54 protein-coding genes and 2 tRNA genes (1 of these 56 cut by a window edge) are annotated in these 56,749 nt (G+C 56.4%); 33 read left to right on the top strand and 23 right to left on the bottom strand.

From position 1 onward, the window contains the following. On the bottom strand, positions 1-957 hold the 5' portion of the coding sequence (gene dacB, locus MYY08_RS13250; protein WP_288014529.1) for a serine-type D-Ala-D-Ala carboxypeptidase. Its footprint begins 477 nt before the window's first position; only the first 957 of its 1,434 coding nucleotides appear in the window; the start codon lies at positions 955-957; its stop codon lies beyond the left edge, outside the window. 249 nt (positions 958-1,206) lie between these two features. On the opposite strand from dacB, the gene greA reads away from it, so the two are divergent. Next, entirely contained in the window at positions 1,207-1,683 is a 477-nt protein-coding gene (gene greA / locus MYY08_RS13245) for a transcription elongation factor GreA (protein ID WP_038628763.1), read from the top strand. A gap of 122 nt (positions 1,684-1,805) precedes the next feature. Here greA and yhbY read toward each other — a convergent pair whose 3' ends face one another. Further along, the gene (gene yhbY, locus MYY08_RS13240; protein ID WP_038628761.1) at positions 1,806-2,099 is read right to left on the bottom strand and encodes a ribosome assembly RNA-binding protein YhbY; all 294 of its coding nucleotides are present in this window, start codon (positions 2,097-2,099) and stop codon (positions 1,806-1,808) included. Positions 2,100-2,224: 125 nt separating this feature from the next. On the opposite strand from yhbY, the gene rlmE reads away from it, so the two are divergent. The 17 genes from rlmE (at position 2,225) to MYY08_RS13160 (ending at position 20,273) form a co-directional block, all read left to right on the top strand. Then, positions 2,225-2,854: a 23S rRNA (uridine(2552)-2'-O)-methyltransferase RlmE gene (rlmE, locus tag MYY08_RS13235; RefSeq protein ID WP_038628759.1), complete on the top strand. Its 630-nt coding sequence runs from the start codon at positions 2,225-2,227 to the stop codon at positions 2,852-2,854. Between the two features lie 55 nt (positions 2,855-2,909). Next, the gene (gene ftsH, locus MYY08_RS13230) at positions 2,910-4,844 is read left to right on the top strand and encodes an ATP-dependent zinc metalloprotease FtsH (protein ID WP_038628757.1); all 1,935 of its coding nucleotides are present in this window, start codon (positions 2,910-2,912) and stop codon (positions 4,842-4,844) included. Positions 4,845-4,927: 83 nt separating this feature from the next. Then, positions 4,928-5,761 (top strand): dihydropteroate synthase, encoded by an 834-nt coding sequence (folP, locus tag MYY08_RS13225; protein ID WP_288014522.1) that lies wholly within the window; start codon positions 4,928-4,930, stop codon positions 5,759-5,761. A gap of 4 nt (positions 5,762-5,765) precedes the next feature. Beyond that, positions 5,766-7,100, top strand: a complete 1,335-nt coding sequence (gene glmM, locus MYY08_RS13220) for a phosphoglucosamine mutase (RefSeq protein ID WP_038628753.1) — start codon at positions 5,766-5,768, stop codon at positions 7,098-7,100. A gap of 330 nt (positions 7,101-7,430) precedes the next feature. Then, positions 7,431-7,763, top strand: a complete 333-nt coding sequence (gene secG, locus MYY08_RS13215; protein WP_038628751.1) for a preprotein translocase subunit SecG — start codon at positions 7,431-7,433, stop codon at positions 7,761-7,763. A gap of 54 nt (positions 7,764-7,817) precedes the next feature. Beyond that, positions 7,818-7,904, top strand: a tRNA-Leu gene (locus MYY08_RS13210). 59 nt (positions 7,905-7,963) lie between these two features. Next, positions 7,964-8,040 (top strand) — tRNA-Met (locus MYY08_RS13205). 210 nt (positions 8,041-8,250) lie between these two features. Then, positions 8,251-8,703: a ribosome maturation factor RimP gene (gene rimP / locus MYY08_RS13200; protein WP_038630160.1), complete on the top strand. Its 453-nt coding sequence runs from the start codon at positions 8,251-8,253 to the stop codon at positions 8,701-8,703. Positions 8,704-8,727: 24 nt separating this feature from the next. Next, a complete protein-coding gene (nusA, locus tag MYY08_RS13195; RefSeq protein WP_084969943.1) occupies positions 8,728-10,215 on the top strand; it encodes a transcription termination factor NusA in 1,488 nt (495 codons plus the stop codon). A 17-nt stretch (positions 10,216-10,232) separates the two neighbouring features. Continuing rightward, positions 10,233-12,923, top strand: coding sequence for a translation initiation factor IF-2 (infB, locus tag MYY08_RS13190; protein ID WP_038628747.1), 2,691 nt, complete (start codon positions 10,233-10,235; stop codon positions 12,921-12,923). A 98-nt stretch (positions 12,924-13,021) separates the two neighbouring features. Further along, positions 13,022-13,426, top strand: a complete 405-nt coding sequence (gene rbfA / locus MYY08_RS13185; RefSeq protein ID WP_038628745.1) for a 30S ribosome-binding factor RbfA — start codon at positions 13,022-13,024, stop codon at positions 13,424-13,426. Then, positions 13,426-14,370 (top strand): tRNA pseudouridine(55) synthase TruB, encoded by a 945-nt coding sequence (gene truB / locus MYY08_RS13180; RefSeq protein ID WP_038628743.1) that lies wholly within the window; start codon positions 13,426-13,428, stop codon positions 14,368-14,370. The genes rbfA and truB overlap by 1 nt, the downstream gene beginning before the upstream one ends. 106 nt (positions 14,371-14,476) lie before the next feature. After that, entirely contained in the window at positions 14,477-14,746 is a 270-nt protein-coding gene (gene rpsO, locus MYY08_RS13175; protein ID WP_038628742.1) for a 30S ribosomal protein S15, read from the top strand. 286 nt (positions 14,747-15,032) lie between these two features. Beyond that, positions 15,033-17,162: a polyribonucleotide nucleotidyltransferase gene (pnp, locus tag MYY08_RS13170; protein ID WP_038628741.1), complete on the top strand. Its 2,130-nt coding sequence runs from the start codon at positions 15,033-15,035 to the stop codon at positions 17,160-17,162. Between the two features lie 123 nt (positions 17,163-17,285). Continuing rightward, complete coding sequence (gene nlpI, locus MYY08_RS13165) at positions 17,286-18,170, top strand: lipoprotein NlpI (protein ID WP_038628739.1); 885 nt, start codon at positions 17,286-17,288, stop codon at positions 18,168-18,170. 104 nt (positions 18,171-18,274) lie between these two features. Next, on the top strand, positions 18,275-18,331 hold the full coding sequence (locus MYY08_RS19270; protein ID WP_498043408.1) for a hypothetical protein: 57 nt from the start codon (positions 18,275-18,277) through the stop codon (positions 18,329-18,331). 16 nt (positions 18,332-18,347) lie between these two features. Next, positions 18,348-20,273, top strand: coding sequence for a DEAD/DEAH family ATP-dependent RNA helicase (locus tag MYY08_RS13160; RefSeq protein ID WP_038628738.1), 1,926 nt, complete (start codon positions 18,348-18,350; stop codon positions 20,271-20,273). Positions 20,274-20,349: 76 nt separating this feature from the next. Here the strand turns inward: MYY08_RS13160 and MYY08_RS13155 are convergent, their stop codons facing one another. The 3 genes from MYY08_RS13155 to ubiU form a co-directional block, all read right to left on the bottom strand. Continuing rightward, positions 20,350-21,363 carry a luciferase-like monooxygenase gene (locus MYY08_RS13155; protein WP_084969940.1) on the bottom strand — a complete coding sequence of 338 codons (1,014 nt, stop codon included), beginning with the start codon at positions 21,361-21,363 and terminating at the stop codon, positions 20,350-20,352. A gap of 200 nt (positions 21,364-21,563) precedes the next feature. Next, positions 21,564-22,442 (bottom strand): U32 family peptidase, encoded by an 879-nt coding sequence (locus tag MYY08_RS13150; protein WP_038628736.1) that lies wholly within the window; start codon positions 22,440-22,442, stop codon positions 21,564-21,566. Between the two features lie 9 nt (positions 22,443-22,451). Beyond that, entirely contained in the window at positions 22,452-23,447 is a 996-nt protein-coding gene (ubiU, locus tag MYY08_RS13145; protein WP_038628735.1) for a ubiquinone anaerobic biosynthesis protein UbiU, read from the bottom strand. A 205-nt stretch (positions 23,448-23,652) separates the two neighbouring features. Between ubiU and ubiT the strand changes: the two genes are divergently transcribed. Further along, a complete protein-coding gene (gene ubiT, locus MYY08_RS13140) occupies positions 23,653-24,177 on the top strand; it encodes a ubiquinone anaerobic biosynthesis accessory factor UbiT (RefSeq protein ID WP_038628734.1) in 525 nt (174 codons plus the stop codon). Next, positions 24,171-24,680: a GNAT family N-acetyltransferase gene (locus MYY08_RS13135; RefSeq protein WP_038628732.1), complete on the top strand. Its 510-nt coding sequence runs from the start codon at positions 24,171-24,173 to the stop codon at positions 24,678-24,680. The genes ubiT and MYY08_RS13135 overlap by 7 nt, the downstream gene beginning before the upstream one ends. Here the strand turns inward: MYY08_RS13135 and MYY08_RS13130 are convergent. Continuing rightward, complete coding sequence (locus tag MYY08_RS13130; RefSeq protein WP_038628731.1) at positions 24,661-24,963, bottom strand: GIY-YIG nuclease family protein; 303 nt, start codon at positions 24,961-24,963, stop codon at positions 24,661-24,663. The genes MYY08_RS13135 and MYY08_RS13130 overlap by 20 nt on opposite strands. An 89-nt stretch (positions 24,964-25,052) precedes the next feature. Here MYY08_RS13130 and MYY08_RS13125 point away from each other — a divergent pair, with 89 nt between their 5' ends. Then, positions 25,053-25,484 (top strand): YhbP family protein, encoded by a 432-nt coding sequence (locus tag MYY08_RS13125; protein ID WP_038628730.1) that lies wholly within the window; start codon positions 25,053-25,055, stop codon positions 25,482-25,484. 51 nt (positions 25,485-25,535) lie between these two features. Here MYY08_RS13125 and MYY08_RS13120 read toward each other — a convergent pair whose 3' ends face one another. Continuing rightward, positions 25,536-26,057 (bottom strand): type 1 glutamine amidotransferase domain-containing protein, encoded by a 522-nt coding sequence (locus MYY08_RS13120; RefSeq protein WP_038628729.1) that lies wholly within the window; start codon positions 26,055-26,057, stop codon positions 25,536-25,538. A gap of 145 nt (positions 26,058-26,202) precedes the next feature. Here MYY08_RS13120 and MYY08_RS13115 point away from each other — a divergent pair, with 145 nt between their 5' ends. Next, a complete protein-coding gene (locus MYY08_RS13115; protein ID WP_038628728.1) occupies positions 26,203-26,844 on the top strand; it encodes an NAD-dependent epimerase/dehydratase family protein in 642 nt (213 codons plus the stop codon). Positions 26,845-27,008: 164 nt separating this feature from the next. Here MYY08_RS13115 and nrdG read toward each other — a convergent pair whose 3' ends face one another. The 3 genes from nrdG to MYY08_RS13100 all read right to left on the bottom strand — a co-directional run bounded on the left by nrdG (position 27,009) and on the right by MYY08_RS13100 (position 30,932). Beyond that, complete coding sequence (gene nrdG / locus MYY08_RS13110) at positions 27,009-27,473, bottom strand: anaerobic ribonucleoside-triphosphate reductase-activating protein (RefSeq protein WP_038628727.1); 465 nt, start codon at positions 27,471-27,473, stop codon at positions 27,009-27,011. Then, positions 27,470-29,590, bottom strand: coding sequence for an anaerobic ribonucleoside-triphosphate reductase (gene nrdD, locus MYY08_RS13105; RefSeq protein ID WP_038628726.1), 2,121 nt, complete (start codon positions 29,588-29,590; stop codon positions 27,470-27,472). Before nrdD ends, nrdG begins: the two co-directional genes overlap by 4 nt. A 214-nt stretch (positions 29,591-29,804) precedes the next feature. After that, entirely contained in the window at positions 29,805-30,932 is a 1,128-nt protein-coding gene (locus MYY08_RS13100; protein ID WP_084969937.1) for a MurR/RpiR family transcriptional regulator, read from the bottom strand. Positions 30,933-31,260: 328 nt separating this feature from the next. Between MYY08_RS13100 and MYY08_RS13095 the strand changes: the two genes are divergently transcribed. The 4 genes from MYY08_RS13095 (at position 31,261) to celB (ending at position 34,717) form a co-directional block, all read left to right on the top strand. Beyond that, complete coding sequence (locus MYY08_RS13095; protein WP_038628725.1) at positions 31,261-31,566, top strand: PTS sugar transporter subunit IIB; 306 nt, start codon at positions 31,261-31,263, stop codon at positions 31,564-31,566. 72 nt (positions 31,567-31,638) lie between these two features. Beyond that, positions 31,639-31,992 (top strand): PTS lactose/cellobiose transporter subunit IIA, encoded by a 354-nt coding sequence (locus tag MYY08_RS13090; RefSeq protein WP_373996380.1) that lies wholly within the window; start codon positions 31,639-31,641, stop codon positions 31,990-31,992. Then, the gene (locus MYY08_RS13085) at positions 31,985-33,286 is read left to right on the top strand and encodes a 6-phospho-beta-glucosidase (protein ID WP_038628722.1); all 1,302 of its coding nucleotides are present in this window, start codon (positions 31,985-31,987) and stop codon (positions 33,284-33,286) included. Before MYY08_RS13090 ends, MYY08_RS13085 begins: the two co-directional genes overlap by 8 nt. Before the next feature lie 48 nt (positions 33,287-33,334). Further along, complete coding sequence (gene celB, locus MYY08_RS13080; RefSeq protein WP_288014514.1) at positions 33,335-34,717, top strand: PTS cellobiose transporter subunit IIC; 1,383 nt, start codon at positions 33,335-33,337, stop codon at positions 34,715-34,717. A 61-nt stretch (positions 34,718-34,778) separates the two neighbouring features. Here the strand turns inward: celB and treC are convergent, their stop codons facing one another. Then, positions 34,779-36,446, bottom strand: a complete 1,668-nt coding sequence (gene treC / locus MYY08_RS13075) for an alpha,alpha-phosphotrehalase (protein ID WP_038628718.1) — start codon at positions 36,444-36,446, stop codon at positions 34,779-34,781. Between the two features lie 355 nt (positions 36,447-36,801). Here treC and MYY08_RS13070 point away from each other — a divergent pair, with 355 nt between their 5' ends. After that, positions 36,802-39,198, top strand: coding sequence for a beta-N-acetylhexosaminidase (locus MYY08_RS13070; RefSeq protein ID WP_038628716.1), 2,397 nt, complete (start codon positions 36,802-36,804; stop codon positions 39,196-39,198). A gap of 61 nt (positions 39,199-39,259) precedes the next feature. Here the strand turns inward: MYY08_RS13070 and ridA are convergent, their stop codons facing one another. The 4 genes from ridA to argF form a co-directional block, all read right to left on the bottom strand. After that, entirely contained in the window at positions 39,260-39,646 is a 387-nt protein-coding gene (ridA, locus tag MYY08_RS13065; protein WP_038628713.1) for a 2-iminobutanoate/2-iminopropanoate deaminase, read from the bottom strand. An 81-nt stretch (positions 39,647-39,727) separates the two neighbouring features. Further along, a complete protein-coding gene (pyrI, locus tag MYY08_RS13060) occupies positions 39,728-40,189 on the bottom strand; it encodes an aspartate carbamoyltransferase regulatory subunit (RefSeq protein ID WP_038628711.1) in 462 nt (153 codons plus the stop codon). A gap of 12 nt (positions 40,190-40,201) precedes the next feature. Then, positions 40,202-41,134 (bottom strand): aspartate carbamoyltransferase, encoded by a 933-nt coding sequence (gene pyrB / locus MYY08_RS13055; RefSeq protein ID WP_288014511.1) that lies wholly within the window; start codon positions 41,132-41,134, stop codon positions 40,202-40,204. Between the two features lie 236 nt (positions 41,135-41,370). Then, positions 41,371-42,390: an ornithine carbamoyltransferase gene (gene argF / locus MYY08_RS13050; RefSeq protein ID WP_288014509.1), complete on the bottom strand. Its 1,020-nt coding sequence runs from the start codon at positions 42,388-42,390 to the stop codon at positions 41,371-41,373. Positions 42,391-42,551: 161 nt separating this feature from the next. Between argF and rraB the strand changes: the two genes are divergently transcribed. Together rraB and miaE are read left to right on the top strand one after the other, a co-directional pair. Further along, the gene (gene rraB / locus MYY08_RS13045) at positions 42,552-42,977 is read left to right on the top strand and encodes a ribonuclease E inhibitor RraB (protein ID WP_038628704.1); all 426 of its coding nucleotides are present in this window, start codon (positions 42,552-42,554) and stop codon (positions 42,975-42,977) included. Between the two features lie 70 nt (positions 42,978-43,047). Next, complete coding sequence (gene miaE / locus MYY08_RS13040) at positions 43,048-43,818, top strand: tRNA isopentenyl-2-thiomethyl-A-37 hydroxylase MiaE (protein ID WP_038630158.1); 771 nt, start codon at positions 43,048-43,050, stop codon at positions 43,816-43,818. A gap of 43 nt (positions 43,819-43,861) precedes the next feature. Here miaE and MYY08_RS13035 read toward each other — a convergent pair whose 3' ends face one another. From MYY08_RS13035 to pepA, 6 genes are all read right to left on the bottom strand, one after another. Next, positions 43,862-44,173: a DUF2645 family protein gene (locus MYY08_RS13035; RefSeq protein WP_288014507.1), complete on the bottom strand. Its 312-nt coding sequence runs from the start codon at positions 44,171-44,173 to the stop codon at positions 43,862-43,864. A gap of 22 nt (positions 44,174-44,195) precedes the next feature. Beyond that, entirely contained in the window at positions 44,196-44,468 is a 273-nt protein-coding gene (locus MYY08_RS13030; protein WP_288014505.1) for a hypothetical protein, read from the bottom strand. 99 nt (positions 44,469-44,567) lie between these two features. Next, positions 44,568-45,071 carry a GNAT family N-acetyltransferase gene (locus MYY08_RS13025; protein ID WP_038628699.1) on the bottom strand — a complete coding sequence of 168 codons (504 nt, stop codon included), beginning with the start codon at positions 45,069-45,071 and terminating at the stop codon, positions 44,568-44,570. 256 nt (positions 45,072-45,327) lie between these two features. Further along, positions 45,328-48,183: a valine--tRNA ligase gene (locus tag MYY08_RS13020; protein WP_288014503.1), complete on the bottom strand. Its 2,856-nt coding sequence runs from the start codon at positions 48,181-48,183 to the stop codon at positions 45,328-45,330. Between the two features lie 5 nt (positions 48,184-48,188). Further along, on the bottom strand, positions 48,189-48,647 hold the full coding sequence (locus tag MYY08_RS13015) for a DNA polymerase III subunit chi (RefSeq protein ID WP_038628695.1): 459 nt from the start codon (positions 48,645-48,647) through the stop codon (positions 48,189-48,191). A 175-nt stretch (positions 48,648-48,822) separates the two neighbouring features. Then, positions 48,823-50,334, bottom strand: a complete 1,512-nt coding sequence (gene pepA, locus MYY08_RS13010) for a leucyl aminopeptidase (protein WP_084969932.1) — start codon at positions 50,332-50,334, stop codon at positions 48,823-48,825. Between the two features lie 264 nt (positions 50,335-50,598). Here pepA and lptF point away from each other — a divergent pair, with 264 nt between their 5' ends. The 4 genes from lptF to MYY08_RS12990 all read left to right on the top strand — a co-directional run bounded on the left by lptF (position 50,599) and on the right by MYY08_RS12990 (position 54,840). Further along, complete coding sequence (gene lptF, locus MYY08_RS13005; protein WP_038628691.1) at positions 50,599-51,699, top strand: LPS export ABC transporter permease LptF; 1,101 nt, start codon at positions 50,599-50,601, stop codon at positions 51,697-51,699. Beyond that, positions 51,699-52,775 carry an LPS export ABC transporter permease LptG gene (lptG, locus tag MYY08_RS13000; RefSeq protein WP_038628689.1) on the top strand — a complete coding sequence of 359 codons (1,077 nt, stop codon included), beginning with the start codon at positions 51,699-51,701 and terminating at the stop codon, positions 52,773-52,775. The genes lptF and lptG overlap by 1 nt, the downstream gene beginning before the upstream one ends. A gap of 417 nt (positions 52,776-53,192) precedes the next feature. Next, positions 53,193-53,600: a DUF2382 domain-containing protein gene (locus tag MYY08_RS12995; protein WP_190296442.1), complete on the top strand. Its 408-nt coding sequence runs from the start codon at positions 53,193-53,195 to the stop codon at positions 53,598-53,600. A gap of 28 nt (positions 53,601-53,628) precedes the next feature. Beyond that, positions 53,629-54,840, top strand: coding sequence for a YsnF/AvaK domain-containing protein (locus MYY08_RS12990; RefSeq protein ID WP_288014500.1), 1,212 nt, complete (start codon positions 53,629-53,631; stop codon positions 54,838-54,840). Positions 54,841-54,848: 8 nt separating this feature from the next. On the opposite strand, the gene MYY08_RS12985 is transcribed toward MYY08_RS12990, so the two are convergent. Then, positions 54,849-56,132, bottom strand: a complete 1,284-nt coding sequence (locus tag MYY08_RS12985; protein ID WP_038628687.1) for a DUF445 domain-containing protein — start codon at positions 56,130-56,132, stop codon at positions 54,849-54,851. 72 nt (positions 56,133-56,204) lie between these two features. Then, positions 56,205-56,749 (bottom strand): winged helix-turn-helix domain-containing protein (locus MYY08_RS12980; protein ID WP_288014498.1); only part of this gene is annotated, 545 nt, incomplete at its 5' end.

The following is a 56,749-nucleotide window of genomic DNA, read 5'->3' as shown; positions in this document are numbered from 1 at the left end:
ACCGATAGTACGGAACACCGTATCGGCAATCATATTGTCCGATTTTTTCAGCATGATTTTCAGCAGGTCGCGCAGCGGCGCGGACTGCGTTTCCGCCAGCACGGCGCCAGGTTCGGTGACGCGCGTCTGGCGGACAAGATGGCCGGTATAGTCAATACCCGCGTCATGCAGCATCGCTTTCAAAATCGCGCCCGCCCAGGCGGCGCCGTCCTGTATCGAAAAAGCCAGCGGCAGAGGCTCGCTGCGTTGCGTCATGCAGCCCGTCAGCGTAAAGCGGTTCAGCTCGCCCGGCACCACGTCCAGCTCACAGTAGGGCGCGTCCGGCGAGCCCTTAGCTAAGGTGCGCACCTGGCTGAACATATTGACGGGATAGTAAGACGCGACGCGGATAAAGGCGTTGTCGTCAGGGCGTTCGGCGCTATAAAGCGAAACGGAGAAACAGTTCTTATCGACGATGGCGGCGGCTGGCGGTGCGCTAAAACATTGCGTGATATCATTCCATGGCCAGCCTGGCGCCTTGTCGTGGCTGGCGAAGATCGAGGTATCGATCACCAGATTGCCCTGAATATGGGTGATGCCCTGTTTGGTCAGCGCCGCCACCATATTGCGCAAATCCTGACGCGACAGCGTCGGATCGCCGGCGAAGCGTGCGACCAGATCGCCTTTCAGCGTGCCGTCGGCAACTTTGCCCTGGGTTTCCAGCGTGGTGCGAAAGCGAAAGTCAGGGCCCAGCTCCAGCAGGGCTGCGAGCGCCGTCACTACTTTCATGGTGCTGGCTGGCAAAGCCATTTGTTTACTGTGATAATCGACCAGCGGCGTTGATGAACCCACTTTTTGTGCCATCAGCGCCAGGTTTGCGCCATCCGGTAAGTATTGTGTGTATTCTTCCACAGGTGCTGCGTGAGCTTGCAGCATAAACGCACAGGTTAGTCCGGTAACAAGTCGTGAAAATCGCATAATCTCGCGGTAACTGACGGGTGAAGCCGTCATACTACGGTGCATCACGGTAGAAAGTAAACGATGACCCACAGGGAACTCTGGGTTAAAATACGTATCAAAATGCAAACCTGAATCCTGACCTGGAGCTTGCTCCGGGTCAGGTTTCTTTTGTTTGCGAATCAGCCGGTAGCGTTGCACAACGCGTCTGGCCGACGACCACTGGTCAGGACGACAACAAGCAAACAGGACCGATGACGAGGTATTAAAATGAATCAGATTCCGATGACGTTAAGGGGCGCAGAGAAGCTGCGTGAAGAACTCGAAGAGCTGAAGACCGTCAGACGCCCCCGTATTATTGCCTCCATTGCGGAAGCGCGTGAGCATGGCGATCTGAAAGAGAATGCCGAGTATCATGCCGCACGCGAAGAGCAGGGCTTTTGTGAAGGGCGTATTCAGGAGATCGAGGCCAAGCTGTCTAACGCGCAGGTTATCGACGTAACGAAAATGCCAAACAATGGCCGCGTGATTTTCGGCGCGACAGTTTCCGTTCTGAATCTTGATACTGACGAAGAGTCGACCTGGCGTATCGTCGGCGACGATGAGGCAGACTATAAGCAGAATTTAATTTCCGTGAACTCGCCGATGGCGCGCGGACTGATTGGTAAAGAGGCGGACGACGTGGTGGTGATCAAAACGCCGGGCGGCGACGTCGAGTATGAAATTCTGAAAGTAGAATATCTTTAATCTCTGCAACGCAGCTTCAAAGCGTCGCATGATTGTAAAGAAAGGAAAAAGGCCGCATCGCGGCCTTTTATCCAGTGCAGGAGCGTGGCAATTTCTTCCGGCTGAGTCATCAGCGAACGCGATTAACGCGGCAGGGAGATTTTACGTTCTTCTGTCGGGCGGTACAGCACCAGCGTCTTGCCGATAACCTGCACGTTACAGGCTCCCGTTTCGCGAACAATGGCTTCCACCACCAGGTTTTTCGTTTCCCGATCTTCGGTAGCGATCTTCACCTTAATCAGTTCGTGATGCGTAAGCGCCTGATCGATCTCGGCCAGCACGCCTTCGGTAAGGCCGTTGTTGCCCAGCATAACGACAGGTTTCAGCGGGTGCGCCAGACCTTTCAGGTGCTGTTTTTGTTTGGTACTCAGATTCATCGTATATTTTTACTTACATTGGGATTGAAAACGGTACATTCTACCGCCATCTCTGGTATATCACCAAACGCGACAGCCGTCAGTTTGGTTATTTATCGCTACGATGAAGAATAGTTGGAAAAAGTATGACAGGTAAAAAGCGTTCAGCCAGTTCCAGCCGCTGGCTTCAGGAACACTTTAGCGATAAATATGTGCAACAGGCACAGAAAAAAGGGTTGCGTTCGCGCGCCTGGTTTAAACTTGATGAAATACAGCAGGGCGATAAGCTGTTTAAGCCCGGCATGACGGTAGTTGATCTCGGCGCCGCCCCCGGCGGATGGTCACAGTATGTCGCAACCCAAATCGGTTCGAAAGGGCGTATCATTGCCTGTGACATTCTGCCTATGGATCCTATCGTTGGTGTCGATTTCCTTCAGGGCGATTTTCGTGAAGAATCGGTAGTGAAGGCGCTGCTGGAACGCGTCGGCGAAGAGAAAGTTCAGGTTGTCATGTCCGATATGGCGCCCAACATGAGCGGCACCCCCGCTGTGGATATTCCCCGGTCGATGTATCTGGTTGAGCTGGCGCTGGAAATGTGTCGCGATATTCTGGCACCCGGTGGCAGCTTTGTAGTGAAAGTATTTCAGGGAGATGGCTTCGATGAATACCTGCGGGAAATTCGCTCCCTGTTTACGAAAGTGAAAATTCGTAAGCCGGACGCTTCGCGGTCACGTTCACGCGAAGTGTACATTGTAGCGACAGGGCGCAAACTATAGTACCCTACGCTGTCTGTTAACACAGTTGTAATATGAGGTTAATCCCTTGAGTGACATGGCGAAAAACCTGATTCTCTGGTTAGTCATCGCGGTCGTGCTGATGTCTGTCTTCCAGAGCTTTGGGCCCAGCGAGTCGAATGGCCGTAGGGTTGATTATTCAACCTTCCTGTCGGAAGTGAACCAGGATCAGGTCCGCGAGGCACGTATTAACGGGCGTGAAATCAACGTTACCAAAAAAGACAGTAATCGATACACGACCTACATTCCCGTCAACGATCCCAAGTTGCTCGATAACCTGTTGACTAAAAATGTAAAAGTTGTCGGTGAACCGCCGGAAGAGCCGAGCCTGCTGGCTTCTATCTTCATCTCCTGGTTCCCGATGCTGCTGCTGATTGGCGTCTGGATCTTCTTTATGCGTCAAATGCAGGGCGGCGGCGGCAAAGGCGCGATGTCCTTTGGCAAAAGCAAAGCCCGCATGCTGACGGAAGATCAGATTAAAACCACTTTCGCCGACGTCGCAGGCTGTGACGAAGCGAAAGAGGAAGTCGGCGAGCTGGTGGAATACCTGCGCGAGCCGAGCCGCTTCCAGAAACTGGGCGGTAAAATTCCGAAAGGCGTTCTGATGGTGGGCCCGCCGGGTACGGGTAAGACGCTGCTGGCGAAAGCGATCGCCGGCGAAGCGAAAGTGCCGTTTTTCACCATTTCCGGCTCCGACTTCGTGGAAATGTTCGTCGGCGTGGGTGCGTCACGCGTACGCGATATGTTCGAGCAGGCGAAAAAAGCTGCTCCCTGCATCATCTTCATCGATGAGATCGACGCCGTTGGCCGTCAACGCGGCGCTGGCTTGGGCGGCGGTCACGATGAGCGTGAGCAGACCCTGAACCAGATGCTGGTTGAGATGGATGGTTTTGAAGGCAATGAAGGCATCATCGTTATCGCCGCGACCAACCGTCCCGACGTGCTTGACCCGGCGCTGCTGCGTCCAGGCCGTTTCGACCGTCAGGTCGTTGTTGGTCTGCCGGACGTGCGCGGCCGTGAGCAAATTCTGAAAGTCCATATGCGTCGCGTGCCGCTGGCTACCGACATTGACGCGGCAATTATCGCGCGCGGCACCCCTGGCTTCTCCGGCGCCGACCTGGCTAACCTGGTCAACGAAGCGGCGCTGTTTGCCGCACGTGGCAACAAGCGCGTCGTATCGATGGTAGAATTCGAGAAAGCGAAAGATAAAATTATGATGGGTGCGGAACGTCGCTCCATGGTAATGACGGAAGCGCAGAAAGAGTCTACCGCCTACCACGAAGCGGGCCATGCCATTATCGGTCGCCTGGTGCCGGAACACGATCCGGTGCACAAAGTAACGATTATCCCGCGCGGCCGCGCGTTGGGCGTGACCTTCTTCCTGCCGGAAGGCGATGCGATCAGCGCCAGCCGTCAGAAGCTGGAAAGCCAGATTTCTACGCTGTACGGCGGTCGTCTGGCGGAAGAGATCATCTACGGACCGGAGCATGTTTCCACCGGCGCCTCCAACGACATTAAAGTTGCCACCAATCTGGCGCGTAACATGGTGACGCAGTGGGGCTTCTCGGAAAAACTGGGTCCGTTGCTCTATGCGGAAGAAGAGGGTGAAGTGTTCCTCGGCCGCTCAGTAGCGAAAGCCAAGCATATGTCTGACGAAACCGCGCGCCTGATCGATCAGGAAGTGAAGCAGCTGATTGATACCAACTATCAGCGCGCTCGTCGTATCCTGAACGAAAATATGGATATCCTGCACGCGATGAAAGACGCGCTGATGAAGTATGAAACCATCGACGCGCCGCAAATCGACGACCTTATGGCGCGCCGTGAAGTGCGTCCGCCGGCAGGCTGGGAAGATCCAGGTACCGGTTCCGGCAGCTCGGATAACAACGGTTCGCCGAAGGCGCCGCGTCCGGTTGATGAGCCGCGCACGCCGAATCCAGGCAATACCATGTCTGAGCAGTTTAATAAATAACTGTAAAAGACATCTGAAAACCCCGGCTGGTCCGGGGTTTTTTACATCCAAAATATGACCAAACGCAGAAAGGAAAGTTAAAGATGAAGCTGTACGCTCGGGATTCCCACCTGGATTTGTCACATCCCCATGTCATGGGCATTCTTAACGTCACACCTGACTCTTTTTCCGACGGCGGCCAGCACAATACGCTGGTTGCGGCGCTGACCCATGCTAATGAGATGATTAACGCCGGTGCGACCATTATCGATATCGGCGGTGAATCTACCCGGCCCGGCGCAGAGGAAGTCAGTACTGAGCAGGAACTGGAGCGCGTTATTCCCGTCGTGGAGGCAATCGCGCAACGCTTCGAAATGTGGATTTCCGTCGATACGTCAAAACCTGAAGTCATAAGGGAATCAGCGCGAGTAGGCGCTCACATCATTAACGATATCCGCTCGCTTCAGCTTCCCGGCGCATTGGAGGCGGCGGCGGAAACTGGCTTGCCGGTTTGTCTGATGCATATGCAGGGCGAACCGGCCAGCATGCAGACGGCACCGCACTATGACAATTTGCTGCAGGAGATCGATGAGTTTTTCGCCCGGCAAATCGCCCGCTGTGAAGCTGCCGGGATTAAAAAATCGCAGCTGCTACTCGACCCAGGCTTCGGATTCGGTAAGAATCTCAGCCACAACTATCAATTACTGGCGCATCTGGCCGACTTTCACCATTTTGGTCTGCCGCTGCTGGTTGGTATGTCGCGCAAATCGATGATTGGACAACTGCTGAATGTAGGGCCTTCTCAACGTCTGACCGGCAGCCTGGCTTGTGCAGTGATTGCAGCTATGCAGGGTGCGCAGATTATCCGCGTACACGACGTTAAAGAGACCGTAGAGGCGATGCGCGTCGTCGAAGCGACACGTTCAGCGAAGGAATAAACGCATGAGTAACCGTAAATATTTTGGCACCGACGGCATTCGTGGCAAAGTAGGCGAAATGCCTATCACGCCTGATTTTGTACTTAAGCTTGGCTGGGCGGCAGGTAAGGTGCTGGCGCGCCACGGCTCTAAAAAAATCATTATCGGCAAAGATACCCGCATTTCCGGCTATATGCTGGAATCGGCGCTGGAAGCGGGTCTGGCCGCCGCCGGGCTTTCCGCCTCCTTTACCGGCCCGATGCCTACGCCAGCTGTTGCCTATCTGACGCGCACTTTCCGCGCAGAGGCAGGCATCGTTATTTCTGCATCGCATAACCCGTTTGAAGATAACGGCATTAAATTCTTCTCCTCTGAAGGGACCAAGCTGCCGGATGACGTGGAAGAGGCGATTGAACAGGAAATGGAAAAGCCGCTGACCTGCGTGGAATCGGCGGAACTGGGCCGCGCCAGCCGTATCGTCGATGCCGCAGGCCGCTATATTGAATTCTGTAAAGGCACCTTTCCCAGCGAGCTGAACCTTAACGGCCTGAAGATCGTTGTCGACTGCGCGAATGGCGCTACTTATCACATCGCGCCGAACGTTATGCGCGAGCTGGGCGCGAAAGTCATCACTATCGGCGTGCAGCCGGACGGCATGAATATCAACAAAGAGTGCGGCGCTACCGACGTGCGCGCCTTACAGCAACGCGTGCTGGAAGAGAAGGCTGACGTCGGCCTCGCTTTCGACGGCGACGGCGATCGCGTGATGATGGTCGACCATCTCGGCAACAAGGTCGACGGCGATCAGATTCTCTATATCATCGCACGCGAAGGTCTGCGTCAGGGGCAACTGCGCGGCGGCGTCGTGGGCACGCTGATGAGCAATATGGGTCTCGAACTGGCGTTAAAACAGCTCGGCATTCCATTCGCGCGCGCGAAAGTCGGCGACCGTTACGTACTGGAAAAATTGCAGGAAAAGGGTTGGCGTCTGGGGGCAGAAAACTCCGGTCACGTTATCCTGCTGGATAAAACTACCACCGGCGACGGCATTGTGGCTGGTTTGCAAGTACTTACCGCTATGGCGCGTAACCATATGACGCTGCACGATCTTTGCAGCGGCATGAAGCTGCTGCCGCAGATTCTGGTAAACGTCCGCTTCAGCGGGGCTACCGATCCGCTGGAAAACGCCGAAGTAAAAGCGGTGACCGCCGAGGTGGAAAAAACGCTGGCGGGACGCGGACGCGTGCTGCTGCGCAAGTCGGGCACCGAGCCGCTGATCCGCGTCATGGTGGAAGGCGAGGATGAGGCGCAGGTTACCGCGCTGGCGCACCGTATTGCCGATGCGGTAAAAGCGGTATAATTTTCGTTGAAGACGGCCTGAAGCGTTTTATCGACGTGCGCCGCACGGCTGCATTTTATGGCGGCGCGCGCGTTAAGTTGTCTGAAAACTGTAAAGATAACGGGTGGCGCAATAGCGGTCACTCACTAACGGAACCAGTTGTTTCGGCGTAAAAAAACAGCGCTTTGCCGCTTTTTTCTGCAATCGACGCGCGTGTTTAAAAATGCGCTTGCAGATGCCGACACCTTTGGTTAGTATTCACACCCGCTTCTGATGGGAGATGACAATCATCCCCCGTTATTGGTTTGAAGCTTTTGATGTGCGGTGACCGCGCAAGGAAACAGGTTGATTATGTACGAAGCTCTGTTAGTCGTTTTTCTGTTAGTGGCAATTGGCCTTGTGGGTCTGATCATGCTGCAACAGGGTAAAGGCGCTGATATGGGAGCCTCTTTTGGTGCAGGCGCTTCCGCGACGCTGTTTGGATCTGCTGGTTCTGGTAACTTCATGACCCGTATGACCGCAGTGCTGGCGACCCTGTTCTTCATTATCAGCCTGATTCTGGGTAACCTGAACAGCAACAAGACAGCCAAAGGCAGCGAGTGGGAAAATCTGACTCAGCCGGCACAGTCTCAACAGACTGCTCCAGCTAAACCGGCAGCGCCGGGCAGTGATATCCCGCAGTAAGCAGTAAGTTTCAAGCTTTCGACGTGACTCAGGATAGGGTCGCAGTCTTAAAGTGCCGAGGTGGTGGAATTGGTAGACACGCTACCTTGAGGTGGTAGTGCCCGATTGGGCTTACGGGTTCAAGTCCCGTCCTCGGTACCAAATCTCAGTTTTACTTGCATTTTGTGCATGTTCGGCGTAATATTCGCCACGTTTTCGGACGCGGGGTGGAGCAGCCTGGTAGCTCGTCGGGCTCATAACCCGAAGGTCGTCGGTTCAAATCCGGCCCCCGCAACCACTTTCCCTTAGAGTTATTTTTCAAATATACTGTATGCATCTTCGGACGCATCTTCAGCTAATTTTGAAAAAAATTCTTTGGATGGTGTGCCGAGCCGCAGCTGCGGCATACAGGGTCCAGTCGCATTAAGCCCCGAATTTTCGGGGTTTTTTGTTATCAGGAATCGCAACACTGGGCTATATGCCCTTTTTTTATGTCTTGGGGGTGGGCTTGTCCACATTAGAGCAGAAATTAACAGAGATGATTTCAGCACCGGTAGAAGCGCTTGGCTACGAACTGGTCGGTATCGAGTTCATTCGTGGTCGCACATCAACGTTGCGCATCTATATTGATAGTGAAGATGGCATCAATGTTGACGATTGTGCTGATGTCAGCCACCAGGTAAGCGCGGTAATGGATGTGGAAGATCCCATCACGGTCGCTTACAACCTTGAAGTTTCCTCGCCGGGTCTTGATCGCCCACTGTTTACCGCTGAGCATTATGCACGATTCGCAGGTGAGGAAGTGAGCCTGGTCCTGCGTATGGCCGTCCAGAACCGCCGCAAATGGCAGGGCATCATTAAAGCTGTCGAAGGCGAAATGATTACGGTGACCGTCGAGGGTAAAGACGAAGTGTTCGCGCTGAGTAATATTCAGAAAGCGAACCTGGTCCCCCACTTTTAAAAGTCCGGATTGAGGCTAACCAGGATGAATAAAGAAATCTTAGCTGTTGTAGAAGCCGTTTCTAATGAGAAAGCCCTGCCGCGCGAAAAAATCTTCGAGGCGCTGGAGAGCGCACTGGCCACTGCAACCAAGAAAAAATATGAGCAGGAAATCGACGTGCGCGTCAGCATCGATCGCAAAAGCGGCGATTTCGATACTTTCCGCCGCTGGCAGATCGTTGAAGAAGTAACGCAGCCGACGCGCGAAATCACGCTGGAAGCTGCCCGTTACGAAGATGAGACCGTCAATCTCGGCGATTTCGTTGAAGATCAGATTGAATCAGTAAAATTCGATCGTATCACTACGCAGACCGCTAAACAGGTTATCGTACAGAAAGTACGTGAAGCCGAGCGCGCGATGGTTGTCGATCAATTCCGCGAGCAGGAAGGCGAAATCATCACCGGCGTGGTGAAAAAGGTTAACCGCGACAATATTACGCTCGACCTCGGCAACAATGCTGAAGCGGTGATCCTGCGTGAAGATATGTTGCCGCGTGAAAACTTCCGTCCAGGCGACCGTATCCGCGGCGTGCTGTATGCTGTACGCCCGGAAGCGCGCGGCGCTCAGCTGTTCGTCACCCGTTCCAAGCCGGAAATGCTGATCGAACTGTTCCGTATTGAAGTGCCGGAAATTGGTGAAGAAGTCATTGAGATCAAAGCAGCGGCCCGCGATCCGGGTTCACGCGCTAAAATTGCAGTGAAAACTAACGATAAGCGTATCGATCCTGTTGGCGCCTGTGTCGGCATGCGCGGCGCGCGCGTTCAGGCTGTTTCCAGCGAGCTGGGCGGCGAACGCATCGATATCGTACTGTGGGACGACAACCCGGCGCAGTTTGTGATTAACGCCATGGCGCCTGCCGATGTCGCCTCAATTGTGGTGGATGAAGATAATCACACCATGGATATCGCCGTAGAAGCTGGAAATCTGGCTCAGGCGATTGGCCGTAACGGCCAAAACGTACGTCTGGCTTCACAACTGAGCGGTTGGGAGCTGAACGTGATGACGGTCGATGATCTGCAGGCGAAACATCAGGCGGAAGCGCACGCCGCTATCGATGTCTTCACCAAACACCTGGACATCGATCAAGAGTTCGCCACCGTGCTGGTCGAAGAAGGCTTCTCCTCCCTGGAAGAGTTGGCGTATGTGCCGATGAACGAGTTGCTGGAAATTGAAGGCCTGGACGAAGAGACCGTAGAAGCACTGCGCGAACGTGCGAAAAATGCGTTGACCACCCTGGCGCTGGAGAAGGCTGAGAGCCTTGGCAACCGCGAACCTGCGGACGATCTGCTGAACCTTGAAGGTGTGGATCGCGCTCTGGCCAATAAACTGGCGGCAAGAGGTGTTTGCACGCTGGAAGATCTGGCTGAGCAGGGTGTCGACGATCTGACAGATATCGAAGGCCTTGATGACGAGAAGGCCGGCGCTTTGATTATGGCGGCGCGTAATATCTGCTGGTTCGGCGATGACGCGTAATAACAGGAAGGAACAGCATGACAGATGTAACCGTAAAATCGCTGGCCGCAGAGATACAGACTTCAGTGGAACGCCTGGTACAGCAGTTCGCTGATGCAGGGATCCGTAAGTCTGAAAATGACTCTGTGACCCAGCAAGAAAAAGAAACCTTACTGACGCACCTGAATCGCGATAATGGCAGCCCGTCAGGCAAATTAACGCTGCAGCGTAAAACGCGCAGTACCTTGAATATTCCTGGCACCGGGGGTAAAAGTAAGTCGGTGCAAATCGAAGTCCGCAAAAAGCGCACCTATGTAAAAGAGGATGCTGAGGCTGAAAAAGCTAAAGCTGAGGCAGAAGCGCAGGCGCAGCGTGAAGCGGAAGAACAGGCTCGTCGTGAGGCGGAAGAGAAAGCCAGGCGCGAAGCAGCGGAAAAAGCGAAGCGTGAAGCCGAAGAGCAAGCCAAACGCGAGGCCGCGGAAAAGGCTAAGCGCGAAGCAGCGGAAAATGAGAAAGTGAGCAACCAACAAACCGACGATATGACCCGGGCCGGCCAGTCTGATAAAGCCCGCCGTGAAGCCGAAGCCGCAGAGCTGAAGCGTAAAGTGGAAGAAGAAGCCCGCCGTAAGCTGGAAGAAGATGCGCGCCGTGTTGCTGAAGAAGCACGCAAACTGGCCGAGCAGAAAGCAGGCGACTGGGAAGTAAAACCAACCGAGAGCGATGACGCTGACTACCACGTCACCACGTCTCAACATGCCCGTCAGGCTGAAGATGAAAACGACCGTGAAGTTGAAGGCGGCCGTAGTCGTACTCGCACGGCAAAAGCACCGCGTGCACGTAGCAAAGGCAATAAGCATTCGGAAGCGAAAACCGATCGCGAAGAAGCCCGTGCGGCCATTCGTGGCGGTAAAGGCGGCAAGCATCGTAAAGGCAGCGCGCTGCAGCAGGGCTTTAACCGTCCGGCTCAGGCCGTTAACCGTGACGTCATCATTGGCGAAACCATCACCGTTGCGGAACTGGCTAACAAAATGGCGGTTAAAGGCTCACAGGTCATCAAAGCAATGATGAAAATGGGCGCCATGGCTACCATCAACCAGGTCATCGATCAGGAAACTGCCCAGCTGGTCGCGGAAGAGATGGGACACAAAGTGATCCTGCGCCGCGAGAACGAGCTGGAAGAAGCGGTAATGAGCGATCGTGATACCGGCGCTGCTGCTGAATCCCGTGCGCCTGTAGTTACTATCATGGGACACGTTGACCATGGTAAAACCTCGCTGCTGGACTATATTCGCTCTACTAAAATCGCCTCTGGCGAAGCGGGCGGCATTACCCAGCATATCGGTGCTTACCACGTTGAAACCGATAACGGCATGATCACCTTCCTCGACACCCCGGGCCACGCCGCGTTTACCGCGATGCGTGCGCGCGGCGCGCAGGCGACGGATATCGTGGTGCTAGTTGTTGCGGCGGACGACGGCGTGATGCCGCAGACCGTTGAAGCCGTTCAGCATGCGAAAGCGGCTGGCGTGCCGGTTGTGGTTGCCGTTAACAAGATCGATAAGCCTGACGCCGATCCGGATCGCGTGAAAAACGAACTGACTCAGTACGGCATCATTCCAGAAGAGTGGGGCGGCGAGAACATGTTCGTTAACGTTTCTGCGAAAGCAGGTACTGGCGTTGACGATCTGCTGAACGCGATTCTGCTGCAGTCTGAAGTACTTGAGCTTTCAGCAGTTCGCGCCGGCATGGCGAGCGGCGTGGTTATCGAATCCTTCCTGGATAAAGGTCGTGGTCCGGTGGCTACCGTTCTGGTGCGTGAAGGCACTCTGCATAAAGGCGACATCGTACTGTGCGGCTTTGAATATGGCCGTGTGCGCGCGATGCGTGACGAGATGGGTCATGAAGTCACCGAAGCGGGACCTTCCATTCCGGTTGAGATTCTGGGCCTTTCCGGCGTACCGGCGGCAGGTGATGAAGCGACCGTAGTTCGTGACGAGAAGAAAGCGCGTGAAGTTGCGCTGTATCGTCAGGGCAAGTTCCGCGAAGTCAAACTGGCGCGTCAGCAGAAATCGAAGCTGGAAAACATGTTCGCCAATATGAACGAAGGCGACGTGTCCGAACTGAACATCGTTCTGAAAGCCGACGTACAAGGTTCTGTCGAAGCGATTTCCGACTCCCTGCTGAAGCTGTCTACTGATGAAGTGAAAGTGAAGATCGTGGGTTCAGGCGTGGGTGGTATCACCGAAACCGACGCAACGCTGGCCGCGGCTTCCAACGCTATCATCCTGGGCTTCAACGTCCGTGCCGACGCTTCTGCGCGCCGTGTTATCGAAGCGGAAAGCCTGGACCTGCGCTACTACTCGGTCATCTATAATCTGATCGATGAAGTGAAGGCGGCGATGAGCGGTATGCTGGCGCCGGAATACAAACAGCAGATCATCGGCCTGGCCGAAGTGCGCGATGTGTTCAAATCACCGAAGTTTGGCGCGATTGCTGGTTGTATGGTTACCGAAGGCGTGGTTAAACGTCATAACCCAATCCGTGTACTGCGTGACAACGTGGTTATCTATGAAGGCGAGCTGGAATCCCTGCGTCGCTTTAAAGATGACGTCAACGAAGTGCGTAACGGCATGGAGTGTGGTATCGGCGTTAAGAACTACAACGACGTTCGCACCGGCGATATGATCGAAGTCTTCGAAGTGATCGAAATCCAGCGTACCATCGAATAACGATCGCATCGCAAGTGGCATTTGGGAAGCTCGGCGCTTCCCCTAACTGAGCCCCGCCCTGTCTGGTCGGGGCTCAGCCATTATCAGGAGAAATAATTATGGCGAAAGAATTTGGTCGCCCGCAGCGCGTCGCACAAGAACTGCAAAAAGAGCTCGCGATGATCATTCAGCGGGAAATTAAAGATCCGCGCGTAGGCATGATGGTGACCGTCTCTGGCGTGGAAGTCTCACGCGATCTGGCTTATGCCAAAGTGTTTGTTACCTTTCTGAATGACGAAGATGCCAATTCCATTAAAGCAGGCGTAAAAGCGCTACAGGATGCATCAGGTTACATTCGTTCGCTGCTCGGCAAAGCGATGCGTCTGCGTATCGTGCCTGAACTGACCTTCTTTTACGATAACTCGCTGGTTGAAGGGATGCGCATGTCCAACCTGGTGACTAACGTAGTGAAAAACGACGCTGAGCGCCGCGGACCGGCGGAAGAAGACGACAAGGAGGAGTAATGAGCCGTCCTCGTCGTCGCGGCCGCGATATTCATGGCGTGCTGCTGCTGGATAAGCCGCAGGGACTGTCCTCCAATGACGCTTTGCAAAAAGTGAAGCGTATCTTCCGTGCGAACAGAGCGGGCCACACCGGCGCGCTGGATCCCCTGGCGACCGGCATGCTGCCTGTCTGTCTGGGAGAAGCGACAAAGTTTTCCCAGTATCTGCTGGACGCCGATAAGCGTTATCGCGTGATTGCCCGCCTGGGCGAGCGTACCGACACCTCGGACGCGGACGGGCAGGTTATCAGCGAGCGGCCTATCGCTTTCAATCAGGCGCAGCTTGACGCCGCGCTGGAAAGCTTTCGCGGCGAAACGCAGCAGGTGCCGTCGATGTATTCGGCGCTGAAATATCAGGGCCGCCCGCTGTATGAATATGCGCGTCAGGGCATCGACGTGCCGCGCGAAGCACGCGCCATCACCGTTTACGAGCTGCAGTTTATTCGCTGGCAGGATAACGAGCTGGAGCTGGAAATTCACTGCTCTAAAGGCACCTATATCCGCACCATTATCGACGATCTGGGCGAGAAGCTCGGATGCGGCGCGCATGTCATTATGCTACGTCGCCTACAGGTCGCGCGCTATCCCATCGAAAAAATGGTCACGCTCGATCAGCTTTACGCGTTGCAGGGCGAGCCGGGCGATTTGACTCCAGAAGCGCAGGCGCAGCTGGACGCGTTGCTCATGCCGATGGACAGCCCGGCGTCGGATTATCCGGAAGTGAACCTGAGCGAAACGGCCGCAGGCTACTTCAGACAGGGGCAGCCGGTGCAGGCCGCCAACGCGCCGCGCGACGGTCTGGTGCGCGTAACCGAAGGGGAAGCGCGTAAGTTTATCGGCATGGCGCAAATCGCCGAAGATGGCCGCGTGGCGCCCCGCCGTTTGGTAGTAGAATATTCTGCCTGAGTCATTTGCACTCATCTCAGCCTGAGAGTAGAATAATGCGGCTTTACATGGGGTCGCTGAATTAGAGATTGGCACCCTGACATTCATCATTTAACTGGAGTTCATTATGTCTCTAAGTACCGAAGCTAAAGCAGAGATCGTTGCTAAATACGGTCGTGGCGCTAACGACAGCGGCTCAACCGAAGTTCAGGTTGCTCTGCTGACTGCTCAGATTAACCACCTGCAGGGTCACTTCTCTGAGCACAAAAAAGACCACCACAGCCGTCGCGGTCTGCTGCGCATGGTTTCCCAGCGTCGTAAGCTGCTGGATTACCTGAAGCGTAAAGACGTTGCGCGTTATACCAGCCTGATCGAAAGCCTGGGCCTGCGTCGCTAAGTCTCAACGTGCTGTTTTATGGCGCTCGCGCGAGAAGGACAGCATGGTGCAAGTTTCGTAAAAAAGGGGGCCTCCGGGCCCCTTTTTTCAAGCAAGCCGCAGCAATCCATAGCAAACTATTGTATTGTTGCAGTATGTGATCTTCACTTGCAGAGGTTCGCGCGGCTAATGAGAAACCTTCTCCCAACGGGCGTAAGGTTTGTCATTAGTCGCGAGGATGCAATGAAGGTTGAAACCCCACAGCAGGCCGTTTAGTTGGGCCTGCTTTGACGTAAAGGAAGTTATTTTGCTGAATCCGATTGTACGTAAATTCCAGTACGGTCAGCATACCGTGACGCTTGAGACCGGTATGATGGCGCGTCAGGCTACCGCGGCCGTTATGGCCAGCATGGACGATACTGCTGTATTTGTAACCGTTGTTGGTCAGAAAAAAGCGAAACCTGGTCAGGACTTCTTTCCGCTGACCGTTAACTATCAGGAGCGTACCTACGCTGCTGGCCGTATTCCAGGCAGCTTCTTCCGTCGTGAAGGCCGCCCAAGCGAAGGCGAGACCCTGATCGCGCGTCTGATTGACCGCCCGGTTCGTCCGCTGTTCCCGGAAGGCTTCGTGAACGAAGTGCAGGTTATTGCGACCGTTGTGTCCGTTAACCCGCAGGTTAACCCGGATATCGTTGCGATGATCGGCGCCTCTGCCGCGCTGAGCCTGTCCGGTATTCCGTTCAACGGTCCGATCGGTGCTGCGCGCGTTGGTTATATTAACGATCAGTATGTGCTGAACCCGACTTCTGACGAGATCAAACAGTCTCGTCTGGACCTGGTCGTCGCGGGTACTCAGGGCGCGGTGCTGATGGTGGAATCCGAAGCGGATATCCTGACCGAAGAGCAGATGCTGGGCGCAGTGGTATTTGGCCACGAGCAGCAGCAGGTTGTGATCGAAAACATCAATGCGCTGGTCGCCGAAGCGGGCAAACCGCGTTGGGACTGGCAGCCTGAAGCCGTTAACGAAGCGCTGAATGCGCGTATCGCCGCGTTGGCGGAGTCTCGCCTGAGCGACGCTTACCGCATCACAGAAAAACAGGAGCGCTATGCTCAGGTTGATCTGATCAAATCTGAAACTATCGCTGCGCTGCTGGCGGAAGATGAGTCGCTGGACGAAGGCGAAATCAGCGATATCCTGCACGCTATCGAGAAAAACGTGGTGCGTAGCCGCGTTCTGAACGGCGAGCCGCGTATCGACGGCCGTGAAAAAGATATGATCCGCGGTCTGGATGTTCGTACCGGCGTACTGCCGCGTACGCATGGCTCCGCGCTGTTCACCCGTGGCGAAACGCAGGCGCTGGTCGCCGCGACGCTGGGCACCGCGCGTGACGCGCAGAGCCTTGACGAGCTGATGGGGGAGCGTACCGACAACTTCCTGTTCCACTATAATTTCCCTCCGTACTCCGTAGGCGAAACCGGTATGGTGGGCTCACCGAAGCGTCGTGAAATTGGTCACGGCCGTCTGGCGAAGCGTGGCGTTCTGGCCGTTATGCCGAAAATCGATGAATTCCCGTACACCGTACGCGTGGTGTCTGAAATCACCGAATCCAACGGATCTTCTTCTATGGCTTCCGTTTGCGGCGCTTCTCTGGCGCTGATGGATGCGGGCGTGCCGATCAAAGCGGCCGTAGCCGGCATCGCGATGGGTCTGGTGAAAGAGGGCGAACGCTATGTCGTGCTTTCTGACATCCTGGGCGACGAAGATCACCTCGGCGATATGGACTTTAAAGTTGCCGGTAGCCGCGACGGTATCACTGCGCTGCAGATGGATATCAAAATCGAAGGCATCACCCGCGAAATCATGCAGGTGGCGCTGAACCAGGCTAAAGGCGCGCGTCTGCATATCCTGGGCGTCATGGAGCAGGCTATCAGCACGCCGCGTGGCGATATCTCTGAGTTCGCACCGCGTATTCATACCATCAAGATCAATCCGGACAAGATTAAGGACGTGATTGGTAAAGGCGGTTCGGTCATCCGTGCGTTGACTGAAGAGACCGGCACCACGATCGAAATCGAAGATGACGGCACCGTGAAAATCGCGGCGACCGACGGCGACAAAGCGAAGCATGCGATTCGTCGTATCGAAGAGATCACCGCTGAGATCGAAGTCGGCCGCATCTACAACGGCAAAGTAACCCGTATCGTCGACTTCGGCGCCTTTGTGGCTATCGGCGGCGGTAAAGAAGGTCTGGTCCACATTTCTCAAATCGCTGACAAGCGCGTTGAGAAAGTGACCGACTACCTGCAGATGGGTCAGGAAGTGCCGGTTAAAGTGCTGGAAGTGGACCGTCAGGGCCGCGTGCGTCTCAGCATCAAAGAAGCTTCAGAACAGCAGCCGCAGGCGGAAGCGGCAGCCGCTACCCCTGAAGCAGAGTAAAAGCGCGTTCGACATTGAGCCCTCCTCCAGAGGAGGGCTGTTTCGTTGCGAGGGCGGGAATCCTTGTGCATGGCAGGCGGATGACAGGATGTACATCCCAATGTTGGTATTCGGGAGTGGGAAATGAAGCCTTTTTTGCGCTGGTGTTTCGTTGCGACAGCTATCACGCTGGCAGGATGCAGCAACTCAAATTGGCGTAAGAGCGATGTGCTGGCGGTTCCGCTACAGCCAACTCTGCAACAGGAAGTGATCCTGGCGCGCATGGAACAAATTCTTGCCAGTCGCGCCCTGACCGATGATGAGCGTGCACAGCTATTATATGAACGCGGAGTGTTGTATGATAGCTTAGGTCTGAGGGCATTAGCGCGGAACGATTTTTCGCAAGCGCTGTCTATAAGACCAGATATGCCTGAAGTATTTAATTATTTAGGTATATACTTAACGCAGGCGGGCAACTTTGATGCCGCCTATGAAGCGTTTGATTCTGTACTTGAGCTTGATCCAACTTACAATTATGCGCATTTAAACCGTGGTATCGCCCTCTATTACGGCGGTCGATACAAGTTAGCGCAAGATGATCTGCTGGCGTTTTATCAAGACGATCCTAACGATCCGTTCCGCAGTCTGTGGCTTTATCTCGATGAACAGGAGATAGACGCTAAACAGGCCAGGGTGATGCTGAAACAGCGTTACGAGAAGGCGAATCGCGATCAATGGGGATGGAATATTGTCGAGTTCTACCTTGGCGACATCAGTGAAAAAACGCTGATGGAACGTCTCAAGGCGGACGCAACGGATAACACCTCGCTCGCTGAACATCTCAGTGAAACCAACTTCTATTTAGGTAAGTACTACCTAAGTCTGGGGGAGAAGGATAACGCGGAAGCGTTATTCAAACTGGCGGTTGCTAACAACGTACATAACTTCGTTGAGCACCGATACGCATTGTTGGAACTGGCGCTGTTAGGCCAGACACAAGACGATTTAACAGAATCTGACCAGCAATAGCTGACGAACACCTGAGTCCTTTTTTGAAAAAATGTCATCATCTTTCGGGGTGACGGCTTTTTTGTTCGTCAAAACATCTAATTTGAGCCGGTTCACATTTTTCAATGAAAATGATTGCATATTTTCAGGACGAGTTATGTAGACTGGCCGCCGTAATCTAAGAGGCACTTGTACTACATGACTGATATCCAAACCACTTTCTCCGACCTGGGTCTTAACGAATCTATCCTCACCGCTCTGAATGACATGGGCTATGAGAAGCCGTCTCCGATCCAGGCCGCCTGTATCCCGCATCTGCTGGAAGGCCGCGATGTGCTGGGTATGGCGCAAACCGGTAGTGGCAAAACCGCAGCGTTCTCCTTGCCGCTGCTGAACAATATCGACAGCGAATTGAAAGCGCCGCAGATTCTGGTTCTGGCGCCGACGCGTGAGCTGGCGGTTCAGGTTGCAGAAGCCTGCAACGATTTTTCTAAACATATGCGCGGCGTAAACGTGCTGGCCCTGTATGGCGGTCAGCGTTACGACGTGCAGCTGCGCGCGCTGCGTCAGGGACCGCAAATCGTGGTCGGTACGCCGGGTCGTCTGCTTGACCACCTGAAACGCGGCACGCTGGATCTTTCTAACCTGCGCGGCCTGGTGCTGGACGAAGCGGATGAAATGCTGCGCATGGGCTTTATCGAAGACGTAGAAACCATCATGGCGCAGATCCCGGAAGGTCATCAGACCGCTCTGTTCTCTGCCACCATGCCGGAAGCGATTCGTCGCATTACGCGTCGTTTTATGAAAGATCCGCAGGAAGTGCGCATCCAGAGCAGCATCACTACGCGTCCTGACATCAGCCAGAGCTACTGGACCGTCTGGGGCCGTAAAACGGATGCGCTGGTGCGTTTCCTGGAAGCTGAAGACTTTGATGCGGCGATCATCTTCGTTCGCACCAAAAACGCGACGCTGGAAGTGGCTGAAGCGCTGGAGCGCAGCGGTTACAACAGCGCCGCGCTGAACGGCGACATGAACCAGGCGCTGCGTGAGCAGACTCTGGAGCGTCTGAAAGATGGCCGTCTGGATATTCTGATCGCGACTGACGTTGCGGCACGTGGTCTTGACGTGGAGCGTATTAGCCTGGTGGTTAACTACGACATCCCGATGGACTCAGAATCCTACGTTCACCGTATCGGTCGTACCGGTCGTGCTGGCCGCGCCGGTCGCGCGCTGCTGTTCGTGGAAAACCGCGAACGTCGTCTGCTGCGCAATATTGAGCGCACCATGAAGCTGACCATCCCGGAAGTCGAGCTGCCGAACGCAGAACTGCTGAGCGCCCGTCGTCTGGAGAAATTCGCCGCTAAAGTACAGCAGCAGCTGGAAAGCAGCGATCTGGAGCAATACCGCGCGCTGCTGAGCCAGCTGTCGCCGGAGAGCGATCTGGATATGGAAACGCTGGCGGCCGCGCTGCTGAAAATGGCGCAGGGCGAACGCCCGCTGATTCTGCCGCCGGATGCGCCGCGTCCTCAGCGTCGTGAATTCCGCGAGCGTGATGACCGTCGTGACGATCGTCGCGGCAGCCGTGAAATGCGTGGCGAGAGCCGTGAAGGCGGCGAACGTCCGCGTCGCGAGCGTCGTGACGTTGGCGACATGGAGCTGTATCGTATCGAAGTGGGCCGTGACGATGGCGTTGAAGTACGTCATATCGTGGGCGCTATCGCCAACGAAGGCGATATCAGCAGCCGTTACATCGGTAACATCAAGCTGTTCGGCACTCACTCAACGATCGAACTGCCGAAAGGCATGCCGGGCGAAATCCTGCAGCACTTCACCCGTACGCGTATTCTCAACAAACCGATGAATATGCAGCTGCTGGGCGATGCGCAACCGCGTGAGCGTGGCGAACAACGTGCCGATCGCGGCGGTGAGCGTCGTGGCGGCGGTCGCGGCAGCTTTGGCGGCGAACGTCGCGAAGGTGGCCGTGAAGGCGGTCGTCGTTTCAGCGAGCGTCGTGAAGGCGGCCGCAGCGGCAGCTTCAGTCGTGAAGGCGGCAACAGCCGTGGTCCGCGTCGTGAAGAAGGTGCTGGCGCAGGCGCCGGTGCAGTGCGCCGTCGCGATTACTAATCGCTTAGCGTAAAAAATAAAAAACCAGCCGCAAGGCTGGTTTTTTATGCCTGTTATTCAGGCCGCGCAGAAATTATCAGAGCGCCTGAGACGCCTGCATCGCCAGCTCAAAAGAGCGCAAACGCGCCTGATGATCGAAAATCTGCCCGTTGACCATAATCTCATCCGCCTGCGTTTCACGTATCAGCGCCGCCAGGCCATGCTGAACCTTGGTGCTGTCGCCCACGATCGACATGCTTAACGCCTGCTGAACGCCATACTGCTCGGATGGCGACCAGAGGTTGTCCATGTTTTCCACCGGCTTCGGCAGCGGGCCCGGCTTACCGCGGCGCAGGTTGATAAACTGCTGCTGCATAGACGTGAACAGGAAGCGCGCCTCTTTTTCGCTGTCGGCGGCGACGATATTGACGCATACCATGGCGTAAGGCTTATCAAGCCGTTCGGAAGGCTGGAAATTCTCACGATACATATGCAGCGCCTGGAACAGCAGGTCGGGCGCGAAATGCGACGCGAAAGCGAACGGCAGACCCATTTTCGCCGCCAGCTGCGCGCTGTAAAGACTGGAGCCCAGCAGCCAGACCGGTATCTGCAAGCCAAGCCCCGGCACCGGCTGCACCGGCAGTTCCGCATCTTTATCCGCATCGAACCAGGCAATCAGCGTTTCCACATCTTCCGGGAAACTGTCGATCATGCCGGCGTTGCTGTGATGACGACGTAAGGCCATCATGGTGCGCTGATCGGAGCCCGGCGCGCGTCCCAGTCCGAGGTCGATACGGCCCGGATAGAGCGACTCCAGCGTGCCGAACTGTTCAGCAATCACTAACGGCGCGTGGTTGGGCAGCATAATGCCGCCGGAACCAAGACGCAGCGTAGTGGTATTCGCCGCCAGATAGCCGATCAGCACCGACGTTGCGGCGCTGGCGATGCCGGTCATATTGTGATGTTCTGCCAGCCAGTAGCGATTAAAGCCCAGTCTTTCCGCCTGCCGCGCCAGCGAAAGCGAGGCGTGAAAAGCGTCACGCGGTGTGGCCCCCTGCGGAATAGGGGCCAGATCGAGTACTGACAGGGGAACGTTTTTTTTCTCAGACATATCTGCTCACTTTGTTGGCTGTAGTGCGGACGCGGCAGTTGCCCGTCGACGTTACAGAAAAACATGCGCCTACTTTACCGTATTGCAGTTTTAGCAGAGTAGCCAGAATATGCCCTGAGAGCAAAGCGGCTTGCGAAGAGTAAGGCCAGCGTAACGTAAGAAAAACGGCGGTTCAGAGAGCGATCCGCCGCTTTGTGACATCAGGACTGAAGCGCCATGCCAGCCAGTTTGCGCCAATAGCCGTTGCAGTCGTTGCGTTGCGCCATCATCAGCGGCGCCTGGCCCTGTTCATTTGCGCGGAAGCGGTCAATCAGCGCCAGCGTCTGTTTGTTTTCCGGCGACAGACGAACCACATCGACCAGGCCGTGCATGCTGGTCAGGTCATTGCCGAGGTTATAACAGTAGCCGCTCATGGTCTGGATGCCGTTCAGCACGAAAACCTGTTGATCCTCCTGCGACAGCACGCGGCGGCCCTGCGGATAGTTAATGCAACAGGTTTCGCACTCATCTTTAGGCTTGTTTTCCGAGCGCGCGGTAAAGCAGCGCGCCGACAGCGCCAGCGGCAGATGGCCATAAGCCAGCACTTCGGTTTCAAACTTGCCGTGGATGCCTAATTCGTCGCACTGCTGCTGAATGCCCAGCAGCCAGTCACGCGACAGCTCGACCGGCATGCACCAGCGCGTCATGCCAAGCCGCAGCAGCATACGCAGCGTCATTGCGTTATAGCAGTTAAGCGCATGGCCCACGACGAACGGCAGTTTCTGCTCCGCCGCCATATTAACCGTGCCGAGATCGTTCGCCTCGATAAGAAATTCGCCGTTGTCGACGTAGCGTTTAATTTCCTGTAGCTCAGAAGTGGATTGCACCAGCGCCAGTGTGCTGAACACCACCTGTTTGCCGCTTTCCTGCAACAGATGGGCGAACTCAAGCCATTGCGGAAAGCGAGTGGCCCGGCGCTTGCTGCATACTGACTCGCCCAGATAGACGATCTCCGCGCTGCTTTCTGCGGCGGCCTGATAAAAATCAGCCAGCGTTTCCGTCGGCCAGTACCAGAGCACCGGCCCTAAAGAATATTTCATCACCTTTCCTTATTGCCATTTGCGGTGGTAGGCGCCCAGCGTGGTTTGCGTGCCTTCCGACAGCGAACCCAGCTCCGTCATCCAGCTCTCCTGAACGGCGAAGGCGGAAGGATTCGCTTTGCAACGATCTATAGCCTGGCGCCAGATGCGCGCGACCTGGGCGACATAGGCTGGGCTGCGCTGGCGACCTTCGATTTTCACCGAGGCGATATTGGCGGCCAGCAGCTCCGGCAGCAGCTCAAGCGTATTCAGGCTGGTAGGCTCCTCCAGCACGTGATAGCGCTGTCCGTCGACCTGATAGCGCCCTTTGCATAAGGTGGGATAGCCAGCGTTTTCATTGAGATCGTAACGATCGATCAACACCTCGTTCAGGCGCGACTCCAGCCCGGACGGCGTCTGCTGCCAGCGTACAAAGCGCGCGGGCGAGCAGGCACCGACGGTATTCGGCGATTCGCCGGTCATCCAGGAGGAAAGATAGCAGCGTCCTTCCGCCATAATGCACAGGCTGCCGAAGGCGAAAACCTCCAGCGGCACCGGGGTATTCCGCGCCAGCTGGCGCACCTGATGTATGGAAAGCACGCGCGGCAGCACCACGCGCGCGACGTCGAAATGCTGATGATAGAAGCGGATCGCTTCCAGGTTCGTAGCCGATGCCTGTACTGAGACATGGCGCTCGATATGGGGATAGCGGCTGGCCGCATATTCCAGCATCGCCAGATCGGCGATAATCAGCGCGTCGGCGCCGATGTCGGCGGCCATATCGATGGCGTTCTGCCAGCGGATAAAGCCATTGGGATGCGCGAATGTATTGATGGCGACATGCAGTTTGCGCTGATGCTGATGCACAAAGCGCGCGGCCTCTTTCAGCCGTTTATCGGTAAAGTTCAGACCGGCGAAATGACGCGCGTTCGTGTCATCTTTCAGACCGATGTAAACTGCATCCGCTCCATTTTCGATCGCTGCCTTCAGCGCGGGCAGGTTGCCCGCCGGGCAAAGGAGTTCCATGACATATCCTGTCAGCAATAAATACTTGCGCCCGAGTGTAGACAAGCTCAGCGCGAGAAATTTTGATTTAAGGCAGCGAATGGCGTATTGATCGGGTAAGTGTTGCTGAATTGTTCAACTTGATGTGTGATTTATTGATCCAGCCACCCAGGGAAAAATAGCGCTGTGGCAAAATAGTGCTTATTTGTTTTGAGGAGTGAAAACTGTGTTAAATATGCTTCGCGCTCAGTGCGTTAATCAGGGACCGCGCCTGCTGCGGCTGCCGGTGCGGTACACGCCGTTTGCGATGAAAAAAATCCTGCTACAGCAGCTATTAAATATGCAGTTTCGTCATGCGCTGGCGGAAGGTGAGTTAGACTTTCTGCAGGGGCGCTGGCTGGGCATTGAGATTCAGGACATCGCATTGCGCTGGGCCGTTACGCTGGAAAACGGCGAGCTGGCGATCGACAATCGCGATGAGGCCGACGTCTGGTTTCGCGGCAATGCCAACGATCTGCTGCTGGTCGCCGCGCGTAAAATCGACCCGGACACGCTTTTTTTCCAACGCCGCCTGGTGATCGAAGGTGATACCGAGCTGGGGCTGGAAGTGAAGAATCTGATGGATGCGATCGAGCTGGAACATATGCCAGCGCCGCTGCGCATTGGGTTAATGCAGCTGGCTGACTTTGTCGAAGCCGGCCTGAACGAGGACGCGAAATCCCCGGGAGATCGCGCAGGTGTTTCATGTTAATTCGTACCGAAATAGGGGTGGACGCCGCCGGAATAGACAGCCTGCTGCGCCGCTGCTTTCCTGGCGGGGCCGAAGCTGATCTGGTGCAACGGCTGCGTGAAGATGGCCAGTTGACGCTGGGCGTGGTAGCGACCGACGATGAAGGACAGGTATTGGGCTATGCGGCCTTCAGCCCGGTCACGTTGCAGGAGGAAGATCGCAACTGGGTAGGGCTGGCGCCGCTGGCGGTTGACGAGAGCGTCCGTCGCCAGGGCATTGGCAAACAGCTGGTTTTTGAAGGGCTCGATACGCTTAACGAATTTGGCTATGCGGCAGTCGTGGTGCTGGGCGATCCCGCCTGGTTCGGCCGTTACGGCTTTGAACCGGCGGCGCGTCACCAGCTGCGCTGCGCCTGGCCGGGCACGGAAGCGGCGTTTCAGGTCTATAAGCTGGCGGACGATGCGTTTGTCGATGTGAGCGGCGAAGTGCAATATTCAACGCACTTTAACCGTTTCTCTCGCTAAGCCACGCCAGCAGCGAGACGGGCTGGCTGGCGACCAGCCTGAGCTTTTCCTGCCGTGACAGCTGTTTAACCTGATACTCCAGGCGGGAAGCCATCGCCCGATCGCCCGCTTCGCAGGTCAGCAGCAGCTCCAGCGGGCCTTTTCCTCGCAGCGCTTTTGCGCCGGTGCCTTTCTGATGCTGTTGAAAACGGCGCGGCACATTATTGCTGATGCCGGTGTAAAGCAGGCCGGCGGCGGTGCGTACAATATAGAGCTGCCAGCGCGCAGCGGTGGTTTCACTCATGTTCATAACCCTGGTTGCGATCGGGGCATTGTAGCGGCATCCACCATCGTGCGTCATGAGCGGCCAGCATTTTATTACCGGAGAGCGGGTTGTCTGACGTTAGCGCAATAGTACGTTATTTAAAAAAGCAGCATGTGCTGTCGCTGTGTTGTCGTGATGATGATGCGCTCTGGTGCGCCAACTGTTTCTACGTTTTCAATGAGGCGCGCATGGCGTTCTGGATTATGACGGAGACGGAGACGCGGCACGGCGCGCTAATGGCGCAGCAGCCGCAGGTGGCCGGCACGATAAACGGTCAGCCTAAAACGGTAATGCTGATTAAAGGCGTACAGTATCGCGGTGAGGCGCATCGCCTTTACGGCGAACAGGAAAGTGCGGCGCGTGCCGCCTACTGCCGACGGTTTCCCGTGGCGCGCGCGGTTTCTGCGCCCGTCTGGGAGATCAGGCTGGATACGTTAAAAATGACTGATAACGCGCTGGGATTCGGCAAGAAGCTGCAATGGTTGCGGCAGAACGTCTGAGGCGCGGCGGAAAGCTGTGCGGCAAATCAGGGCCGCACAGCCGAGCGGCTTTTAGCTCATATTCAGAATGCGCAGTGATTCCTGATTAAAGGCGGGCAGATCTTCCGGCGTTCGGCTGGTCACCAGCTTATCATTATCCACCACCACTTCTTTATCATAAAAATCCGCGCCGGCGTTCTTCAGATCGACCGCAATCGCTTTTACGCAGGTCATCTTACGTCCTCGCACGCCGTTCGCGCTGATCAGCAGCTGCGGGCCGTGACAGATAGCGAAAATCGGCTTGCCGCTGGCGACAAACTCTTTGGTAAAGTTCACGAAGCGATCGTCGCCGCGCAGGCTATCCGGCGAATGGCCGCCAGGCAGCAGCAGCGCATCAAACTCCGCCGGGCTGACGTGGTCGATATCTTTATCTATTTTTACCTGAGCCTTTCCCTGCTTGCCCGTTACCGTTTTACCGGCTTCCATTTCGATGGTCACAACTTCATGGCCCGCTTTGGTATAGGCTTCTGCAGGGGAGGTAAATTCAGAGTCTTCAAATTCATCGGTAATCAGTACCGCTATTTTCTTGCTCATCTTTATCCTCCTGTATGTGTGGAACTACTGGTTAAGCCTGGTTGAGTATGCTGAAAAATCAAATCCTCACCGGCAACATCTCTGCTAATCTCAGCTTCAGCAGACTGCTGTGCCTCAGCGCAGCGCGCGTCGAAGGGGAGGGAAGATGAGTCGGATATTGTTAACCGGAGCCAGCGGTCTGGTGGGAAGCCACCTGCTGCGTATGCTGATTGCGGAGCCGCGCGTCAGTGAGATCGTTGCGCCCACGCGTCGGCCGCTGCCGCCCATGAATAAAGTGATTAATCTGGTCGAGGAAGATCTGACGGACGTATTGCGACCGCTAAAGCTGCCCATTGATATCGTGTTTTGCTGTCTTGGCACCACGCGCAAGCAGGCGGGCAGCAAAGCGGCCTTTGTGCATGTCGACTATACGCTGGTGGTGGATAGCGCCATCGCCGGGCAGCGGCTTGGCGCAAAGCATATGCTGGCGGTGAGTGCGCACGGCGCCAGCGTTCGCTCGCTGTTCTTCTACCGGCGGGTCAAAGGCGAAATGGAACGGGCGCTACGACAGCAAAACTGGCCGCGTCTTACGCTCATTCGTCCCTCGCTGCTGCTGGGCGATCGTCAGCAGCCGCGTCCGGGGGAAGATTTCCTTGCGCCGCTGTTTAAGCTGTTGCCCGGCAACTGGCGCGCGGTCGCGGCGAAAGATGTCGCCGGCGCGCTGATGCGCGAGGCGTTCTCTCCCTCGCCCAGCGACGTAAATATCATTGAATCGGCGGCTATCCCCCGACGCTCGTTAATAAAATAAGTGAATAAAAGCCAACCTGTATTCATTTCTTCGCGGCCTGCCCGAAATATTATTCACCCCTTTCCACGGTCCAGGTCGCTACGTTATTCAGGTTGCATGCGCGTCCATTATGTCGCCAATCTCGTCTTCATTAACTGGCGCGTTGACGCTGTTGTGGAACTGATTCAGCGCAGATAGTGAATCACCTGGTTGCTGCTGCCGCGCCAGACCAGCGCGGGGTCTTTCAGGGCCTGGACAAATTTACCGTCTACCAGCACATCCAGCTCGGCGACCACTTTACGCTGCGCGGCGCTTAGCGCCGCCAGCGTATAGCCGGTCCACATCCAGATATCCTTTCCTGGGCAGTCGCGGCGCACGCGGCGCACCAGCCGCAGCACATCCGGCACGTTGGCCGGATGCAGCGGGTCGCCGCCGGAAAGCGACAGCCCCTGACGCGGAATACGGCGATCGTTCAGATCGCCGATCAGCTGCTCTTCCATTTCGATGGTAAACGGCACGCCGGAGTTAAGTCGCCAGGTGCGCTGGTTATAGCAGCCGGGGCACTGATGCTCGCAGCCGGCGACAAACAGCGTACAGCGGGTGCCGGGGCCGTTTACGACATCGACCGGATAGTACTGATGTATGTTCACAGGTGTTTTACCCGCCGTTTCACCTCTTCCTGTTTCCCTGCGTTAAACGGTCGCGCGTCGGGGCTGCCGAGATAGCCGCATACCCTGCGCGTTACCGATACCCGTGCCGGATCGTGATTGCCGCAGGCGGGGCAGGTAAAGCCTTTACTGGTGCAGTCGAACTCGCCGGTAAAGCCGCATTCGTAACACTCGTCGATAGGCGTATTGGTGCCGTAATAGGGAACGCGGTCATAGCTGTAATCCCAGACATCCTCCAGCGCTTTCAGGTTGTGCTGCAAATTGGGATATTCGCCGTAACAGATAAAGCCGCCGTTGGCGATAGCCGGATAAACCGCCTCGAAATCGAGCTTATCGTACGGGTTAACCTTTTTCTCTACGTCGAGGTGGAAGCTGTTGGTGTAGTAACCTTTATCGGTTACCCCTTTCACCTGACCGAACTCAGCGGCATCCAGACGGCAGAAGCGATCGCAGAGGTTTTCACTGGGCGTGCTGTAGAGGCTAAAGCCGTAGCCGGTCTCCTCTTTCCACGCATCCACCGCCTCGCGCAGGCGGGTGACAATAGCGACCGCCCTGGCGCGCAGCGTGTCATCGTCATAGAGATGCGTTTCGCCGCCGCTCAGGGCGTTAATGGTTTCATGCAGGCCGATATAGCCCAGCGAGATAGAGGCGCGGCCGTGGCGGAAGATCTCCGCCACATTATCATCCGCCTTGAGCCGCACGCCGCAGGCGCCTTCCATATAAAGAATCGGTGCCACGCGCGCTTTGGTATGCTCCAGACGGGCAATGCGCGTCATCAACGCTTTTTTGGCGAGCTCTAAACGTTCATCCAGCAGCTGCCAGAAACGCGCTTCATCGCCGCGCGCCTCCAGCGCGATGCGCGGCAGGTTCAGGCTGATGACGCCGAGATTATTGCGTCCGTCATGCACCTGTTCGCCATTTTCTTCCCAGACGCCGAGGAAACTGCGGCAGCCCATCGGCGTTTTAAAGGAGCCGGTCACGCTGACCACACGGTCGTAGTTAAGAATATCGGGATACATGCGTTTGCTGGCGCACTCCAGCGCCAGCTGCTTGATGTCGTAATTAACATCGCCAGGACGGCGGTTCAGCCCTTCGCGAATGGCGAAGACCAGTTTGGGGAAAACGGCGGTTTTACGATTCTTGCCCAGCCCGGCGATGCGGTTGCGCAGAATAGATTGCTGAATCAGGCGCGCCGCCCAGCTGGTGCCGAGTCCGAAGCCAAAGGTGACGAACGGCGTCTGGCCGTTGGCGGTATGTAGCGTATTAACCTCATACTCCAGCGACTGAAAAGCGTCGAAGCACTCTTTCTCCGTGCGTTCGCGCGCGTAGCGCTCGCTTTCGGCAATCTGCCACTCCTGCGCCACCGCCAGATGTTTCTCGTAGCTGGCCTCGACAAACGGCGCCAGAATTTCATCGATGCGGTTAATGGTGGTGCCGCCATAAATGTGGCTGGCGACCTGCGCGATAATCTGCGCCGTCACGGCGGTTGCGGTAGCGATGGATTTCGGCGGCTCGATTTCCGCATTGCCCATCTTAAAGCCGTTGGTCAGCATCCCTTTCAGATCGATCAGCATGCAGTTAAACATCGGGAAGAAGGGCGCGTAGTCGAGATCGTGATAGTGGATTTCGCCGCGCTGGTGGGCACGCACCACGTCGCGCGGCAACATATACTGCTGGGCATAATGTTTCGCCACGATGCCCGCCAGCAGATCGCGCTGGGTAGGGATCACCTTGCTGTCTTTGTTGGCGTTTTCGTGCAGCAGCGCAGGGTCGCTTTGCTCCACCAGGCCGCGGATCGCTTTGCTCAGCTTGCCGCGCTGTTCGCGCGCCAGATCCCGGTCATGACGGTATTCAATATACTGGCGCGCCAGCTGAGGATAACGTCCCGCCATCAGCAGATCTTCTACCGTCTGCTGGATCTCATGAATATCCACACGATCGCGGCTGCACATTTTTTCGCTGACCTGCTGCGCGACCGTCACGCAGTAAGCATCATCTTCAACCTGAGCGGCGCGCGCTGCAGCGCGAATAGCCTCAGCGATGCGCTGTTGATCAAAGGGTACCTGACAGCCGTCCCGTTTTACCACCGTCGTTGTCACCACCGATCTCCTTCGACGTCATTACTATATGTAGATTTGGTGGTAAATAGTAAACGCTATATATGGTGTTTTCGCCTTATTTAACCCTTCTTTTATTGATGCAGGACAAAGATCGCGGAGGGCGGCTGAAAAATTAAACGAAGAGGGGAAAGCGGGGTGTTTTATCGCCTCCCAGGGTTGAGAAAGGAGAGAGAAAAGGCGTTGGGAAGGCTGCTCATTCACCTTTTTCCGCCTCGGCTTTCAGCAAATCCAGCGTCATCAGCAGGCCATAGCGCGCCAGACCGGGATCGTCAGGCAGCACCAGCAGCGTATCCGCCAGGGAGGCCAGCGGATCGGTGGCCGTAGTCAGCGCAATCACCGGAATATCACGGGCGCGCGCCTGTAACGCGGCGTTGCGTATAGCCGCACCCGACGGTCCAATAGCGAGCGCCAGCAAGAGCTGGTCCCTTTCCAGCATGGCGACGCTCATGCCGATCAGCGCCGCCTCCTGGCAAAGCGTAGACATCAAGCCCTGCGCCATGAGCTGATGCTGCACCTGCAGGCCGAAAATCGCCTCGCTGCCGCCGTTTGCGACGATGGTCACGCCGCGCGCCTGACCCAGCAGGCGGGCAGCCTGAGCGTAATGCGCAGGGACGTTTTGCTGTAACTGCTGGTGCAGCGCCTGTTGAACTGTCGCCAGCCGCTGCTCGCCTGCGGAAGAGGGCATGGCCGCGGCGGGAGACGACAGGTAAGGGGAATGACTGGCGGAGGCCTGGGCCAGCTTCATACGCAGCTCGCGGATATCTTCGCAGCCTACCGATTTTGCGAAGCGGGTAATGGTCGCCGGGCTGACGCCCGCATAGCTCGCCAGCTGCTCAATGGTGGCGGAGGCGGCGAAATTGACATCATCCAGTACCGCACGCGCGACGCGGCCTTCCTGCTGGCTGAGCTCATTCAGACGTTTACGAATCTGAAACAGAATATCGTTGAAATCTTCGCGCCCAATCGAGCGGGCGAAACGCTTCAGCGTTTCAGCGCTGACGCCAGCATTCACCGCTACTTTCTCCAGCGAGGAAGACATGGCGTAATCGAGATCGCCGGTAACCGCAGGCGGCACCTGACCATCCGGGTCGCCGGGATGATTGAGCGAACGCAGCTGCTGCATAAAATCATCCAGATCGCGGCAGCCGACGGAGCGGGCGAAGGCGGAAAGGGTGTCGGTGCTGACGCCAGCCCGCAGCGCCAGTTGCTCAAGGGTCGCGCTGCCGGAAAAGCGTAAATTATCCAGCACAAAGCGCGCCAGACGTGATTGCGGGCGGGGCAGCGTATTCAGGCCGTTCTCAAGTTGCCAGACAAGATCCATAACGGTTAAGGCTCCTGCAAACCGGATGGGATTATCATAACCGCCATCCTGCTGTGAAAATAATTTTCATGGCTATTTTTTCGATCTGGATCGGATTTTTAATTTAAATTTATGAAATAAAAAGATAAAAAGTTAAACAGGTAATTTTACGTCATAAATAATTGCCATGGCGATCACAGCTATGAAAATTATTTTCAAAAAATGATCTTCCTAATGTCTTATTTATCAAACAGTTAATAAATCCAGCTAAAAAACGATGACGGCGGGGTATTTACAGCGTCAATTCTCTCTGGCTTATATTTGAGCAAATCTGAACGGGAGAAACACGATGCATATTGTCCTTTGCTGTGCGGCAGGCATGTCCACCAGCATGCTGGTGTCGAAAATGAAGGCGGAAGCGGAGAAGCGTCAACTGGCGGTGCGCATCGACGCCGTACCGGTCGCGGAATTTGAACGTATTATCGATGACGCCGATATCGTGCTGTTAGGGCCGCAGGTGCAGTTTGAGGCGTCGCGCCTGACCGCCATCGCCGCGCCGCTGGGCAAACCGGTCGCCGTTATCAACATGATGGATTACGGCACGATGCGCGGCGATAAAGTGCTTGATACCGCGCTGGCCCTGATGCCGTCCTGATTACGTCGGCGTTCCGCCGACATTTTACCCATTATCGAAGCAAACGCGTCCAGGCGACGTGCGGCTTGCTGCATGCGAATTTTGGTACGGGAGGAAGGGATGGAGCTGGAAAACCTGATTATGGAACTGCTGGTTCATGCTGGCAGCGCGCGCAGTCATGCGCTTGCGGCGCTGCGTCAGGCGCGGGCCGACGATTTTGACGCGGCGGAAACGTCACAGCAGGCCGCCCGGGTGGCGATCGGCGCGGCGCACCGTCTGCAAACTGAACTGATCGGCCTGGACGAGGGCAGCGGCAAACTGCCGGTCACGCTGATCGTCGTGCATGCGCAGGATCATCTGATGAACGCGATGCTTATTCAGGATCTGGCGGCGGATATCATCGCGCTCTATCGCCGCCTCCCTTACGCAGGAGAACAGTATGCTTAAAATTGCGGTTATCGGCGGCGGCAGCAGCTATACCCCCGAGTTGATGGAAGGGCTTATCCGCCACTATCAGCAGGTGCCGATCACAGAGCTGGCGCTGATGGATGTCGAAAGCGGACGGCAAAAGGTGGCCATTATCGCCGACCTGACGCGCCGTATGCTGAAACGTCACGGTATGGAGCAAGTACAGGTCAGCGTCCACTTTGAACTGGACAGCGCCATTGAAGGCGCCGCCTTTGTGCTGACGCAGCTGCGGGTCGGCCAGCTGGCGGCGCGCGCGGCGGATGAGCGGCTTGGTCTGAAATATCAGATGCTGGGCCAGGAAACGACCGGCGTTGGCGGCTTCGCTAAGGCGCTGCGCACCATTCCCGTGCTGCTGGAGGTGGCGCGTAAAGTCGAGGCGCTGGCACCCGACGCTTTTATCATCAACTTCACTAATCCTGCGGGGATCGTGACCGAAGCGGTTTCGCGCTACAGCCGGGCGAAAATCATCGGCCTGTGCAATGTGCCGGTCACCATGCACCATATGATCGCCGATATGCTGCAGGCACCGCACGATCAGGTAAAGCTGCGCTTTGCCGGGCTGAACCATATGGTCTGGGTGCATCAGGTAATGCAGCAGGGCAGGGATGTCACCGATCAGGTGATTGAGATGCTCTGCGCCGGACATGCGCTCTCGATGAACAATATTCAGGAAGTGCCCTGGCCCGCCCATTTCCTGCGCGCGCTCAACGCGATTCCCTGCCCCTATCACCGTTACTTCTGGCAAACCCGCGCCATGCTGGCGGAAGAGATCGAAGCGGCCGCTGCAAAAGGCACGCGCGCGGAGCAGGTGATGAAAGTTGAAGAGGAGCTGTTTCGGCTTTATGCCGATCCGCAGCGCGATCGCAAGCCGGAGCAGCTTAATTTCCGCGGCGGCGCTTTCTACTCGGAGGTGGCGGTCGATCTGATCCGCAACATTCACACCAATAGCGGTCGGGAGATGGTGGTGAACTGCCGCAACAACGGTGCTATTCAGGGGCTGCCCGACGATGCCGTGGTGGAAACCAACTGCCTGATCGACGCGCTGGGCGCGCACCCGCTGGCGTTTGGCCGCCTACCGCCGGCCATGAACGGCTTGACGCAACAGGTAAAAGATTTCGAGCGCCTGACGATCGAGGCGGCGGTGCATGGCGATCGACGCAGCGCGCTGCTGGCATTGATCGCTAATCCGCTGATCGGCGACCTGAGCGTCGCCGACGATCTGCTGGCGGAAGTGCTGGCGATCAACAAAGCCTGGCTGCCGCAGTTCGCGTAAGCAGGCGCAGGCTGCTAACCATCATCTCGTTCTACGGGAGGGGAAACTATGACTGGCAAGAGATCGTTGATAGAGCGTTACGTGCTGCCCGCGGCGCTTAAGGTCGCCGGGCAGAAGCATGTGTTGTCGGTGCGTGACGGCATCATACTAAATATGCCTTTTATGCTGATCGGCTCATTCTTTTTGATATTCGCTTACCTGCCGATCCCCGCCTGGGCGAGCATGATGGCGGGGCTGTTTGGCGATGCCTGGCGCGATAAGCTGCTTTATCCGGTGAAGGCGACCTACGACATCATGGCGATTATCTCCAGCTTCGGCATCGCCTATCGCCTGGCGGAGAAATACCGCACTATCGATCCGCTGACCAGCGGGGCGATGGCGCTGGTGGCCTTTATCATGACCATTCCGCAGCATACGCTGTTCGCGCCCGTAGAAGGCGCGGCGCAGCAGATCGTGGACGGCGTGATCCCGATGAACCTGGTCGGCAGTCAGGGCCTGTTCGTGGCGATTGTGATTTCGCTGATGTCGACGGAGATTTATCGTTTTATCAGCGGGCGCAATCTGGTTATCCATATGCCGGAAGGGGTGCCGCCAGCGGTCGCTAAATCTTTTCTCGCGTTGATCCCCGGCTTCTGCGTGCTGGCCGTGGTACTGCTGCTGCGCCTGGCGGTTGAGGCGTCGCCCTTTGGCGATATCAACACCATGATCAGCACCATTATCGGCATTCCGATGCATCACGTTGGCGGAACGCTGCCGGGTATGATCTTCTCGGTGATCCTGATTGGCGTGCTCTGGACGCTGGGGCTGCACGGCGACGCCATCGTGCTGGTGTTTATTCAGCCGGTCTGGCTGTCGAACATGACGGAAAACCTGGAGGCGTTCCAGCATAACCAGCCCGTTCCGCACATCATTACCCAGCAGTTCTACGATCTCTGGATTGCGCCGGGCGGCACGGGCGCGCTGCTGGGGCTGGTGATTTTTATGCTGCTGCGCAGCCGCAGCGTGCAGATGAAACAGCTGGGTAAAATCGCCGCGCCAGGCGCGCTGTTTAATATCAGCGAGCCGATGGTGTTCGGTATCCCGCTGGTAATGAACCCCTGGTTTTTCCTGCCGTTCATTCTGACGCCGGTGGTGCTGGTGCTGGTCACCTGGACGGCGATGTCGCTGGGATGGGTGGCGCCGCCTGCGGGGATCGCTTTGCCGTTCACTACGCCGATCTTCTTCAGCGGCTACCTCGCCACCGGCGGCCATATTTCCGGCAGCGTGTTGCAGGCGGTGAATCTGGGTATCTCAATGGTGATCTACTATCCCTTCTTCCGCGCCTGGGACAATTTAAAATGGCGTGAGGAGCAGGAGGCGATCAGCAGCGCTGAAAAAAACGCGGCCGAAAGCGGTCTGGTTGCTGGCGGAGAGCGTCAGGCCCGGATATAAGTCGGCAGAGGCTGCGGTAAGAAAAACGGCGCGCCGGTTGACCGACGCGCCGATAACAGAGCTAGTGGTTTTTCTTCTGGTACCACCAGACGGCTTCCCAGGGACGCAACATCATCTCGCCAGGTTCCGCTTTGGCGTCAGGGTAGTTGCTCATCAACACTTCCCAGCTGTCGCCAAAGTTCTCTTCCGGGTGCCAGCTTTGCGCTTCCCGGCTGAAGTTGGCGATCACTACCAGCGTTTCGCCTTCATACTGACGACGATAACACCACAAATAAGGATGCGACGGCAGCAGATCGAGATAGTCGCCCCACGTCAGGATTAAATAGCGCTTACGCAGCTGAATCAACTTCTGATAGGCGTAAAAAATCGAATCAGGATCGGCTATCGCCGCTTCCGCATTGATGGTTTCATAGTTGCGGCTCATGCCGATCCAGGGCGTGCCGACGGTAAAACCGGCGTTTTCGCTGGCGTCCCACTGCATCGGCGTACGGCCGTTATCACGCGATTTACTGGCGAGGATCGCCAACAGATTTTCGCTGTCGCGGCCCTGCGCGCGCAGCTCGGCGTACATATTGTGGCTTTCGATGTCGCGGTAATCGATGATACGGGTAAAGCCGGGGTTGGTCATGCCCAGCTCCTCGCCCTGGAAGATATAGGGCGTGCCCTGCATGCCGTGCAGCACCATCGCCAGCATCTTCGCCGACTGTACGCGATATTCGCCGTCATCGCCCCAGCGCGACACTACGCGCGGCTGATCGTGGTTACACCAGAACAGCGCGTTCCAGCCCCGGTTATGCATGCCTTGCTGCCAGTGGGTGAAAATTTTCTTCTGCGCCACCAGATCCAGCGGCGTTAACGTCCACTTCTGACCGTTCCAGAAATCAACCTCGACATGGTCGAAGCTGAACACCATCGACAGCTCATCGCCCTCCAGCGAGCCATATTGCTGGCAGTGCTCCAGCGTGGCGGAAGACATTTCGCCCACCGTCACCAGCTCGCGCGGTCGGAAGACGTCGCGGCTCATTTCGCGCATATATTCATGAATGCGCGGGCCGTCGGTATAGAGACGCAGCCCGTCGCCATCGGGATCGTCAGGAAAATCCTGATGCTTGGAGACCAGGTTAACCACGTCGAGACGCAGCCCGTCGATGCCGCGATCGGCCCAGAAGTTGACGATCTGCTTCAGCTCGGCGCGGACGTTCTCGTTTTCCCAGTTCAGGTCCGCCTGCTCCGGCGCCCACAGGTGCATGTAGTACTGGTTGCTCTCTGGGTGCCAGCGCCAGGCAGAGCCGCCGAACTTCGACTTCCAGTTATTCGGCGGTTCGGTCGGCGTACCGTCGCGCCAGATATAGTAATCGCGGTACGGGCTTTCCGGGTTCAGCGACTCGTGAAACCAGTGGTGCTGTGTTGAAGAGTGGTTAAACACCATATCGAGGATAACGCGCAGCCCGCGCTTGTGCGCCTGTTCAACCAAATGGTCGAAATCGCTCATCGTGCCGTAAGCGGGATCGATGGCGGTGTAGTTCGCCACGTCGTAGCCGTTATCAACCTGCGGTGAAATATAAAAAGGCGTGAGCCAGATCGCATCGACACCCAGCAGTTTCAGGTAGTCCAGACGCTGAATCACACCGGCCAGGTCGCCTGTGCCACTACCGGTCGTATCCTGAAAACTTTTGGGATAGATTTGATAAATGACGCCGTTCTGCCACCATGGTGGAGTTTTATTCATTGCTCAATCCTGATTGCTTATTGGGGCGCAAATGCCCGCCCGTTTTATAGAAAGTGTCTTCATTTACACACTCAATAAGGTTAGCTACTCCTTGCGAATCCGAAACGTTTAACGTGACGGAATTCACTGAAAAACGCAGTTTTCCCTAACAGACGGAGCGGCGGCATCGCCGTCACAGCACGGTTTTCATTATCTTCGCTTTTTAACGCGGAGTGGGTAAATCTGTTTTGACGGATGTTGCAAAAATTTACCGTGCTCCAGGATTTGCCCCGCCGTTATCTTGTCCGCTGTAATGAAATGTGATTAATGGAATTTTTACACGGTTTCCGATCCGCCATGATAAAAGGACCTCGCCATGTCGCTGCGTCATACCGTTTTTACCTTGCCTCTGCTGTTTTCCTGTTGCTTTACCGTTTTCGCCGACCCTGTCCCGCTGCCGCTGATGCCCTGGCCGCAGCAGGTAGAGCAGCCGCCGACCGGCGGCCGGCTGGCGCTGACGCCGCAGCTTCAGCTGCATATCGTCGGCGATCTTCCTGAAGGCGCCGAGGCGCGCTGGCGTGAACGCATCGAACGTCAGACCGGCTGGACGCTGCTGCCCGATACCTCCTCCGCTGCGCCGACGCTTACCGTGCGCGTCGCCAGGCAGGTTGATGCGCTGCCGCAGCTGGAAAGCGATGAAAGCTACCGCCTGGTGGTTAACGGCACGGGCGCGACGCTCAGCGCACCCACGCGTTTCGGCGCCTTGCGCGGTATGGAAACCTTGTTGCAGCTGGTGCAGAACGACGGCGAGGGCGCTTTTATTCCTTTCGTGACCATCAACGATCGTCCGCGCTTTCCGTGGCGCGGCGTGTTGATCGACTCCGTGCGTCACTTTATTCCCATTGAAACCATTAAGCGCCAGATCGACGGCATCGCCGCCGCCCGCATGAACGTCTTTCACTGGCATTTGACGGACGATCAGGGATGGCGCTTTGCATCTTCGCACTATCCGCAGCTGCAAGAGAAGGCCAGCGATGGGCTGTTCTACACGCAGCAGCAGATGCGCGACGTGGTGCGTTACGCGGCGGATCGCGGCGTACGCGTGGTGCCGGAGCTGGATATTCCTGGCCACGCCTCCGCTATCGCCGTCGCGATGCCGGAACTGATCGCCGCGCCGGGCCCTTATCAGATGGAGCGCGGCTGGGGCGTATTTAAGCCGCTGCTCGATCCGTCGAACGAGGCGGTATATCGCGTTATCGATACGCTGGTGGGCGAGATGGCGGCGATCTTCCCCGATCCCTGGCTGCATATCGGCGGCGATGAGGTGGATGCGCAACAGTGGAACGACTCACCGCGCATTCAGCAGTTTATGCGTGAGAAAGGGCTGGCCGACAGCCATGCGCTACAGGCCTGGTTTAACCAGCGGGTCGAGAAAATTCTTGAAAAGCATCAACGGCGTATGGTCGGCTGGGATGAGATCTGGCATCCCGATCTGCCGAAGTCGATCCTGATCCAGTCCTGGCAGGGACAAGATGCGCTGGGCGGCGTGGCGAAACAGGATTATCGCGGCATTCTCTCCACCGGATTTTATCTCGATCAGCCGCAGTTCGCCTCTTATCACTACCGCAACGAGGTCTGGCCGACGGCGCTAAACGATGTCGACCGCATCAGGGTGGACGAGCGCGCCCAGAGCTGGCAGTTTACGCTGCCGCGCCTGAAGGGCAGCCCGGTAAAAGGCAGCTTTACTCTGGTGGAAGGAAAGTCGGGCTGGCGCGGGTTTATCGATTTCGCCGGCAAGTCGCGGCGTCTGGTGCAGCAGGTAACCTGGCTGTCGCCGCAGGAGGTCACTTTCAACGTCGACAGCTGGATGGGGCCGCTGCAACCGGTCGTCACGCTGCAACAGAACCAGCTGACGGGCTATTTCCGCGTGGGCAACGTCCGCTATCCGGTAACGGGAGAGCGCCTTGCCGCCACGCCGCAGGGCATTGAACCGGCGGTGCCGAACGCGACGCAGCTACAGGCCAACCTGAAGGGCGGCGAAGCGGCGCTCTGGGGAGAAAATGTCAGCGCCGGGGTGCTGGATATTAAACTGTGGCCGCGCGCTTTCGTGGTCGCCGAGCGGCTCTGGTCAGCGCAAAACGTCACGGACGAAGAGAATATGTATCAGCGGCTGGCGGCGGTCGACCGCTGGTCGGCGGTATCGGTGGGATTGCAGCAGCATACTCAGGCGTTGACCGGCATGATGCGTTTAGCCAACCGCACCGATGTCGTGCCGCTGCAAATTTTCGCGCAGGCGCTGGAGCCCGCGCACTATTACACTCGCCAGCATCTGAAATTCCAGGCGGGACACTATACGCTGGCCGAGCCGTTGAACCGGCTTGCGGACCTGTTGCCCGCCGAGAGCATGTCGGTAAGAAGGCTGACGCAGCAGGTTGACGCGTTGATCGGGAATCGCGGCAGTCAGCAGGCGGCGCAGGCGATCCGTCAGCAGCTGACGCAGTGGCGAGACAACGTGCCGCAGGTCGCGCCGTTACTCGACGCCAATTATCAGCTTAAAGCGCTGCGGCCAGTGGCGACGCAGATCGCGACGCTTAGCGATATGGGGATGACGCTGATCAATGCATGGGAAAACGGTCAGCGCATCCATGCGGAGGCGATCGGGAAGATGCGCGGTCAGCTGGACGCGGCGGCGCAAACGCAGGATGAACTGGTCATTGCGCTGGTCAGGCCGCTGGAAATACTGCTGCGCGCCGTGGCGTCAGAAAAGCGGTAAAAGCGGGATAGCCGTTAAACAAGTGAGCAGGCTGCCGCAACCGGCGCGGCAGCCTGGCGTTTTAGCGACGAACGGCGATCGCTTCGATTTCGATTTTCACATCTTTCGGCAGACGCGCCACTTCTACGCAGGAGCGGGCCGGGAAAGGCGCGCCGTGTTCGCTGAAGAAGGCTTCATAGGCGGCGTTAACGGTAGCGAAGTCATTGAGATCTTTCACGAACACGGTGGTTTTCACGATATCGCTGACCTTCAGTCCGGCCGCTTCCACGATGGCCTGAACGTTTTCCAGCGACTGACGCGCCTGCGCCGCGACGTCATCAGCGACCGCGCCGGTTTTGGGATCGACCGGAATCTGGCCAGAGGTGATGATCATGCTGCCCAGATCAACGCCCTGAACGTACGGACCAATGGCGGCTGGGGCTTTTTCCGTGCTGATTTCGCGTGACATAAATTCTCCTGATTAGTGGCATGTTGCGAGGCGGGCGGCCTGCCCGCCGTATCGCCCCCATTATAGGGAGACGAAAAGTGATTACCAGTTCGCCAGCACCACCTGATGAGCGAACTCTTTCTCGCAGTATTTACACTTCAGTAGCACCGACTCGGCGCGTTTTCTTACCTGAAAGCTGGAGCAGACCGGCTCGCTGCGGCTGATGCAGTTGCTGTTAGGGCAGGTCAGCACACGCTCAATGCGATCCGGCAGCGTCGGCACGATTTTAGCGACCACGTTGTAATCATCGATGCGGTTAACGGTGGCGTGCGGCGCATAGACCGCCAGCTGGTTGATCTGATCGTCGGTTAAAAAGGTGTTCTCGATCTTGATGAGATCTTTCCGGCCCAGCGCGCCGGAAGGCAGGTTAAGCCCGATAGTGATGCGCTGATCGGTTTCCGTCAGGCGGAACAGCGTCAGCAGCTTAAAACCGATCTGCGCCGGGATATGATCGATCACCGTACCGCGCTTGATCGCTTCAACCTGGAGTTTATCTTGCATCATCTTCTCTTCTCCTTACAGAACCGGATCGCTGTTCAGCACCAGCGCCAGCAGCGCCTGACGTGCGTAAATGCCGTTGCCGGCCTGCTGGAAATACCAGGCGTGCGGCGTTTTATCCACATCGGTGGCGATCTCATCCACGCGCGGCAGCGGGTGCAGCACTTTCATATTGTCGCGCGCGCCCTGCAAACCGGCGGCGCGCAACACGAACTGGGCTTTGACGTTGGCGTATTCGGAAGGATCGAGACGCTCTTTCTGCACGCGCGTCATATAGAGGATATCCACATGCGGCACCACCTCTTCGATACTGCCGTGACGGCTCCATGGAATATTCCGCTCATCCAGCATATCGGTGATGTAGGCGGGCATCGCCAGCGCTTCCGGGGCGATAAAGAAGAAGCGGTTGCCCTCGAACTTCGCCAGCGCCTGAGTCAGCGAGTGAACGGTGCGGCCATATTTCAGGTCGCCGACCATCGCCACGTTGAGGTTGCTGAGACGGCTTTGCGTTTCCTGAATAGTGAACAGGTCGAGCAGCGTCTGCGTCGGATGCTGGTTGGCGCCGTCGCCGGCGTTCAGCACCGGAATGCTGCCGGAAAATTCGGTGGCGAGGCGGGCCGCGCCCTCCTGCGGATGGCGCATCACAATGGCGTCGACGTAGGTGCTGATAACGGAAATGGTGTCGGCCAGTGTTTCGCCCTTTTTGCCCAGCGAGGTATTGCTGCTGTCGGAGAAGCCGACCACCGCCGCGCCCAGGCGCTGAATGGCGGTTTCAAAAGAGAGGCGCGTGCGCGTCGAGGCTTCAAAAAAGCAGCTGGCGATCACTTTATGCTTCAGCAGCTCCGGCTGTGGATTCGCTTTCAGGCTGGCCGCCGCGTGCAGCACCAGCTCCAGCTCTTCGCGGCTGAGATCGTTAATCGAAATAATATGCTTGTGATACAGCGGATTCATGCGTCGCTCTCCTTCAGGCGTGCCGGATTAAGGACGAAAAAAAAGCCCCTGCAATGAGGGGCTTTTACGATCGGTCGCTGACGGAAGGAAACAGGCGCCGCGCCTGCGTTCAGGCGTGATTGAGCGATGCTTATCGTGGTGCTCAGCGGCATAGGTCCTCCCGGCAAATTGTCGGGCATTATACGCAATCAGCTTTCTGCTTCAAGCAAAAATCGCGTAGAGGTTAACCGTTTGCGTTACGCTGTCGGCGCGGGTTTCGTCAGCGTAGCGACCATCACCGCTTTGATAGTGTGCAGCCGGTTTTCCGCCTGATCGAAGACGATACTGTGCGCCGATTCGAATACCTCGTCGCTCACTTCCATGCCGCCGTGCAGGTCGTACTGTTCCGCCATCTGTTTGCCGAGCGTGGTCTGATCGTCATGGAAGGCGGGCAGGCAGTGCAGGAACTTCACCTGCGGATTGCTGGTAAGCCGCAGCATCGCCATATTCACCTGATAGTCGTGCAGCAGGGCGATGCGCTCCTGCCAGCGCTCTTTCGCCTCGCCCATCGATACCCAAACGTCGGTATAGATAAAGTCCGCCTGCTGCACGCCTTCGGCGATATCCGCCGTCAGGGTGATTTTGCCGCCGTTCTGGCTGGCGACGTTTCGGCACTCCTCAACCAGATCCGCTTCCGGCCAGCAGCTTTGCGGCGCCACCAGACGCAGGTCGAAACCCATCAGCGCGGCGGCCTCCATCAGGCTGTTGCCCATATTGTTGCGCGCGTCGCCAACATAGGCCAGCGTCATGGCGCGCAGCGATTTTTGCGGCAGATGCTCCTGCATGGTCAACAGGTCGGCCAGCAGCTGCGTCGGATGAAACTCATCGGTCAGGCCGTTCCAGACCGGTACGCCAGCGTGCTGCGCCAGGGTTTCCACTACCGCCTGGCCGTGGCCGCGATACTGAATGCCGTCATACATGCGGCCCAGCACGCGCGCGGTATCTTTAATTGACTCTTTATGGCCGATCTGGCTGCCGCTGGGGCCAAGATAAGTCACGCGCGCGCCCTGATCGTAGGCGGCAACTTCGAAAGAGCATCGGGTGCGGGTCGATTCTTTTTCGAAGATGAGCGCGATATTCTTGCCCTGTAGCTGCGGAATCTCCTCGCCATTTTTTTTCGCGATTTTTAATTCAGCGGCGAGCGCCAACAGCGCGTTGATTTCAGCAGGGGTAAAGTCGAGCAGCCTGAGGAAATGACGTTGGTAAAAGTGGCTCATACAGCGCTCCTTGTTCTGTAACAAATGAATTAAAATTCAATCTAACCGTATGAATATGCATTTTCAACCCTGAGTGCAATAAACTTTTGCTTTTGTGTAGTGGCGCGGAGTGCAGTGTGGGAAAATAATCACATTGTTTGCCACACACTGAGGAACCCATCATGGCATATGAAGAATTACTGGAAGAGCAGCGCGAAGAGACCCGAGCGATTATCGAAGAGCTGCTGGAAGACGGTAGCGACCCTGATGCGCTCTACACCATTGAGCATCACCTCTCCAGCGACAGCTTCGACGCGCTGGAAAAAGCGGCGGTCGATGCGTTCAAGCTGGGCTATGAGGTCACCGACCCGGAAGAGCTGGAGCTGGAAGATGGCTCAACCGTGATGTGCGTGGATATCCTGAGCGAACTGGCGCTGAACCCTGAACTGATTGACGCCCAGGTTGAGCAGCTGGTTATTCTGGCCGGCAAACATAATGTGGATTACGACGGCTGGGGCACCTATTTTGAAGATCCCGATGCGGAAGACGAAGATGAAGAAGGCGAGGGTGACTACCTCGATGACGACGACAACGGCGTTCGTCACTGATCTTCCGCCGTCTGACCATTGATCCGGCGCGTCGCTGTTGTTCGGCGCGCCCTTTAACCGTAGCTATGCCATGAATTACGCCGATCTTCTTGCCCCTGTTCATCAATTTCTGCACTGCCGCACGCCGCAATCCTGGATCGAGGAGGCGCGCAAACCTGAGAACCTGACGCTGCTGCTGACCGACCATCTGGTTTGTGAACTCAAAGCGGCCCAGACCGCCGTCTGGCTGATCCGTAAATATGTGGCCGATAAGCCGAGCGGCGACGCCATCCTGGCCTGGCTCCAGCCCTATGAAGCTTTTATCTTTCGCGAAGATCCCGACAGCGGCTTTATCGAGGCGCATAAAAACCTGTCGAAGCGCATTATCGCGCGCAACGATATCCCCTGGGGCGACGAGCTGCTGGATAAAATGGTGCTGCTGATTAAAGAAGAGCTGCACCATTTCTATCAGGTTTGGGAAATCATGCAGGCACGCGGCATTCTCTATCAGAAAATCACTGCCAGCCGCTATGCCAAAGGGCTAATGCGCGAAATCACCACGCACGAGCCGGAAACGCTGGTGGATAAGCTGATCTGCGGCGCCTACATTGAAGCGCGCTCCTGCGAACGTTTCGCCAGCCTGGCGCCGTTTCTTGATGAGGAACTGGCGAAGTTTTACGTCTCGCTGCTGCGTTCCGAAGCGCGTCACTATCAGGACTATCTGGCGCTGGCGGCGCGCATCGCGCCCTTTGACATCAGCGAGCGCGTACAGCAAATCGGCGCGGCGGAAGCGCGCCTGATTCAGGCGCCGGACAGCGAGCTGCGTTTTCACAGCGGCGTGCCGGACTGGACGAATCAGTAAACCATTCGCTCCCGGAGGAAAACGGCTGGGAGCGAAGCCGCTATCAGCAGAACTGTAACCGACCGAAAAAACGCCAGTACCAGAACGCCAGTAATAATATGGAGAGCAGCATCAGATAAAGTGCGCGATGTTTGCGGCACAGGCTGAACCAAAGAAGCGGCAATATCATCAGTAGCGTCAAAGGCGCGGTAAAATCACGGCTGTCATCGACGACCAAATACTGCATAGCATCACATACCGTGTTTATTCCCTCGTCGCCAATATATTGCTCTTCTTTGAAGTAAGAGAGATATGCGATGTTAAAAAAGCAAAAGCCGCTGTAAAGCAGGGCTAAGCAAAGTTTCTTCCAGTTCATTTTCCCTGCCCCAGTATTCTTTTTAACGTTTCTTTTTTTTTCTACAATACGTCTGCCATAAGACTCTAACTTCAGCAATCGCTACGCCAGCTAATAATATGGCTGGAATTTTTTCCTCCTGCGCTATTTTGATTACCCTGCTTTTGTTATATACCAGCCAGGCGGCTTTATATGCCCACAAATAATTTTCCCCAGTAAGAAAACGTCGGTTATTAGGCAAAAACCAAAACCGCATGAAATCTACCCCGTTCCAGTGAGGGAAACCTTCCTCATCAACTTTACAAAACATATTCATAGCGCCTCCCTGGCATAATGCATACGTGCTAACTTTCACTGACTGTTTACTGTTAGGTCAATAATCGTTCTATCCACGCGCCGACAATAAAAAAGGCGCTTACAGCGCCTTCAGCATTCTGACCTCGCAGTCGACGTGGCCGGTACAGCCCAGCGGCCCGTCGATATGTTCAAAGCCGAGCTTCTCATACAGCCGAATCGCCTGCGTCAGGCTGGCGGTGGTTTCCAGATAGCAGCGCTTAAAGCCGCGTTCGCGGGCGAAATCGAACGCCTGCTGCGCCAGCTGCCATGCCACGCCCCGGCCACGCAGCTGCGGCAGAAAATACATCTTTTGCAGCTCACAAATATCCGGCGCGCTGCATTGCAACGGCGCAATTCCGCCGCCTCCTGCTACCTTGCCGTCCAGCTCGATAATCCAGTAGGCGCTGTTTGTTTCGCTGTAAAGCTCAAACAGATGGTCCAGGTTCGGATCGGAAACGGTATAGCCTTTATCGGCGGTCAGGCCGAATTCCGCCGAAACGTGGCGGATAACCTGGGCGATATGCGGATTATCCGCCAGCGTGATGGGGCGAATGCGTAGCGAAGTGTCGGAAGCGATAGTCATCGTCTGGCTCGGAATAAGAAAATCAAAAAGAGTGTAATAACATCGCTCGCCGGGTGATGCAATGGCTGCGGCGTTGAGAAAATTTCAGTCTGGCGCAGGGAGAAAAGGGGATATCGCAAAAACCGTAGCATCCTGCTCACCCTGACGCCGGTAAAGCACGGCGCATAAAAAAACACCCCGGCGGCGTAAGCCGTCAGGGTGAGTAGAAAGGCGGAATAAACCGTAACGAAGCGCGACGCCACGGTTGCTTCCAGCCTTACAGCGCGGCGATCACGCCCTGCTGTTCGATCAGTTTGGCTTTGCCCTGTTCCAGCTCCGCCATACGGTCGCGTTCTTTTGCTACTACCGCTTCTGGCGCGCGCGCGACGAAGGATTCGTTGCCCAGACGAGACTGAATTTTCTCCATCTCGGCTTCGACTTTCGCCAGCTCTTTCGCCAGACGATCCAGCTCCGCCTCTTTATCCACCAGACCCGCCATCGGGATCAACAGCTCGGCGCCGTCCACCAGTTTGGTGACGGAAAGTGGGCCTTTATCGCCCTGCGGCAGCAGCGTGATATCGCTAAGACGCGCCATCGCCTGCAGGAAGGTGCGGTTATCGGTCACGCGACGCTGGGCATCGGCGCTGGCGCCGCGCAGCAGCAGCTCCAGCGGTTTGCCCGGAGAGATGTTCATCTCGGCGCGAATATTACGCACCGCCACGATCGCCTGCTTCAGCCATTCGGTATCGGCCAGTGCCGCATCGTCCGTTTTCGTCGCGTCATACGACGGGAACGGTTGCAGCATGATGGTATCGTCGCTGATGTTTTTCAGCACTTTCACGCGCTGCCAGATGGTCTCGGTAATGAACGGAATGATCGGATGCGCCAGACGCAGCAGCGCCTCCAGCACCGTCACCAGCGTATGGCGCGTGCCGCGCAGCTCCGCCTCGGAACCGTTGTGCATTACCGGCTTGGTCAGCTCCAGATACCAGTCGCAGAACTGATTCCAGGTGAACTCGTACAGAATGTTGGCGGCGATATCGAAGCGATAGCTGTCCAGCGCCTCGCGGTACGCCTTCACCGTGTTGTTGAACTCGGCCAGAATCCAGCGATCCGCCAGCGACAGCGTCATTTCGCCGCCGTTCTGTCCGCAATCTTGATCTTCGGTGTTCATCAGCACAAAGCGGCTGGCGTTCCACAGCTTGTTGCAGAAGTTGCGGTAGCCTTCCAGACGCTTCATATCCCAGTTGATATCGCGGCCGGTAGAGGCGAGCGCCGCCAGGGTAAAACGCAGCGCGTCGGTGCCCGCCGGCTCGATGCCGTTCGGGAACTGCTTCTCGGTGCGCTTGCGGATTTTCTCCGCCAGCTGCGGCTGCATCATGTTGCCGGTGCGTTTTTCCAGCAGCGCTTCAAGCGTAATGCCGTCCACCATATCCAGCGGATCGATGACGTTGCCTTTCGATTTCGACATCTTCTGGCCTTCTTCATCGCGGATCAAACCGGTCATATAGACGGTTTTAAACGGCACCTGCGGCTTGCCGTTTTCATCCTTCATGAAGTGCATGGTCAGCATGATCATGCGCGCGATCCAGAAGAAGATGATGTCGAAGCCGCTTACCAGCACGCTGGTCGGGTGGAAGGTGCGCAGCGCTTCGGTGTTTTCCGGCCAGCCCAGGGTAGAGAAGGTCCAGAGACCAGAGGAGAACCAGGTGTCCAGCACATCTTCGTCCTGACGCAGCGCGATGCTGGCGTCGATCTGGTTTTCCGCGCGCACTTCTTCTTCGCTGCGGCCAACATAGACGTTGCCTTCTTCGTCATACCAGGCGGGAATGCGGTGGCCCCACCACAGCTGACGGGAGATACACCAGTCCTGAATATCGCGCATCCAGGAGAAGTACATGTTTTCATACTGCTTCGGCACAAACTGAATGTCGCCGTTTTCTACCGCTTCCACCGCAAATTTCGCCAGCGGCGCGGTGCGCACGTACCATTGGTCGGTCAGCATCGGCTCGATAACGACGCCGCCGCGATCGCCGTAAGGCACGGTCAGATCGTGGGCTTTCACTTCTTCCAGCAGGCCCAGCTCGTCCACGGCGGCGACGATCGCTTTACGCGCGGCGAAACGTTCCATATTGCGGAACGCTTCCGGCAGCGTGGCGTCGTAGACGTCGGACGCTTCGCCGTTAGTGTCGTAAACCTGCGCGCTTTCACGGATATCGCCGTCAAAGGTCAGGATATTGATCATCGGCAGCTTATGACGACGACCAACTTCATAGTCGTTGAAGTCGTGCGCCGGGGTGATCTTCACACAGCCGGTACCTTTTTCCATATCGGCATGTTCGTCGCCCACGATCGGAATACGACGGTTCACCAGCGGCAGCATAACGAATTTGCCGATCAGATCTTTATAACGCGGATCTTCCGGGTTGACCGCCACGCCGGTATCGCCCAGCAGGGTTTCCGGGCGAGTGGTGGCCACGACCAGGTAATCTTTGCCGTCAGCGGTTTTCGCGCCGTCGGCCAGCGGGTAGCGGATATGCCACATGGACCCTTTGGTTTCGCGGTTTTCCACTTCCAGATCGGAGATGGCGGTGCGCAGTTTCGGGTCCCAGTTGACCAGGCGTTTGCCGCGGTAGATCAGGTTTTCTTTATGCAGGCGAACGAAGACCTCTTTAACAGCGTTAGAGAGACCCTCATCCATGGTAAAGCGCTCGCGCTCCCAGTCGACGGAGTTGCCGAGACGGCGCATCTGGCGGGTAATGGTGCCACCAGACTCCGCTTTCCACTGCCACACTTTGTCGATAAAGGCGTCGCGACCATAATCCTGGCGTGTTTTGCCTTCTTCAGCGGCGATCTTACGCTCTACGACCATCTGAGTCGCGATACCGGCGTGGTCGGTGCCCACCTGCCACAGCGTGTTCTTACCCTGCATGCGCTGGTAACGCACCATGGTGTCCATAATGGTTTGCTGAAAGGCGTGACCCATATGCAAGCTACCGGTAACGTTCGGCGGCGGGATCATGATGCAGAAGCTTTCCTGGCTGGCATCGCCATTCGGTTTGAAGTAGCCCTGCTTTTCCCAATGCTCGTAAAGCGGCTGTTCGATCTCTTGCGGATTATATGTCTTTTCCATTTCTGCTATGTCGTTTGCGGCTGTGGCGGGGTTGCCGTATTCAAGTGGAAGCCGACGCTGCGATACGCTTTATAACGGTCGCGCGCCTGCTGTTTCAAAGATTCTTCGTAAGGGACAAAGTCTATCACTTCATGGAAAGCGGTGGCAAAATCTGCAAACTGCGGCAGCAGGCTGATCAGCAGATCGCGCGGCGCGTTGCCGCGGCGCTGCGGCCAGGCGAGCTCTACCGGTGCGCCATATTTCGGCCCTTCGCCAGCCAGATTGTGCGGCACAAAGGCGTTAGCCGGGCGCTGCCACAGGGCTTCATCCAGTCGGATGGCCTGCTGCTCATCTTCACAAGCGATCAGCACGCGCTTGCCTTCACGCCAGCGCATTTCCGCTAAATCGCACACCAGCGCCTCGACGGCGCTCAATCCTTCCGTCTGCGCATCGGTTTCCAGAAGATAGAAGGTGGCCTTTTTCATCATTTATGCCTGTCGGCGTCGGACTTTGATGTCAGACGCGGAGTTAATGCCTGATTCGTGTTCTAACATTTGACGCGGCGTACCGGTAAAACGCGGCGGCCTGCGTCGTTTCCGAAAGCGCAAACCGGCTACGCCGCTTAAGTTTTGGCGGCGTAGCCGTCAGCGTTATAACAGCTTAGTCGTCGCCATTCATTCCGGCGCGGTTCAGCAGGAACTGAGAGAGCAGGGCGACCGGACGGCCGGTAGCGCCTTTGGCCTTACCGGAACGCCAGGCGGTGCCGGCGATATCCAGGTGCGCCCAGTTATATTTACGGGCGAAGCGCGCCAGGAAGCAGGCCGCGGTAATCGCGCCGCCGGGACGGCCGCCGATATTCGCCATATCGGCGAAGTTGGATTCCAGCTGTTCCTGATATTCGTCAGCCATCGGCAGACGCCAGGCGCGGTCGCCCGCCTGCTCGGAAGCGCCGATCAGCTCGTGCGCCAGCGGATTATGGTTCGACAGCAGGCCGCTGATATGGTGGCCCAGCGCGATCACGCAGGCGCCGGTCAGTGTGGCGACGTCAATCACCACTTCAGGATCGAAGCGTTCAACGTAGGTCAGCGCGTCGCACAGCACCAGACGTCCTTCCGCATCGGTGTTCAGCACTTCCACCGTCTGGCCTGACATGGTGGTCAGCACGTCGCCCGGACGGAACGCGCGACCGCCCGGCATGTTTTCACAGCCCGCCAGCACGCCCACTACGTTCAGCGGCAGGTTCAGCTCCGCCACCATACGCATGACGCCATAGACGGACGCGGCGCCGCACATATCATATTTCATCTCATCCATGCCTTCGGCCGGCTTGATGGAGATGCCGCCGGAGTCGAAGGTCAGCCCTTTGCCCACCAGCACAATCGGTTTCGCTTCCGGGTCGGGGCTGCCTTTATAGTCGATCACCGACATCAGCGATTCGTTCTGCGAACCCTGGCCCACCGCCAGATAGGCGTTCATGCCCAGCTCTTTCATCTGCTGTTCGCCGATGACGCGGGTGGTGATGTTCTTGCTGTAGGCGTCGGCCAGCTGGCGCGCCTGTGAAGCGAGATAGGCGGCGTTGCAGATGTTCGGCGGCATGTTGCCCAGATCTTTCGCCGCTTTTACGCCGGCGGCGATCGCCAGTCCGTGCTGGATCGCGCGCTCACCGCTGGTCAGTTCGCGGCGCGTCGGCACGTTGAATACCATTTTGCGCAACGGACGACGCGGTTCGACTTTATTGCTTTTCAGCTGGTCGAAGCAGTAAAGGGTCTCTTTCGCCGTCTCTACCGCCTGACGCACTTTCCAGTAGGTGTTGCGTCCTTTCACGTGCAGTTCAGTCAGGAAGCAGACCGCTTCCATCGAGCCGGTGTCGTTCAGCGTATTGATCGTTTTCTGAATCACCTGCTTATACTGACGTTCATCCAGCTCGCGTTCTTTACCGCAGCCAATGAGCAAAATACGCTCGGAAAGAATATTCGGCACATGATGCAGCAGCAGCGTCTGGCCTACTTTACCTTCCAGCTCGCCGCGGCGCAGCAGGGCGCTGATATAGCCGTCGCTGATTTTATCCAGCTGCTCGGCGATCGGCGACAGACGGCGCGGTTCGAAGACGCCCACAACGATACAGGCACTACGCTGTTTCTCCGGGCTACCGCTTTTTACACTGAACTCCATGCACTCTCCTGAATCTTAAAGACAACGGCGCTGGCTGCGGCTAGAATGTACCGCTTCGTAACGCTTACGCCGTTGCGTACGACGTTTCTGATAAAAAAGGACGTCAGTTTGTGTTTCAGTGACATTGTTATTTTTTACGTCACCTGAACGCTTGTGTCATACACTAGATCTATGACAACGGCCATTGATGATGAAAAATGGCGAATAAGCGTTGAAACTATCGATTTTCCAGCAAAAAGACAAGTTTTCACAGGCATACGAAGCGTGATTATCATTAGATATCTGGTTCGGGAAACGCTCAAAAGCCAGCTGGCAATACTCTTTATCCTGCTGTTGATCTTCTTCTGTCAGAAGCTAGTCAGGATCCTGGGCGCTGCCGTCGATGGTGAGATCCCGACAAACTTAGTTCTTACCCTGTTGGGGCTCGGCGTGCCGGAAATGGCGCAGCTTATCCTGCCTCTCAGTCTGTTTCTGGCCATTTTGATGACGCTGGGGCGGCTCTACACCGAAAGTGAAATTACGGTGATGCACGCCTGCGGCCTCAGCAAGGCGGTGCTGGTCAAAGCGGCGATGTTCCTGATGCTGCTGACCGCGGCGGCGGCGGCGGTCAACGTCGTCTGGCTCAGCCCCTGGTCGTCGCGCTATCAAAGCGAAGTGACGCAGAACGCCAAGGCCAACCCCGGCGCCGCGGCGCTGGCGGCCGGGCAGTTCCAGCAGTCGAGCGACGGCAACAGCGTGCTGTTTATAGAAGACGTGAAGGGCAATCAGTTTGGCCACGTTTTCCTTGCGCAGCTGCGTCCGAAAGGCAACGCGCGTCCATCGGTGGTGATGGCGGACAGCGGCCATATGGAGCAGCGGCCGGACGGCTCGCAGGTGGTGACGCTGGACAAAGGCACGCGCTTTGAAGGCACCGCGCTGCTGCGCGACTTCCGCATTACCGACTTCACTAACTATCAGGCGATCGTCGGTTATAAAACCGCGACGCTCGATCCTGACGACGCGGAGCAGGCGGCGTTCGTTAACCTGTTCGGCAATCCGTCGCCGGGTTTCCGTTCTGAGCTGCACTGGCGCCTGACGCTGATCTTCTCGGTGCTGGTGATGGCGTTGATGGTGGTGCCGCTGAGCGTGGTGAACCCGCGCCAGGGCCGCGTGTTGTCGATGCTGCCGGCGATGCTGCTTTATCTCATTTTCTTCCTGTTGCAAAGCTCGCTGAAATCAAACGCCTCGAAAGGGCGGCTCGATCCGGCGATCTGGATGTGGGTGGTGAACCTGAGCTATCTGGCGCTGGCGATTGGGCTGAACCTGTGGGATACGGTGCCGATGCGGCGCCTGCGCGCCCGCTTTACGCGTGGAGGCTCAGTCTGATGTTTGGCGTACTCGACCGCTATATCGGTAAAACCATCTTTAATACCATCATGCTGACGCTGTTTATGCTGGTTTCCCTTTCCGGCATTATCAAGTTCGTCGATCAGCTGCGTAAAACCGGACAGGGCGCCTATACCGCGCTGGATGCAGGCTACTACACGCTGCTGAGCGTGCCGAAAGATATCGAAATCTTCTTCCCGATGGCGGCGCTGCTTGGCGCGCTGTTGGGGCTCGGCACGCTGGCGCAGCGCAGTGAACTGGTGGTGATGCAGGCGTCCGGCTTCACCCGCTTGCAGATTGCGCTCTCGGTGATGAAAACCGCGATTCCGCTGGTACTGCTGACCATGGCGATCGGCGAATTCGTCGCCCCGCAGGGCGAGCAGATGGCGCGTAACTTCCGCGCGCAGCAGCTACTCGGCGGTTCGCTGCTCTCCACGCAGACCGGCCTGTGGGCGAAAGATGGCAATAACTTCATCTATATCGAACGCATCAAGGGCGACAACCAGCTGGACGGCGTCAGCATCTACAACTTCAACGATGAACGTCGTCTGAAGAGCGTACGCTACGCGGCCACTGCGACGTGGGATAAAGAGACGCGTCGCTGGAAACTGGGGCAGGTGGATGAATCAGACCTCAATAATCCGCAGCAGATTAGCGGCAAGCAGAGCCTCAACGGCGAATGGAAAACTACCCTGACGCCGGACAAGCTTGGCGTCGTGGCGCTCGATCCCGACGCGTTGTCGATTCGTGGTCTCTATAACTACGCCAAATATCTGACGCAGAGCGGCCAGGAAGCGGGACGCTACCGCCTCAATATGTGGGGCAAAATTTTTCAACCATTATCGGTCGCCGTGATGATGCTGATGGCGCTCTCCTTTATCTTCGGTCCGCTGCGCAGCGTATCGATGGGCGTGCGCGTCGTTACCGGTATTAGCTTCGGCTTTCTGTTCTACGTGCTGGATCAGATCTTTGGCCCGCTCAGCCTGGTGTATGGATTGCCGCCGATAATGGGCGCCATTCTCCCCAGCGCGGCTTTCTTCGCCATCAGCGTCTGGATGCTGATGAAGCGTCGTTAATCCTCTGGCGCGGCACGCTGCTGCCGCGCCAGCTTATCTTCCCCTTTATTTTTACCTTCCCGCGATAGCGAACGCCTTATGGCCCTGACAGGATAAATGTAAATTTGGGCGCTTCACTGCCTTCTGCCGCTACGTTTATTAAATCCTGATTATTTAGAGTCAGTTATTACGCCGCGCGTTTTTATCCCAACCAGGATACATATAGAAGTTAATTTTTTGTTAATGAAAATGGCAGCAAACAGGGCCATTTAATCATTCATTGTCAGGCCAATTTATATTTCTTAACAATTTGCCCTGGTCGATTATTTCATAATTCACCGTTTGGTCTATGCTTTATAACTATTACGGTAAGTTATCGGTAAACAACCAGATAATGAACGCAAACTCTGACACGGCGCTATTCGCGGAGGAAAAGTAATGGATAAGAAAATTGCGCCGCAACAGGACGAAGCGGAACAGCATGAAATCATTCCGTTGGCAGAGGAGCAGGCGGAGGTTACCACCACTCGCGTAGTGGACCGCCGCATCCGTATTCACCGCTCTACCACGACGGCTGAGAAGCTGTTGGAGACGGAACTCTGGCATGAAGAGGTAGAGATAAAACATATCGCAAAAAATGAAACGCTTGAGGAAGGTTATTTTCCCCAGGTGCGACAGGAAGGCGATGTGTTAATTGTGCCGGTAATTGAAGAGCAGGTAGAAATTATTCGGCGCCATATATTAAAGGAAGAAGTTCATATTCATAAGCTGAAAAAGAATGAGCAATTTCAGCAAAAAGTTACATTACGTAGCCAGGAGATAGAGATCAGCAAGGAAGATAATTAACCGTAAACCTAAGCACGAGGAGACTATTATGGCACATGAAAAAATCGTTACTGCTTTTAATCAAATACAGCAGGCGGAAGTCGCTAAAGAGAAACTGATTGCCGAAGGTATCGCGGAAAATCATATTGATATTATTTCAGGTGAAAGATTACGCGTAGAAGGTAAAGAGATCCGTCACCCAAGCTTCTGGCAGCGCCTGTTCGGCGATGACGTAGATGACGACTACGCAACCGAGTACAACAAAGCCATTCAGGGCGGCGGCGTACTGCTGACAGTCCGTGCGCGCAAAGAAGATGCGGACCGTATTGAAACGCTGTTGGATCAATACTCCACCGACTATACCGCTTCTTATAACCGCGGCGCCTCGACCACTGACCGTGAATTCCTGGGCGAAACCGATGATGTTTCTGGTCGCACCACTTCAGCTGGTTTCAACGCTGGCGCTAAAGGCGTAACAGGCGATACTGACCCGACGGCGGGCGTACCGGGCACGCTGGATCACGACAGCGGTAAATCTACGGCAGGCAAAACAGGCGCAACCGATCTGCTGACCGGCAAGGATAGCACCACCGGCGTAACTGGTGCTTCAACCACCGGTGTAACCGGCACCACCGCAGCAGGCGTAACGGGCGCAGCCCTGACGGGCAGTGAAAACCATGAAGCGCTGAAGCTGGCGGAAGAACAGGTTGATATTGGCAAACGTCAGGTCAGCGATGGCGTGGTGCGTCTGCGTCGTTATACCGTTGAAGACGAAGTGGCTGAAGACGTTTCGCTGTTTGAACAGCATGCTGACGTATTCCGCACTGCGGTTGACGAGCCCGCTTATCTGAGCGACGTCGACTGGTCTGAAAAAACCATCGAAGTGGAAGAATCCCATGAAGTGCCGACGGTAAGCAAAACCGCGCGCATTAAAGAAGAGGTTGGCGTACGCAACGAAACGTCTGAGCGCGTAGAAACGGTGAAAGATACCGTACGTCGTCAGGAAGTTGAAGTGGAACAGACCGGCGGCACCGGCCTTGAAAAAGATCGCCTGACCGGCGTCGGCTCAACTACCGGAACCACAGCTGGCACGACCGGAACCACGACTGGCGCGACCGGAACCACAGCTGGCGCGGCCGGAACCACCACCGGCGTTACTGGCGCGACAGACGTCACCGGCACTACGACCACCGGCTTTGAGAAAGACAGCCTGACCGGCAGCGACCTGGATAAAGATCCGCTGACTGGCGTTAAGAAGTAATCATGCCCTTAGCCCGCGCTGAGCCATTGCCACAGCGCGGGCAGCTGCGTTATTCCCCACAGCAGCAGTCCGATACAGCCTCCCACCAGCGTGCCGTTAATCCGTATAAACTGTAAATCTTTACCGATATTCAGTTCGATCTGCTGCGACATCTCGCGTGCGTCCCAGCTTTTCACCGTGTCGCTGATATGCCGGGTAAGAAAGGCGGCGAACTCCGGCGCCACCGTCTGCGCCGCCTGTTCCATATGCTGATTCAGCGATGCGCGCAGCGCGCCGTCAGTTACCAGCGTTTCGCCCAGCCACAGGCCCGCTTCGGTAACACGCTGGCCGATGCGTGAATCTTCTGCGTTCAGATCGGCCTTCAGCCAGCTTCGCAGGTCGCCCCACAGCTCGCCGATATAGCGGTTAAGCGCCTCGTCTTCTTTCAAATAGCCTTTAATCGTTTCCGCGCGCTCCGCCATATCGGGATCGTTCTTCAGGCGCGTAATCAGTTTTTCCACGGCGCGGTTAAAGCCCAGACGAAGCTCATGGCCCTGATCCTGGCTGACATCGTCCAACAGCGAATTTACCGCACTGGAGACCAGCTCGGCGCTGTGCTCGCCCAGCCATTCGGTCGGCAGCACCCTGGCCTTAATCGGATGTTCGCGTTTCAGCCAGCGCACAATCTGCATGGCGATAAACTCACGCGTGCTCTCCTTATTAAGCAGACGCAGCAGTTGTTCAATCGCCGCATCGAGCAGCGCCTGATGGCGATTATTTTTGGTCAGGCTTTCCAGCAGCAGGGCGCTGGACTGGGTTAAATCGACCTTATCGATCGCCTTATGCACCGCGCGGCGGATAAAACCCTGGATGCGCGCGTCGTCGGTAAAGTCGAGAAAGCCGCGCATCAGTTGCAGCAGATGTTGCCCTACCCGCTGTGCATTGTCCGGGGCGCTCAGCCAGTTACCGATCAGCTGCGCAGGATCGTGACGGCGTATCAGCGCCAGCAGTGACTCGGTGCCTAAAAACTTCTCCTGAACAAAACGGCCGAGATTTTCGCCGATGCGATCTTTATTGCGGGGAATAATGGCGGTATGGCGGGAAATAAAGGGCACCGGCACACGACGAAACAGGGCTACGACGGCAAACCAGTCGGCCAGCGCCCCCACCATGGCGGCTTCCGCGATCGCTTTTACGCCGCTGACCCAAAGCCGGGGTGGCAAAAACAGTGTGGTAATAAAGGTAGCTGCGGCAATCAGCAGCAGTGAAAGCGCCAGGCGCTTAGCTCGCTTGAGTTCGTTTATTTTCTCCATGCTACCAGCATAGCGTAGCGCGTTAAGAAAATCGTGCGCCTTTCGTCGCGAGCATCGGCTTTGAAATCCGTTTCAGCCAAAGGCGATCCACAGCGCAAGTAAGGTAGCCAGCAGAAGCAGCCACAGCGCCAGCAACAGCCTGATGCCGCCTTTCTTCCGCTGCGGCGCATTGGTTTTGTCTGTTGCCGTTGCATCCGACACTAACGCTATCAGCGCCTTATCTTCGCTTTCTTCTACCCGCGCAGAAAGGGTAATGCCTTTTTTCGGTACGGTAATAATGATGTTTTCATCGATACCGGCGCGCTTTAAAGTTTTTCGTAAGATAGAGATGTTTTGATAAAGCGTATTAACTGTTACTTCCATCCCATGTTTCCGCCAAACCTCGTTCATAAACTCATCCTGCTTAATAATATCTCCTCTGCGCTCAATCAGTAATGCCAGACAGCGGCTTGCTGGCTGATTAATTTTCATATCTTTTTCCGGGTAAAATTTACTTGAGGTTAAAGTATGATTTACCGGATCGAAGATAACATTATTATTAATGCAGTAGAACATGATTAATTCCTCGGAGGTATTATCCATAAGTAACAACATGCAACTGGCGAATAGCGGCTCAC

Origin of the sequence: Mixta sp., assembly GCF_024610815.1 — a bacterium.
Classification (GTDB): Bacteria; Pseudomonadota; Gammaproteobacteria; order Enterobacterales; family Enterobacteriaceae; genus Mixta; species Mixta calida.
Note: the sequence above shows the minus strand (reverse complement) of the source record. Positions and strands in the feature narration are given on the sequence as shown.

What these genes read in the sequence shown, in the direction of transcription:
- MYY08_RS13015 (WP_038628695.1), bottom strand. Translation starts at nt 48,647, where the DNA reads ATGAAAAAGGCCACCTTCTATCTTCTGGAAACCGATGCGCAGACGGAA.
- ftsH (WP_038628757.1), top strand. Translation starts at nt 2,910, where the DNA reads ATGGCGAAAAACCTGATTCTCTGGTTAGTCATCGCGGTCGTGCTGATG.
- ridA (WP_038628713.1), bottom strand. Translation starts at nt 39,646, where the DNA reads ATGTCACGCGAAATCAGCACGGAAAAAGCCCCAGCCGCCATTGGTCCG.
- infB (WP_038628747.1), top strand. Translation starts at nt 10,233, where the DNA reads ATGACAGATGTAACCGTAAAATCGCTGGCCGCAGAGATACAGACTTCA.
- MYY08_RS12990 (WP_288014500.1), top strand. Translation starts at nt 53,629, where the DNA reads ATGGCACATGAAAAAATCGTTACTGCTTTTAATCAAATACAGCAGGCG.
- glmM (WP_038628753.1), top strand. Translation starts at nt 5,766, where the DNA reads ATGAGTAACCGTAAATATTTTGGCACCGACGGCATTCGTGGCAAAGTA.
- MYY08_RS13155 (WP_084969940.1), bottom strand. Translation starts at nt 21,363, where the DNA reads ATGTCTGAGAAAAAAAACGTTCCCCTGTCAGTACTCGATCTGGCCCCT.
- pyrI (WP_038628711.1), bottom strand. Translation starts at nt 40,189, where the DNA reads ATGATGCAAGATAAACTCCAGGTTGAAGCGATCAAGCGCGGTACGGTG.
- argF (WP_288014509.1), bottom strand. Translation starts at nt 42,390, where the DNA reads ATGAGCCACTTTTACCAACGTCATTTCCTCAGGCTGCTCGACTTTACC.
- MYY08_RS13085 (WP_038628722.1), top strand. Translation starts at nt 31,985, where the DNA reads ATGCTTAAAATTGCGGTTATCGGCGGCGGCAGCAGCTATACCCCCGAG.
- pyrB (WP_288014511.1), bottom strand. Translation starts at nt 41,134, where the DNA reads ATGAATCCGCTGTATCACAAGCATATTATTTCGATTAACGATCTCAGC.
- pepA (WP_084969932.1), bottom strand. Translation starts at nt 50,334, where the DNA reads ATGGAGTTCAGTGTAAAAAGCGGTAGCCCGGAGAAACAGCGTAGTGCC.
- treC (WP_038628718.1), bottom strand. Translation starts at nt 36,446, where the DNA reads ATGAATAAAACTCCACCATGGTGGCAGAACGGCGTCATTTATCAAATC.
- lptG (WP_038628689.1), top strand. Translation starts at nt 51,699, where the DNA reads ATGTTTGGCGTACTCGACCGCTATATCGGTAAAACCATCTTTAATACC.
- greA (WP_038628763.1), top strand. Translation starts at nt 1,207, where the DNA reads ATGAATCAGATTCCGATGACGTTAAGGGGCGCAGAGAAGCTGCGTGAA.
- MYY08_RS13030 (WP_288014505.1), bottom strand. Translation starts at nt 44,468, where the DNA reads ATGAATATGTTTTGTAAAGTTGATGAGGAAGGTTTCCCTCACTGGAAC.
- secG (WP_038628751.1), top strand. Translation starts at nt 7,431, where the DNA reads ATGTACGAAGCTCTGTTAGTCGTTTTTCTGTTAGTGGCAATTGGCCTT.
- rbfA (WP_038628745.1), top strand. Translation starts at nt 13,022, where the DNA reads ATGGCGAAAGAATTTGGTCGCCCGCAGCGCGTCGCACAAGAACTGCAA.
- MYY08_RS13090 (WP_373996380.1), top strand. Translation starts at nt 31,639, where the DNA reads ATGCGAATTTTGGTACGGGAGGAAGGGATGGAGCTGGAAAACCTGATT.
- MYY08_RS12995 (WP_190296442.1), top strand. Translation starts at nt 53,193, where the DNA reads ATGGATAAGAAAATTGCGCCGCAACAGGACGAAGCGGAACAGCATGAA.
- MYY08_RS13160 (WP_038628738.1), top strand. Translation starts at nt 18,348, where the DNA reads ATGACTGATATCCAAACCACTTTCTCCGACCTGGGTCTTAACGAATCT.
- rlmE (WP_038628759.1), top strand. Translation starts at nt 2,225, where the DNA reads ATGACAGGTAAAAAGCGTTCAGCCAGTTCCAGCCGCTGGCTTCAGGAA.
- celB (WP_288014514.1), top strand. Translation starts at nt 33,335, where the DNA reads ATGACTGGCAAGAGATCGTTGATAGAGCGTTACGTGCTGCCCGCGGCG.
- MYY08_RS13020 (WP_288014503.1), bottom strand. Translation starts at nt 48,183, where the DNA reads ATGGAAAAGACATATAATCCGCAAGAGATCGAACAGCCGCTTTACGAG.
- truB (WP_038628743.1), top strand. Translation starts at nt 13,426, where the DNA reads ATGAGCCGTCCTCGTCGTCGCGGCCGCGATATTCATGGCGTGCTGCTG.
- yhbY (WP_038628761.1), bottom strand. Translation starts at nt 2,099, where the DNA reads ATGAATCTGAGTACCAAACAAAAACAGCACCTGAAAGGTCTGGCGCAC.
- nusA (WP_084969943.1), top strand. Translation starts at nt 8,728, where the DNA reads ATGAATAAAGAAATCTTAGCTGTTGTAGAAGCCGTTTCTAATGAGAAA.
- folP (WP_288014522.1), top strand. Translation starts at nt 4,928, where the DNA reads ATGAAGCTGTACGCTCGGGATTCCCACCTGGATTTGTCACATCCCCAT.
- MYY08_RS12985 (WP_038628687.1), bottom strand. Translation starts at nt 56,132, where the DNA reads ATGGAGAAAATAAACGAACTCAAGCGAGCTAAGCGCCTGGCGCTTTCA.
- MYY08_RS13095 (WP_038628725.1), top strand. Translation starts at nt 31,261, where the DNA reads ATGCATATTGTCCTTTGCTGTGCGGCAGGCATGTCCACCAGCATGCTG.
- ubiU (WP_038628735.1), bottom strand. Translation starts at nt 23,447, where the DNA reads ATGGAACTCCTTTGCCCGGCGGGCAACCTGCCCGCGCTGAAGGCAGCG.
- MYY08_RS13100 (WP_084969937.1), bottom strand. Translation starts at nt 30,932, where the DNA reads ATGGATCTTGTCTGGCAACTTGAGAACGGCCTGAATACGCTGCCCCGC.
- MYY08_RS13070 (WP_038628716.1), top strand. Translation starts at nt 36,802, where the DNA reads ATGTCGCTGCGTCATACCGTTTTTACCTTGCCTCTGCTGTTTTCCTGT.
- rpsO (WP_038628742.1), top strand. Translation starts at nt 14,477, where the DNA reads ATGTCTCTAAGTACCGAAGCTAAAGCAGAGATCGTTGCTAAATACGGT.
- MYY08_RS13025 (WP_038628699.1), bottom strand. Translation starts at nt 45,071, where the DNA reads ATGACTATCGCTTCCGACACTTCGCTACGCATTCGCCCCATCACGCTG.
- MYY08_RS13120 (WP_038628729.1), bottom strand. Translation starts at nt 26,057, where the DNA reads ATGAGCAAGAAAATAGCGGTACTGATTACCGATGAATTTGAAGACTCT.
- rraB (WP_038628704.1), top strand. Translation starts at nt 42,552, where the DNA reads ATGGCATATGAAGAATTACTGGAAGAGCAGCGCGAAGAGACCCGAGCG.
- miaE (WP_038630158.1), top strand. Translation starts at nt 43,048, where the DNA reads ATGAATTACGCCGATCTTCTTGCCCCTGTTCATCAATTTCTGCACTGC.
- nlpI (WP_038628739.1), top strand. Translation starts at nt 17,286, where the DNA reads ATGAAGCCTTTTTTGCGCTGGTGTTTCGTTGCGACAGCTATCACGCTG.
- MYY08_RS13150 (WP_038628736.1), bottom strand. Translation starts at nt 22,442, where the DNA reads ATGAAATATTCTTTAGGGCCGGTGCTCTGGTACTGGCCGACGGAAACG.
- MYY08_RS13035 (WP_288014507.1), bottom strand. Translation starts at nt 44,173, where the DNA reads ATGAACTGGAAGAAACTTTGCTTAGCCCTGCTTTACAGCGGCTTTTGC.
- MYY08_RS13135 (WP_038628732.1), top strand. Translation starts at nt 24,171, where the DNA reads ATGTTAATTCGTACCGAAATAGGGGTGGACGCCGCCGGAATAGACAGC.
- MYY08_RS13115 (WP_038628728.1), top strand. Translation starts at nt 26,203, where the DNA reads ATGAGTCGGATATTGTTAACCGGAGCCAGCGGTCTGGTGGGAAGCCAC.
- MYY08_RS13130 (WP_038628731.1), bottom strand. Translation starts at nt 24,963, where the DNA reads ATGAGTGAAACCACCGCTGCGCGCTGGCAGCTCTATATTGTACGCACC.